This is a genomic window from Geomonas subterranea (genome assembly GCF_019063845.1).
GTDB lineage: Bacteria > Desulfobacterota > Desulfuromonadia > Geobacterales > Geobacteraceae > Geomonas > Geomonas subterranea.
Genome location: NZ_CP077683.1, coordinates 4328551 through 4383463 on the forward strand (window position 1 = coordinate 4328551; position 54913 = coordinate 4383463).

The following is a 54913-nucleotide window of genomic DNA, read 5'->3' on the forward strand; positions in this document are numbered from 1 at the left end:
CATCAGTGTGCGCCCCTCGGCGTCCTGAACGCGCACCAGGTGGCGCTTGGGCTGCCCCGGCCTGTTCACCGGGATCTGGTCCCTCAGGGCGTCGGGGTGGCGGGCGACGATCGCTCGCAGTGTCACGATCCGCTCCACCAGGAAATCGTTGTCTTCATAGTCCAGGTCCTTGGAAAGGGCCTTGAACTGGAACCAGTTGGTGCAAAGGAGGATCAGGAGGGTGGCGATGAGGTAGAAGCCGAGCAGGCGCGCCGTGATGGAGGTGGAACGCGGGGCGTCAGGCCGCCTCGTCGATGACATAGCCGACCCCCCTGATGGTGTGGATGAGTTTCAGGGGGAAGGGGTCGTCCACCTTCTTTCTCAGCCTTCTGATCGCGACGTCCACCACGTTGGTGTCGCTGTCGAAGTTGATGCCCCAGACCTGCTCCGAGATGGTGGTGCGGGAGAGGACTTCCCCGGGGCGCCTGAGCATGAGCGCCAGGAGCTGGAACTCCTTCACGGTGAGGTCGAGGGTCTGGCCGCCGCGTCTCGCCTTGTGCCGGACCAGGTCCAGCTCCAGGTCGGCCATCTTCAATAGCTCCGCCTGCTGCAGCGGGTGCCGGCGCAGGATGATCCTGATCCGGGCCAGAAGCTCCGAGAAGGCGTACGGCTTGACCAGGTAGTCGTCCGCCCCCAGTTCCAGCCCGTGCACCCGGTCGTGCACCGCGTCACGTGCGGAAAGGAAGATCACCGGGACCTCCTTTCCGGCCTCCCGAAGCTCCTGGATGACCGCCCACCCTCCCTTTACCGGGAGCATCACGTCGAGGATGATCAGGTCGTACTGCTCGGTCATCGCCAGGTGCAGGCCGTCCTCGCCGTCGTTGGCGATATCGACGCTGAAGCCGTTTTCGGTGAGTCCCTTCTTCAGGTAGTTGGCGGCTTTTTGCTCGTCTTCGATGATCAGGATGCGCATCCTACTCCCATATTCCTCATGAGTTACGCGGTCGAGTATATATCATCGGTCGTACAAGTGCGACAGCTTAATAAAAAGCGCCCTTCGCGCCCGGGTGGTGTCCGGGTCGGGTTGGAAAATTATCACGAATACGGGCTCAGGTCACCAATTTTATGGGAGGCGCCGCGCGTGCCGGGGAAAGAGAAGAGGCCCGCGCCTGCGCGTGGGCCTAAACCTCCTAAACCCGGAACCATCCCACCATGCCGTTTAGTTCCGTGGCAAGCTGCGACAGCCCCCCTGAGGAGTGCCTGATGTCGGTGAACGAGCTTCTGAGCTCCCGGGCGATGTGGTGCACCCCCTCCATGTTCTGTGAAACCTCCGCGCTGGTGGAGGATTGCTCCTCCGCGGCGACGGCGATCCGCTGCACCATGTCCGCCACCTGCTCCACGTAGTTCACGATCTCGCCGATGGCGACCAGGGTCTGCTGCACCTGCCCCTGGACCTTCTCCACCGACTCCCTTTCCTCGTGCATGAAGTCGACCGACGACTTGACGCTGTTCTGCATGGTCTTGACGGTTTGTGAGATCTCCTGGGTGGCGGTGCTGGTGCGCTCGGCCAGTTCACGCACGTTGTCGGCGACCACGGCGAAGCCGCGCCCCTGCTCGCCGGCGCGCGCCGCCTCGATGGCCGCGTTCAGCGCCAGCAGGTTGGTCTGGTTGGCGATGTCGTTGATGAGGGTGACGACGTCGCTGATCTCCTCCGATTGTTTCCCCAGCGACTCCACCTTCTGCGCCGCCTGCTTCACCGACTCCGCGAAACGGTCCAGCTCCTGCGCCGTTTCCTGCATCGCCTGCTTGCCCCGCTCCGCGATCCCCTTCATGTGGGTCGCGGCGTCCGAGGTGTCGCTGGAGTTCTTCGCCACCTCGATGGTGGTCTGGGTCATCTCGGTCATCGCCGTCGCCGACTGGTCGATGCGCGCCGTCTGCTCCTCGGCCCCCTGCTCCAGGGCCACCGCGGTGGCGGAAAGCTCCTCGGAGCTGCTGGCGAGGCTCTGGGTGGCGTCCTTGATCTTGCCCACCATCCCCCTCAGGTTGTCCACCATCTCCGCCATGGCCACCTGCACCTTCCCCACCTCGTCGGAGCTGTTGCTGTCGATGTGAACGCCCAGGTCTCCCTTGGCCACCGCCTGCGATACACCGAGCAGCTGGGACAGCGGCCGCGAGATGGAGCGGTACACCCAGATGCCGAATATGATGCCGAAGAGGATCGCCCCCAGGCTGATGCCCCCGATCAGCATGGTGGAGAAACGGACCATCCGGTTCACCGTCTTGATGGCGTTCTCCTGGTCCACCTGGGCGACGCTCACCGTTTTCTCCCCGCTCTCCGCCTGCTGCTTGACGATTTCGCGCAGCTTGCCCATGGCGGTGGCGGCCTTCGCCTCCATGTCCAGCCGGTTGCGGATCTTGAAGAGCACCCCCTCCTTCACGAAGAGCAGCCCCCTGATGGCGGAGAGCGCCCCCTCAGCCTGGCGCAGAAGCGCCGTCTCTCCCCGGGCGTTCAGCGTGGAGAGCGCCTTTCCCAGCTGGGAATCCACCTGCGCTATGCGTCCGAAGATGCCGTTCAGCTCGGCCTCGATGGCGTCCACGTCCTTGCCGCTCCCGGCGGTGAACAGGCGCGAGGCGAGCCCGTCCACCTTGAGCCCCAGGGAGAGGAGTTCGGAGTTGCTGGCCATGACCCCGGTGGCGACGGTCGAGTTGCCGAAGTAGGAGGATTGCTTGCGGCTTTCCGAGGAGAGGGTGTCCGCCGCCATCGCCGCCTCCTGTTCCAGGACCAGGTTCACCGCGTTCATCTTCTGGGTTATCTCGGAGAAGAGCTGGTCGCGTGCCGAGGTGTCGGTAACGCCTGGCTCCACCGCCGCCCCCTGTGCCTTGACGAAGGGGGCGATCCTGCCGTTCAGGTACTTGAGATCACCGGAGATGCCGCTCGAGCTTTTGGCCACCTCGTTTTGCAGCGCCTTGTTCATGGCGGAGTTGCACTTGGCCTGCGAGATGAGGACCGCCTTCTTGCTCTGCGCCTTGCTCACCTCCATGAGCCCCAGGTGGAAGTCCTTCAAGGTCAGCTTGAGCGCCTCCACGTTGCGCACCCGGTCCGAGACCCCCTTGGTCTCGGTAACGGACCTGCTGTAGGAGCTGGAGCTCGCCGACTGCAGCCCCTTGATCTTGCTGTCCAGTTCCTTGAGGCGCGCCGTGGCTTCATGGATGCGTTCGGTTATGGTCCTGTTGGCCGCCGCCGCGTCCTCCTCGGCCTGGAGCTTCCCCCTGGTGACCGAGAAGATCTCGCCGGCTATGCCGGTCAGCGCCTGGTGCGCTTCGAGCTTCACGTCTCCGGATAACGCCTGCAGCGCTCCCTGCCCCTTCTCCACCAGCGCGAGCGACTTGTCCGCCTCGGCCCTGGCCGCCTCAAACTCGTTGCGGTTTCTGGATACGCTCGCCTTGATCAGGTCGCCGGTCGCCTCCTGGATCTGGCGCTGGAACTCCACCGTCCTCATCTGGAAGGGGGTACTGCGCTGGGTGAGATCCTGGAGCTTGCTGTCGACAAAGCGCATGCCGACGATGCTGGCGATGGAGACTCCGGCGACGATCAGGATGACGGTGATTACGTTCAGGGTCAGCTTGGTCTTGATAGTCATGCATATGCTCCGGTCTGAAGGCGCTGGAAAAACGGGAACGCTACTGCTTGATGAACTTCTGGCCTTCCCCCTTGATGAAGGAGATCAGCTTCTGCACCTTCGGCGAGGGTGCCCCCTTGGTGATCACGATGACCGGGCGCGCCACGTCCGGGGTCTTCACGGTCTTGATGGTGGCGTCCAGCATGGTGACCGGGCCGAATGCGATCGCCTCCGGGTTGGCGGCCACCTTCTCGCGCACGTCCTCGAACCGTCCCGCGTCGACCACATCGGTGGCGAAGGGGGCGTCCGCCAGCGCGAGTTTCTTGAAAGCGGCGTTGGTCGCGGGATTGATCGAAGAGAGGACGATGAGGATGGGGGCATCGTTGCCGCCCACGTCCTTCCAGTTGGTGATCTTGCCGGTGAAGATCCCCTTCAGCTGATCCAGGGTGAGGGCGGCGACCGGGTTGTCCTTGTGGGCAACCGTGTAGATCTTGCTGGCGCCGATCTCGGTGGCGACGTAGGCGGACGGGTCGGCGACCTCGATGTTCTCCTTCTTCGCGGTCTTCAAGAGGTCCGCGTAGGCGAGGCCGGCTGTGGAGAGGTCGAGTTCGCCCGCAACGAGTTGCTTGAAGGCGATGGTGGCGCTGCTGAAGTTGAGGTTTAACGTGATGCCGGTGCTCTTTTCGAACGCTTCCTGCACCGGTTTCAGATAGCCGTCGATGGGAGCGCCGCCCCCTCCCGCCTTGATCTCTTCTCCCATGGCGGTGCCGCCGAAGACCATCGATGCAACAAGCGCCAGACAAATCATCCCTCTTTTCATGGGTACGTACCCTCCTGGTTTGGTAGGTCTCGGTCACGAGACGGTGGTAGCGTGTGCAGTAACAGTGCTACTGCTTGATGTACTTTTTCCCCTCGCCGCTGATGAAGTCGAGGAGCTTCTGGACCTTGGCCGAGGGTTTTCCCTTGGTGATCAGGGTGATGTCCCGGGCCAGTTCGGGGGTCTCGACGGCCTTCACCGAGGCGTCGACCAGGGAAAGGGGGCCGAACCCGATGGCGGAGGGGTTCGAGGCGACGTTCAACCTCACGTCCTCGGCCGTAGTGGCATCGATCACGTCCTTGGCCACCGCCTTGTCTCCCAGAAACTTCTTGAAGAACATGCTGTTGGTGCCGGGAGTGAGCTTGCCGATCACCACCAGTACCGGCGCATCCTCTCCGCCGACCTCTTTCCACGATGAGATCTCGCCGGAGAAGATCCCCTTCAACTGTTCGGCGCTCAGCTGGTTCACCTTGTTCTCCTTGTTCACCAGCACCTTGACCTTGTCCTTGCCGATGACGATGGGCGTGAAGGCCGCCGGTTGCCCCACCTCCGCTCCTTCCTTCTTCATCAGCGCCAGCCAGTCCTGGTAGGTGAGTCCCGCTGCGGCGGCGTCCACGTCCCCTTTTTGCAGGTCCACAAACGCGTTCTTCGGCCCGGAGGCGACGATGTAGAGCTTCAGCCCGCTTGCCATCTCGAACGCTGAACGGACCGGCTTCAAGATGTTCTCGGTGGGGGCGCCGCCAGCCCCGATCTTCAGCTCATCGGCCCCGGCGAGGGGGGTGAGACCTGACAGTAAAGACACAAGAACGGCTGCCACGATACGGATCACTCTCATAGTTGCTCCTCCTGCTTCTTGTTTAAGGCATAGAATCATCCACGCCATCTATACGGCGGTATGCTTTTTATTCGACAGGCGCTATGAAAACTTGAAGTTAAAAAGAAAGAGAAACAGAAATTACGCTGTGACAGGAAAATCTTTTGGAGATAGAGCGTGGCGGTGGTTAAACGGAAAAGAGGAGCCGGTGAATGTACCGGCCGGCTCCTCTTTTGACAATTAAAGCCGGAACTGCCGCACCAGCTGCTGCAGTTCTTCCGAGTTCGTGTGCAGTTGTGCGGCCGCCATGGCCGATTCCTGTGCCCCCTGCGAGGTCTGCTGCACGACCTGGGTTATCTGGACGATGTTGCTGGAAATCTCGCTGGTGGTCGCGGTCTGTTCCTCGGCGGCGGTGGCCACCTGGTGGACCTGCATGGCGACGTCGTTGATCTGCTCGAGGATCTCCTGCAACGCGCTTCCCGACTTGGCCGCTTCGGCGGTGCCGGCCTGGACCTGCCGCACCCCCTCTTCCATGGCGACGACGGCACCCTTGGTTTCGCCCTGGATCGCCTTGATCATCTCGCCGATCTCCCTGGTCGCCCTGGTGGTCCGCTCGGCAAGTGCGCGCACCTCGTCGGCGACGACGGCGAAGCCTCGCCCCTGCTCGCCGGCCCGTGCCGCCTCGATGGCCGCGTTCAGGGCGAGGAGGTTGGTCTGGTCGGCTATGTCCTCGATGGTGCCGATGATGGCCCCGATCTGGTCGCTGCGCTCGCCGAGGCTCTCAACGGTCTGCGAGGTTTCCTGCACCTTCGCCGCGATCTGCCCCATCACCGTTACCGTGGCCTGGACCACTTCCGCACCGGCTTGAGCCGTCTGGGAGGCGCGCTTGGCCCCCTCGGAAGCCATCTGGCAGTTGCGGGCTATGTCCGAGGAGGTTGCCGACATCTGCTCACCCGCTGTGGCGACTGTGCCGGCCTGGGCCGCCACCTCCTCGGCGCCGGTGGCGATCTGCTCCGATGTCGAGTGGAGCTGGTTGGAAGCCGATGCAACCTGGGCGGAGGTGTCGGCCACCTTGCCGATGGTGCTCCGCAGGTTGTCCGCCATCGCCTTCAACGCGACCATCAGTTGTCCCGTCTCGTCGCCCGAGCCACCTTCGATCCGCACCGAGAGGTCGCCGGCGCCGATCGCGCTTGCCACGGCCACGGCACCTTGCAGTGGCGCCGTGATCATCCTCGTTATCACCAGGCCGCAGACGATGGCGACCACCACTCCGGCGATCACCAGGACCATCATCACCATCGTGGCGGCGTTGGCGACCTTCATGTTGTCGTCCGAGGCCGCCTTCCCCTGGCCTTCCATCAGTTCCATCAGCTTGTTGAGCTGTTCCTGTTCGTGCAGGGCGGCCTTCTTGGCCTCCCCGTGCATGAGGCCCATCGCCTCCTCGATTTTGCCTCCCTGCACCAACCCGATCACCCGGTCGATGTAGCTCCCGTAGACCTTGCGCGACTCTATGAACTCATTGAAGCGTTTGCGTTCCTCGTCGGTATCGAGGGCCTTCTTGAAGGTCTCGGCGCGTTCCCCGACCTCCTTGCGCAGCTTTTGTATCGTCGCCAGCGCTTCCTGCCGCTCGCTCTCCTGCTTCGCCTCCACGAAATCGCGCAAGTTGATGCGGACGCGCTGGAAGGAGATGGACATCTGGGCGACATCACCCAGCGGCGCCGTTATCTGCCTGTAGAGATGGGTGTCGGCATCGACGATCTGGCGGATCTTCAGCACCCCTATGCCGCCGACCACGGCGCATATGACCGCGACCAGCAGAAAAGCCGACATCAACTTGGTGCCCACCCTGATGTTTGCCAACATATTTCCTCCTCATGTCCAACGGATCGGTACTTGCCCCTTCTCATCGGGTATGTTTTTCGCAGCAATATAAGGCATTTCTCAGGGGAAGGTTCGATTTGTCCCGCTCGCGGCCGGCCTCGCACGGGGGCGTCACAGTTCGCGGGGGGGGACCCGGAGGGCGAAGGTGCTTTTGCATTGTTAACTTTTTATGGCAGGATTCTAATGTCTCGCCTGTCGCGAACATTCCAGGGAAGCAGGTACCGCAGCGACTGGCTGCCGAGAGGGAGGAGCAATCATGGCCAGGTCCATTCTGAGCTACATTTACCCTCCGGGGTGCTTCGCACTGCCGGAGATCAAAGAGAACCGCTGTCCGCTGTGTGGCAACTTCCAGGTCGACTGCAGCTGCACCGAATGCCAACACCCGGTGCTGGTGGACGGCAAAGAACAGAGATGCGGCGTGCAAGGCTGCCTCGAGCACCTGCTGGACCGCGAACTGGTGGCGCGCATTGAGATGCTGGAAAGCCAGCTTGAAGATCTCAGGGAGGAGGCGAGGGGCAGGGAAAAACCGACTTCTCCCTGCCCGGTGTGCGGCGAGGTGATGGTCGTGGACATCTACAACTGCGGGCCGTATTCCTGCCACGGGCATTTCTACGCGGGTGAGAAGTACGGCTGGATCAAGAAAGAGCAGTATTAGAGGGAAGGTGCCAGGTTTCACAAAGGCCCGCAGGGACATCCTGCGGGCCTTTGCCATCAGGGGGCGGTTTCGCCGTTGCGCCGCTTCCCTCGATGTTGTATCTATCGTTGAACGTGACGCAGCACGGGGAGAAAGGGAGAAATGATGGAGCCGCGTAAACTGCTGCAACAGATGTTTGAAGCCGCCGTTCAGTCGGCGCGTCCCGAGCAATGCCTGTCCCGCCACCTTCCGGTGCCTCCCAAAGGGAGGGTGATCGTTATTGGGGCGGGGAAGGCGGCGGCCGCCATGGCGCGCGCCTTCGAAGATGCCTGGCAGGGGGAAATCTCCGCCGGTCTGGTGGTGACGCGCTACGGTTACGAGGTTCCCTGCAGCCGGATCGAGGTGGTGAGCGCGGCGCACCCGGTGCCGGACCAGGCGGGATGCGCCGCTGCCGCGAGGATGCTGGAACTCGTGCGGGGGCTGACTCCCGACGACCTGGTGCTCTGCCTGATTTCGGGCGGCGGGTCCGCGCTGTTGCCCCTTCCTTTGCCGGGAGTGACCCTGGCGCAGAAGCAGGAGCTCAGCCGGGAACTGTTGAGGTGCGGCGCCGGCATCTCGGAAATCAACTGCGTGCGGCGCCATCTCTCCGCCATCAAGGGGGGAAGGCTTGCCGCCGCCTGCCATCCCGCCCGGGTCCTCACCCTGGCCATCTCCGACGTTCCCGGCGACAGTCCCACCGATATCGCGTCAGGCCCTACCGTCGCGGACGCCACCACTTGCGCCGATGCCCTGGCCATCGTGGATCGCTACCGCATCGCGTTGCCCGAACCGCTGCGGGAGTGTCTCTCATCCGGTCGTGGAGAATCGGTGAAGCCGCCGGATCCGCGCCTGGGGCGGGCGAAGTTCCGCCTGGTCGCGACGCCGCAGGCGGCTCTTGAAGCCGCGGCGCTGGTCGCGCACGCACAGGGGATCACGCCGCACATCCTGAGCGATCGGATGGAGGGGGAATCGAGGGAGGTAGGCAAGGTCCTGGCGGCGCTGGCGCTGCAGGTGGTACGGCACCGGCAACCCTTCACCGCGCCTTGCGTATTGCTGTCGGGAGGGGAGACCACGGTAACGGTGCGCGGCGGCGGACGCGGAGGGCGCAACGTCGAGTTGCTGCTGGCGCTGGCACTGGCGCTTCAGGGGGAAAAGGGAATTTACGCGATGGCGGGGGATACTGACGGGGTGGACGGTCAGGAAGAGATAGCCGGCGCGTTCGTGGTACCTGACCTGCTGCAGCGGGCCTGGGATATGGGTATCAACCCGAGGCGGAGGCTCGACGACAACGATGGGCACGGGTTTTTCGAGGACCTGGGCGAAACGCTGGTGACCGGCCCGACGCTCACCAATGTGAACGACTTCAGGGCCATTCTCATCACCGGCTGATCAGGCCCGGGTTTCCGTCATGAGCTTTTTCATCACCAGGACCAGGGAGGCGACCGCGATGATCAGTGCCGTGTCCTCGAGGGGCTGCCAGGGCTTGAAGGTAAGAGCGGAGTGACTGTAGTAATCGGAGACGTAGCGCGCCAGGCCGGACAGCAGCGAAACCAGGACTGCGCCGCGCCGTCCTCCGTGCCAGGCAACGAGGGACACCGGCGCAAGGTAAAAAAGGAGCAAAGAGTAGTCGCCGGTCAGGTAATCGACGTACCCCAGCATCACAACCAGCAGATATCCCGCCGTTACCCATCCGTATCCTTCGCTGAGGAACTTCCGCATGAGACACCCCTGAGGTTGCCCCGGCGTGGGGGCAATTCGCTACACGGCGAAACTAAAAAAGCCGCCCGTTGTCGAACAGCGGGCGGCTTTTGATGCTACAGGTGAAACCTGAATTACTTCGCAGCCGGAGCAGCTTCAGCAGCCGGAGCAGCTTCTTTCTTCTCGGCTTTCTTAGCAGCTTTCTTTGCTTTTTTCTTCTTAGCAGCTTTTTTCACCGGTGCTTTTTCTTCTTTCTTCACTTCAGCAGCCGGAGCAGCCGGAGCAGCCGGAGCAGCGTCAGCAGCGAAAACAACACCAGCGAAAGCAACAGCAACGAGAGCGGCAACTACGGAGGATACGATCTTTTTCATTTGGAAATCTCCTAATGGGTGGTTTGAACTTCTTCCCTTCTAAAGCATCAGCCGTGCCAGCTTTTTTGCAATTTGTAAGTAGCTGTTTTTGTATGAAAAGCTCGTGAGGGCTTCCCCGTGTAGGCGGCCGTGTATGCCTTATTTGCTTCTACTGTTACCTCAAATGAGGTATCGAGGCTCCTTTTTTGCCGCTGACGGTTTTCACGCGCGCGTTCGAGAACGTCTCTTACGACCCGACGCGCGAGCGGTACCAGGATTTCAACAAGGCCTTCGCGCCCTGTCCGGGAATAAGCGTGGCCCCGTCGCGGATTTCATCGATGTCGTTGGCCTAGGTGACGGCGTCCGCGCTCAACCCGACGATCACCGCGCGCGCCTGCTTGTGCTAACGTCAACCCCTTTCCGCCAATTTGACTTGTTCCGGTAAGATGCTATCAGTTTACCGTTTACGCAGTCACTACACTCGAGGAGGAAACAGGATGAAAGTTATCACAGCTTTGATGGGCATCACGTTGCTTGCCGCCACCACTGTCTATGCCGGTCCCAAGAGCTACCAGGTGACCGGTCCGGTCCTGGAAGTAAAGGATGACATGGTAGTAGTTCAGAAGGGGAGCGAGAAGTGGCAGATCGCCAAGGACAAGGACACCAAGATCACCGGTGATGTCAAGGTCGGCAGCAAGGTCACCATCATGTACACCATGAAAGCCGCCAGCATCGATGCCAAGGACGGCGCTGCGAAGCCGGAGAAAAAGGAAAAGAAAAAGTAGGCTGAACTATATGGACATGGCGGTGCGACAGGGAATCGGCCATTGGGGAGGAGCTGACATGAAAAAGAAAAGCGTCATCTACAGCTTGCGGGTCGCGGCGTTTGCCGTGGTCTTTGTGGCAGGGTATCTCTGCGGCTCCATCACCGAGCAGAGGGCGAACGCCCAGATGGGAGACTTGGGTAGCGAACTGCTGCAGAGGGCAGCCGGCAGCGGAGGCGTGATCGGCAGCGTGGCCCAGCTGGGCACCACCATTACCGAGATGGAGAAGAACGTGAGCGGTCTGCAGAAGAACATCGACACCCTGAAGAAGGTGAAGACCGCGCTGGGCGGCAAGTAGCGCCTTTACCGGGTCATCAGACAAAAAGGGGGCATCCACACCGGGATGCCCCTTTTTTTGTTGGCTGTTCGATGCGGTCAATACGTTCAAGCTGCAACGGAATTGCTCCGTGAACCCCGCCATCTGCAGGTTATCAGTATTCCGATCAACAAGGGGATCCAGCAACTCGGAACGATATAGACATTGTACAGGTACAAGTTCCTGTCGATCAGTGACACCACATTCGAAGCCAACAGAAGTGAAAGGACGCCTAAAGCCGAATGCACCGGGAATTTCGGCTTGTTGTTAACCAGCCAGATGATCGGATTTAATAACATCAGATAGTAATGCCACCATACCAGTGGAGAGAGAGCGAGGGTCACCACGATCGCCATGGACACACTGGAGTCGGCGCCGGTGATTAAATCGCGAATGGAACGAGATGTAGAGCAAAGCAGCACGACAAGGAGCAGTGCGGTGAGTACACCGATGGAAATAAAAGGGGCGTTGTAAGGTTGCCCTGTAAGGAAAGAAATGAGTGCGATCGTCGACAAATTGCCGCTGAATAGCTCAAAATTGAGCTTGCCGGTGGCTGTTATGTAATTCAGCCATTGCTCCCAGATGGCAAACGATTTGAAGTAAATGCATGGTGCGATCATCAAAATTACAACCGAGCCGCAAAGAACGGCTGCAGACCTGACGTTTTCATCCCGTTTCCTGCCAAAGAGAAGTGAGCCCGTGAAGGCGATGGCGATCAACGCCAGGTTGGGTTTGAGCAGAGTGGCGAACACCAGGATGGCAAGGAACAACGACAGTTGAAAAGAACCCTCCCTCGTTGCGGACTTCAATTTCTCGGCATAGTAAAGTCCGATCGAGACTGCGCTGTATTGGAGCAGGTTCACGTTGCCAAGGTTGAGGTCCGAGCGGAAAGGCTCGAACAAGAAAACCGCGAACAATAAGATGAGAAAACTAAAAAGTGTACTTCGTCTATAAAAGAGAAGGATTGTAGAAAAGGCGAACAAGAAAAGGTCCAAAGCCAGGAATATTCCGTAGGACTGCGAATAGTCTTGTGGGAACAGGGCGAATACTGTGAAGAGGAGAGGTGAGGCGGTTGGCTCCAGGCCAAAGTCATAAAGCTGGTGATTCACCTTGTTGGCGGCCTGCAGCCGCTCGTCAGGGGTTGCATCGCATACCTTGTCCAGGGTTTTCCCGTACTTGTCCTTAGCGAGATATGGGCTGGTCAGAGAGCCGCCACTTGCCTTCATCGCATTGCCGATCCCCCACATCTGGTAAAAATCAATAGCAATGGACGTTTCGTACTTATCCCACGCGGAATAGATACCACCAAGGATCACCATGGCGACAAGTACCAGTTTCAATACCTTCATTGCCACTCCTGTTATCTCATACATAGATCTTGCCAACCGATGGTCGCGCGGGATTTTTCCGGAAATCGTGTGGAAGCGAAGGGAATGGTTCCACGCAGTCACAGTCTCATTTGACAGCAGTGATGACGGCGCGAACTATAACTCCGAATCAGGATAGGGTCAACCTGAAGACAAAGAGACAGCCACTCTCACGGCAACTCCAGCTTGTATCCGAAACCGCGCACCGTTTTTATCAGGTCGCCTGCCTCCCCCATTTTTGTGCGCAATCGGGTTATGTGGGTGTCCACTGTTCTGCTGTCGTCAACGAAATGGTAGCCCCACACGTCGCGCAGCAGGGACTCCCGGCTCTGCACCCTGCCGGTCCGATGCGCGAGGGTCTGCAGGAGTTTGAACTCGGTCCCGGTGACGGAGACCTCCTGGCCGTTGACCCTTACCTGGTGACGTTCGGCATCGATGGTGACCGCTCCAAGCTCGATGGGTGAACGGGAAGATTCCGTGCGGTTGCCCCGGATCACCGCTTTAACGCGCAGCATCAGTTCCCTGGTCGAGAAGGGTTTGACGACGTAATCGTCCACTCCCACCTCGAAACCGACAACCTTGTCGATCTCCTCTCCCTTAGCGGTCAGCATGATCACCGGAATCCGGGATGTTCTGTCCGATCTTTTCAGGTTTCTGCAAACCTTGGTGCCAGGCATGCCGGGGAGCATGAGATCCAAAAGGACGAGGTCGGGCTGACAGTGGAGGGCGCTTGAGAGGCCCTCAGCGCCGTCGTGACTTACCAGCGTCCTGTAACCCTCCCGTTCCAGGTTGAACGCCAGCAGTTCCGCGAGATCCCGCTCGTCTTCGATGATCAGTATCTTCTGCATTAAGATATCCTCTGCTACCTGCCGACGCGGCGCCCCACCTTGTGGCGGGGCGCCGCGCTTATCACTCGAGTGGTTGGCGAAGCTACTGCGATACCCTGATGCTCATGATTGTTTTTTCGACCCGGCTGGCCCAGGTATCCGGAAGCGGGGTGTAGTGCAGCGTGGAGGTCATCTTCTCGGCCTTTTTCAACTGCCAGGTGAGGAAATCGACCAGCTTCCTCCCCTTGACCGGGTCACTCTGGTCCCGGTACACCAAAAGCCAGGTGAGCCCGACAATAGGATAGGCATCTTTTCCGGGTTGGTTCACCAGCGACAGGCGGTAGTCCGGTTCGGCTTCATCCTTTACCTTGAGCCCTTTCATGCCTTGCACGGCTGCGGCCCTCGTAGACAGCATGGTCGGCTTTACGAACCTTCCCGCCTTGTTTTTCAGTGCGGCCGTGTCCAGCTCGTTCTCCAGCGCGTAGGCGATCTCCACGTAGCCGATGCTGTAGGGGACTTCCCTGATCTTCTTGACCATCGCGGTGCTCCCTTTTGCTCCGATTCCCGCGGGCCAGGATACAGCCGTTCCCCTGCCGACCGTGGTTGCCCAGGATGTGTCTGCCGAGCTCAGGTAGTCAGAGAAGATGCTGGTAGTCCCGCTCGCGTCGGAGCGATGCACGACAACGATCTCATTGGCAGGCAGCCTGAGCTGCCGGTTCTCCCTGGCGATGAGCGGGTCGTTCCATCTGGTGATCTTGCCGAGGTAGATCCCGGCCAGTGCCTTGGGCGTGAGCTTAATGCCGGTCCCGACCCCGGGGATATAGTAGGTCACGGCGACGGCGCCCATGACGGTGGGAATATGCAGTAACGTGCCGGGAGCGTCCTTCAGTTCCTTGTCCGAGAGGAACTTGTCAGAGGCACCGAAGTCGACTTCGCGGGCGAGGATCTTTCTGATTCCCTCGCCGCTCCCCTGTGCCTCGTAGCTGAAGCTGACAGTTGGGTCTTCGGCCTGGTAGTCCCTGAACCACTTGCTGTAGAGCGGGTGCGGGAAGGTCGCGCCGGCACCGGTGAGCGCCGTTTCGGCGAGCGCGGAGCCGGTAAGCACCGGAAAGATCAGGGTAACGGCGAGGATGGCAGTGAACAGCTTCTTCAACATGATTTGCAGTCTCCTTTATTTCGTTTTTGCCTGGGGATTTATACCTGCTGCAACAGCTGGTACTGCCATTGCTGCGCTGTCCCTCTTGACGGCCTCTCTTTTCCGTTGGCCGAGAAAGTTTTGTGACACGCGGCACAGCAGACCTCCTTTTCCTTGGCTCTTGTCCAAGGTGTCACGTTCTTCGTATCGCACCAGTCGCAGTACCAGATATAACTGTCTCCCACTGCCATAAGCTCCATGATCGTCTCCTCTTTCTTGTCATCTTTTTTTGCGCCCATGTTAACGCGCGGATGTTGCAGTTGTGTTGCAATCAGGTGAAATGAAACCTAAGAACGGATAACGCAATGTGAACGGAACCCGTCCGGCGACTGTTGATTGACAGGGGATTTCTCTTTGGAGATAATTCGTAAACCGGGATCCCCGGGCCGTTGCCGAGCAGCAGGAGGGAGCCATGCGCGAACGTGACTACTACCAGTACGATGAAGAAGATCCGTGGGAAGGGGTACGGCTGACCAAGGAAGCGATCCGGGCGCGGGCGACGCTTATCTTTTACACCGCGCTTGTGAGTGCCCCCTATGTCGCTCTGGTGGCGCTCGGTGGCCACCTGAGCGGGCTTATGTACCATGAGGTACTGGGCGTTGCCTGCTACAACGCCATGATTTCAGCCATCTTCTTTTTCGATACGCTCAGGAACGCGGCCCATGACTGTTTCGAGAGGGCGCAGGCCGAGGGGCTGGTGACCTGCAGGGAAGGGATACCGGTGATCGACCCGAGTTATCCGCACCGCCGCCTGGCCCGGCTCGCCTTCGCTATCCGGGGGCGGGTGGTGCGCGTCGTGCAAAAGTGATCGCCCAGTAAAGATGTTGCGGAATGCAAAAAGGCCAGTCGCAGAGACTGGCCTTTTTGGTTCTGGAAGGCGTACGAGGATTATCGCCCGGAGGACTTCTCGATTTCCCTCCCACCGCTTTGCATGTCTTCGCCGACTCCCTTGACGGTGTGGCAGCCAGCGAGAGCCAGGATGCAGGTCAGCGTTGTAAGGATGACTGCGGCAGCGATTTTACGTTTCATGTCGGCCTCCTCTCCTGTTTTGTAAAACCTGGGTATTGTGTGAGTCGTCTAATGTTACCACGCTGCCTGATGATCGCAAATTTCCACCATCGGATATAACTTCCTGTGAGTGCATTAAATTTCAACTGCATCCGGGTTAATCCGGAGGACCTTGAAGTTGAATTCTGCCCTTTTGCATTTGAAATAATGACGGTCCTGCCAAGGACGAAGTGACGTCGCCGAAAGTCGCAGCGGCCCAAGGTAAACCGAACGATACCGTGGTCAAAATAACTAAGACCACATATAAAATAAAGCGGGGCGTATTTAATTTGAATGTGGTTGCGTCTAATTTAAAGGGCGTCCCTCATTAGTAATGGGGCCACTCCACGGGCCAAAATGGGGGGGCTTGGTACTTCATGATGACCCGAAAGGAGAAAAATGAAGGGCGAGTAAGGTCCGGAATGGGGGCTGTCGTTTCAAAAAAGGGGTAAGCCGCGTGAGTGACGTCCCGCCTCGGCGGAGCCAGTGCAAGCCATTCCATGGGTGCGTCCGGGTTTCGGCATTAGCGGACCGTGTTTATTTGAATCGTGCCCATATATTAGAAATAGCATACCTGCTTATTTTGAAAAACCCCTTACATTAGTAGAGCAGGCCATCGTTTATTTTGAGCATGGTTCGGAGAGAGCTGAGAGCTGAGAGCTGAGAGTGGGGGCTTTGCATTCGTGAGGCCGAACCATGAACGGAAAAAACCCCGGCGGAGGGTCCGTCCGGGGTCTCGGGGCGAGGAAGGGGCTGTAGAGGTTGGTGGGGAAGAGGCGGCGAGCGCTACGGAGCCGGCCTTTACGGTTGAGCCTGCTTTGCAGTCCTGTGGGCTTTCTTCCTGGTCTTGTAGATAACGACGCCAGAATTGAGCAGGGCCTTCACATCGTTTTCGTCTGCCATCACCGTAGCGTAGCGCAAGATTTTCTGGATGCGCGCGCTGAGGTTCTCGCGGGCGGCCTTCCGGGCTGCGATGTGCAGCCGGTTTCCGGTGCGTCCGCCCTCGTACATTTGCCGGAACCAGTCCGCCTCGCTTAGCAGCACGCTCTGTGAGCCGAACTTGTGTTCCGGCCATCCGTTCTTGAAGATTTCCAGGGTGAACAGGACGGGGAAGAAGATGTTGACGTTTGCCAAGTAGGTGGGATCGGGGCCGGTTGATTTGAATGTGTACTCGTCCATGGCTTACCTCCGTGTCTTGGTTTGGTTGAACTCCTGTACGGGATGGTTCACCGAACGTGCCAAATCGGCCATGGATTCAAAAAATTGTTAATTTGATGTTGTTAACGATTGTTATGGTCTTGGGGCACGCATCAACTGAAAGCCGCTTTCAAATTCGTCTGTACCGCGCCCGCACACCATTTCGCTAAACCAACCGGTAACCGCTTGGTTTGATTGGTTGTTTCTAATATTGAACAGGCCGGTCAAAACTTGAACTTCGGAGAAGGATCCGGGAGGGGCGAGTGGGGACACAAGAGCTTTAAAAAGATCAAGGGGGTTCAGCGCTGAGCTGCAACCCCTTGTTTTGTTAGTTAATTAATCGCCTCAACGACGTTGGTAATGGCGTCCGGCGCCGGGGTCTCCCAGTATATAGCCGGTCAGTGCGCCCGCCGCACCGCCAAGTATTGCACCTACTGCGGGGCTTCCGCCGGAAAGCCCACCGATCAGGGCCCCGCCGCCGGCGCCTATTGCGCCTCCGCTAAGGGTACTTTGTTGCTGGCGCGACATCCCCACACATCCAAAGCTAAGCGCTGCCAGCAGCACGACTGCCAGATATCTTAAAGCTCTCATGCGCTGCCTCCTTGCCAGGCCTACGGTCCGTCCGGACCGGCGAATGGCCGGTCGGCGATGCCCACTTTCAACTTAGGTTTGACGATCTGTGTCCAGATTACCCGCATGACGGGGAGGTCAAGGTCGTCCGGATAGTTGCGATAGTAGCCGTCGATGTCCTGAATGATTGCTTCCATCGGGACTCCCCGAAGTCCCTCGGCGAGCTTTGCTGCAAACCCCTGCCTTTTCAACTCGGGGTGGCGTTGTATCACGTTCTCCTCGATGGTCACCACGTGTCCGATCCCCCAGATGAAGGTGATCTTTGCATCAGGCTGGAGGGTTTGCCACGTTTCCCCCGTGAGCACCGGCATCTCTTTCAACTCCTTGGTGAGATCGCCCGTCGGGTTGTCGTCAGCCGCAAGTGCGGGTGTCATGTCTGAAAGCGTTGCGACCAGCGATAGGACACAGAGAAAGCGGAGTACTGTCTTAAATACGTTCATGTCCCACCTCCACACTATTCGTTGTGGTTCCAGATATCATTATATCAAAGCTGCACTTTGACGATCACGGAAATAAGCTCGGGCGATGGGAAATGAGAGAAGGTGGCAAAGGGATACATACAGGTTTGTGAGTGGAGGGCAGGCGATGAGAGGACAGGCGAAAACAAGAAAGGCCGATCACAATGATCGGCCTTTCTTAAAATGGCGGAGAGATAGGGATTCGAACCCTAGGTACCTTTCGGTACACCTGATTTCGAGTCAGGCACCATCGACCACTCGGACATCTCTCCGGATATGCTGGCTTCGGAGGAACCGTGTTCCTCGGAGCAGAAAGATATACCTTATTCGAATGAGAAATTCAAGCCCGTTGTGGCTTCCCCGGCTCTAGTAGCTAAGGCCGGCGTAGAAATCCTGCAGAAACTGCCGCTGTGTCTTGGTCAGAACACCCCTGGTGTCTATCTCTGACAGTATGCGCCAGATGAGACCCAGTTCGCTGAAAACCCGGAGCACGGCCGTGAGCTTGTGACGCGAATGATCTTCGGATGCTATGGTCCCCTGCAGCAGCTCTTCGGTATAGGCCGCCAGCCGGGTTATCTCATGGTGTGTCGCCATGATGGCGTTGGGGGTGATTTCTTCAATTTGCATGGGCCCCTCACAAGCCGAAAAAGAGATTGGATGCCATAAATTTTCGGCTCCGAGGGGGAAAAGGTTTAGGGCTTTTTTCTATTTTTTTTCAGCTGTTGGAGGACAACCGCTCCTGCTTCTTCTGGGCGCGCAGCTTCAGGAAAAAGCCGGAGAGCATGGTGGAGGTCTCATCGCCGCGCACGCCGGGGGTGAGAACGACGCTGTGGTTCAGCCGTTTGTCGTCGGAGAAGTCGAAAAGAGATCCTGCCGCTCCGCCTTTGGGATCATAGCTTCCAAAGACCACGCGGTCCAGGCGCGAAAGGATTATGGCACCCATGCACATGGTGCAGGGCTCGAGGGTGACGTAGAGGGTGGCGCCGGTGAGGCGCCAACTCGCGAGCTTCTTTGCCGCTTTTCGTATGGCGATCATTTCGGCGTGCGCGGAAGGGTCCTGTTTGCTTTCGCGCAGGTTGTGCCCCCGCGCGATCACGGCGCCGTCTTTCACTATCACGGCACCGATCGGTACCTCGCCGACAGACTCGGCTTTCCTGGCCTGCTCGATGGCTTTTCCCATCCAGTAGTGGTCGTCTTTCTTCATGCTTCCTTCTTTTTCTTTTGTAGCAGGAGGGGAGCTCCCTCACCCCCAACCCCTCTCCCGGCGGGCGAGGGGAGACAATGTCAGTGCAGTCCTTCGCCTGTGGTGGTCATGACGAGTTTGCCGTGCTTGACGCCCTTCACGCCGATCAGTTCGTCGGCGATGCGGCGGACGTCACGGGCCTTGCCGCGTACCACCAGGACCTCCAGGCAGTTGTGGGCATCGAGATGGACGTGCAGCGCGGAGATGATCTGGTCGTGGTGGGCGTGCTGGTGCTCGGTGAGCTTGTCCGAGAGATCGCGCACGTGGTGGTTGTAGACCAGGGTGACCGTGCCGACCCCTTCTTTCTCGCCTTCTTCCCAATCGAGTTCGACCTGGGCGGCGCGGATCAGGTCGCGGATCGCCTCGGAGCGGTTGGCGTAACCTTTCTGTTCGATGAGCCGGTCGAAGCTCTCCAGCAACTGGTCGTCCATGGAAATGCCGAATCTTACTGTCTCGCCCATGCATGGCTCTCCTTGAGAAAAAGTGCCTTACTATACGTGAAAGACAAAGGAGAGTCAAAACCCGCCTCACGCAAAGCCGCCAAGGCGCAAAAAGGTAAGGCGCGAAGACGACACGTACACCTTTGGGTGACTTTGTCTTTCTTCGCGCCTTTGCGGCTTTACGTGAAAAAGCCTTTGTTTGACTATTTAAGGTAGCTGCGGATGCCGGACTCGAAGTTGACCGGCTCGAAGTCGAAGGTCGTGCGCCAGCTTCCGTTGCAGGTGCTTCCCTGGACCAGCATGGCGATCTGATCGGAGGTGATGGGGAAAAAGGAAAAGCCCTCGAAGAAGGGAACGATCAGCCGCATGAGGGACAGGGGATTCTTTATCTTGGTGACGTGGCTCTTGCCGATCACGCGGCCGATGATGTCAAGGAGCTCGTTATAGCTGTAACGGTCGGGCCCGCAGAGGTCATACTCCTGCCCGATCGTTTCTGGCTTCTCCAGCGCGTCGGCAAAGCAGCGGGCCACGTCCTCGGCGGAAATGGGCTGCAACTGGTATTCTCCGTCACCGATAACGGGCATGGCGGGGAAGCTGCGCATGTAGCCGGCCAGCGTGTTGATGAACTCATCCTTCGGACCGAAGATGATGGAGGGGCGGAAGATGGTGTAGTCCTGACCGGACCGGCGTACCAGGTCCTCCGCCTGGTATTTGCTCTTGAAGTAGCGGGCGGTGCTGCCGGCACTGGTGCCGAGGGCCGACATCTGCAGGTGGCGCCGCACTTCCCCTTTTTTCGCGGCGGCCAGGATGTTCGCGGTGGCCTCAACGTGCAGACGCTGGAAGGTCACTCCCCGGCCGGGGAACTCCCTGATGATTCCCACCAGGTTGATGGTGGCGTCGCAGCCGTGCACGGCTTCCTCGAACGTCTCAGGTTTGGTCACGTCCCCTACGATTTCCTCGACGTCCGGTACGATGCCCCCCAGGCTTCTGCGGTGCACCAGCAGCCTCAAGCTGTGCCCGCGCGCCAGAAGCGCCTCTCTTACATGTCCTCCCACGAAACCCGTGCCGCCCGCCAGAAATATCAGCATACCCGCCTCCGCCGCGTCAGTTGACTGTCCAGAACACCCGTTTGGACTCATAACAACAGCCGATAGTGTAGCAGGTGTTATTTGAATCTCCATTTACATGGCGAAGTGTATACAAAACCTTGTGCTCCGGGTTTTCTTGTGTTAAAAAGCCTTTCACAACAAAGACTAGAGGAGACCTGCCATGGCTGAACAAGGTGATGTCTGTTACACATTTGAAGCAGCGATCGAAATGGCCGCCCAGATGGAAAACGAGGGCTTCCGCGCATATCTTGCCGCGCTCCGCATCGTTAAAGACAAGGCCGCCCGTCAGATCATCAAGGAAGCGGCTTTCGACGAACTGGAGCACAAGCACCAGTTGGAGAAGGCGCTGGTCGAAGGGGAGATGAAGGGGGGAGAGGGGCTGCACCAGCCGGTTCCCACCATGAACCTCGACTACGTCCTGCCGAAAAGGGAGCTCCGCCCCGATTCGACCGCACGTGATGCAATGGCGTATGCCATCCACCTCGAGAAGGGATCCATCGACTTCTACGACCGGATGTCCCGCGGCTGCGAGGGCGCTCCCATGGCAGTCCTGTTCAAGAAGATGCTGGCGGACGAGTCCCGTCACCTCCAGGAACTGGAAGACCTTTACGAGCAGCACTTCATGACGGAGAACTAGGCCGGCCTTTCCAAGGTCGCTGGGGATAAAAAAATCCCCTCCTTTCGGGGAGGGGATTTTTTGTTGTCCGCCTTTTTGTGCTTTCTGGCCTAGAGGATCTCGACCAGTTTGAGGTCGAAGTTGAGTGCCTGGCCTGCAAGCGGGTGGTTGGCGTCGATGGTGATGGTTTCGTCGGTCACCTCGGTAACCATCACGTTGAAGACCTGGCCGTCTTCCTGGGTCACTTCCAACTGCTGCCCCACTTCCGGCTTCATCTCAGCAGGAAGATCGCCGCGCGGCACCACCGCCACCATCTCTTCCATTCTTTCGCCATAGGCCTCGTCCACCGGGATGTGGATGGTCTTGGAATCGCCGACGGAAAGCCCCTTCACACCCGCGTCGAAACCAGGGATGACCTGGCCGGAACCGATGACGAATTCCAGCGGACCGTGGCCGCAGCCGCAATCGTCCTCGCCGCACTCGGAAGAGTCGAACACGGTGCCGTCGTCCAGTCGCCCTGTATAATGAACCTTTACGCGGTCCCCGTCTTTAGCTTGTGCCATGTTATTCACCTCGCATTAGTTTTTGGGTATAAGCTCCAGAGGTTACCAGATGGGCAGAAGATAATCCACCGTAAATTGCGCATGTCTTCTGCGCCACTCCTCTCGTGCCGTCCTTTCGGGTCCCGGCCTAATTTATCTTTTGTCAAATCCATCACGGAAATGGTATGTATCTTCCCTGGGGGATTCATGCAAACGAAGAACAGGGCTATGCTTTTCAACGGCCTCGTGGTCGGCATCGAGCAGATGGACGTGCTCATCGGCGATCAGGGGTGGTACACCTACCAGGTCGTCCGTCATCCCGGCGGTGCCGGCGTCCTCGCGCTGCACGATGACGGCTGCGTAACGCTGATCCGGCAACTGCGCCCCGCGGTGGACGATTTCCTGCTGGAAATTCCGGCGGGACGGCTCGCTCCCGGGGAGGACCCGCACCTGTGCGCTGCCCGCGAGTTGATGGAGGAGACCGGGCTGGTGGCGCGCAAGATCGTTTCCCTCGGAGTCGTTCATCCCTCACCCGGCGTCTTCGACGAGGTGGTGCATCTCTATCTCGCCACCGGTCTCTCTCAGGGAGAGGCCGCACCGGAGGCGTACGAGGAGATTTCCTGTCAGAAACTACCGTTTGACCAGGCGCTGGCGATGGCGGCCGACGGCAGCATCACCGACGGCAAGACCATCGTCGCCCTTCTTCGCGCCCAGAGGCACCTGTCATGATACTCACCGCACGGATAGACGCTGAACAGTCCGGATTGAGACTGGACGACGCAGCCAAGGCGCTGTTCCCCCAACTCTCCAAGGGGGAGATCCGCCGGGTGATCGATTGGGGCGGCTGCAACATCAACCAGGTGTTGGTCAGGGTGGCGTCGCGCCAGGTGAAGGAAGGTGATGAGGTCGCACTGGGGCTGATGGAGGCGGAGCGCTGCGTCGAGCTGGTGTACCAGAAGCACGAGCTCCTGTACGAGGACAAGGATTTCCTGGCCGTGTACAAGGCGGTCGGCGTCAACAGCCAGCGCACCCCGTACCAGTTGAAGGGGACCGTCGAGTACGCCGTGGAGTGTTACATGAAGAGCATCGGGCTGCGGGATCCCTCCCGCGTGGTGCATCGTCTGGACCGCGGCACCAGCGGCGTGATGTTCTTCCCCAAGCACAAGCAGGCGGCGACGCTGATCTCGAACCTCCTCAAGGAGGGGAAGGTGCAGAAGACCTACTGGGCGCTGGTGTCGGGTTCGCCGGACCAGCAGAGCTGGAAGGTGGATGCGCCGCTGGACCGGGTCAACAAGTTCCGTTATGGCGTGTCGCACCGGGGGAAACCTGCGCGCACCGTGTTCAACGTCCTTGGTGAAGGGCGCGGGGTGACCGCCATCGAGGCGAAGCCGCTCACCGGGCGCACTCACCAGATCCGCGTGCACCTGGCCCACTCCGGCTTTCCCATCATAGGCGACGAGAGCTACGGCGGCATACCCGCCAGCAGGATGATGCTGCACTGCCGGGCCATGCGCTTTACCGGGCCGCGCGGCAAGGTGATCGAGGCGGTGGCGCCGCTCGACGCGGATTTCCTGGCGGCCGCGCCGGAAGGGGCGTTCGAGGAGCGGGAGCAGCCGGCGCAATAACCTCTTGTTTTACAGTGCTGCCGGGGCTCAACGCTGTAGGGGCAAATAATATTTGCCCAGTCGTGGGTGCCCCGATCAACGTGAATGGCGAGAGAAGATAAGGTGTGATGCAGGCGGGCGAATGATTATTCGCCCCTACAGAAGCGTTAAGGTTATGCGAAGGAATATATAAGGGAGGGTATCTATGAAGAAGACTTTGTTGTTGGCGCTGATTCCGGTGGTTTTGCTGGTGGCGGGAGCCCTGGCGGTCTGGGGTGACGAGCAGCAAGCGGTTAAACCGGGGTGCGGCAACTGCGCCAAGATGCAGCAGGTGCAGCAGCAGGCGCCTTGCGCCAACTGCCCCAAGGCGGCAGCCATCGAGCAGGGGGCCGCTCCGTGCGCCAACTGCCCGAAAAAGGATCCCGCCGCCCAGGCCAATTGCGAAAAATGCGTAAAGGGTGCTGCCGCGCCGTGTGACAACTGCCCGAAAGGGGCCGCTGCGCAGGCAGGGTGTGACAAGTGTGCCAAGGGGGCTGCCGCTAAGCCTGCCTGTGACAAGTGCGCCAAGGGAGCGGCCGTACAGCCTGCCTGCGACAAGTGCCAGAAGCTGAAAGGGGCAGAGGCTGCTCCGGCAGCCGGCTGCGCCAAGTGCGCCAAGCTGCAGCAGGACCAGCAGCCCGCGGACCAGCCGGTGCAGAAAGGGTGCTGCAACAAACAGAAGGCCCTGTAAGTTCTTCGGCCCGGGCTTCAGCCTGCCGGCGCAAATGAAAAGGGGACTGGCTCCAGGAGCCAGTCCCCTTGTTTATGTTGCCCATCTTACCACGGTTCATCCCGGAATCCCGGTGAACCGTTCCACAACGGTCTTCCTCCCGCAAGGGGAGGGGAGGCCACGGCCGCCCTCCGCGGAATTCTCCGAAGAACCCTTATGAAAGAGGCCACCTGCTGGTGTGCGGATCGAAACCTTGTTCCGCAGCCCCGGGATTGTCGACCAGGAGCGCACGGACTGGTGCCCCGTCTCCATCCTTCAGCTTCAACGGCAGGCAGATCAGCTGGTAGTCCCCCGCCGCGACCCCTGTTAGGTTCACCCCCTCGATCACCGGGATCCCCCCGTTCAGAAGAATGCGGTGCACCTCGCCATCCCCGTCCATCGGCTCCACCGACAGGTAATCGACCGCCACCAGCTTCACCTTCAAGTGGTGCAGGTAGTGCGCCCCCTCCACCGTCAGCGCGGCGAAATCGGTGCGAAACTCCCGCTCGCTCCAGAACTCCGAGTTGCCGGTCTTGATCAGAAGCCTTTCCACTCCCTTCAGCTGCAGCGGCTCCAGTTCGTTCCGCCCGATATTCCTGGCGTGGGGGATCTCAACAACCCGTGCCTGGCCGATGAGGAGGTCGAGCGGAATCTCGTCAACCGTGATGCCGGCGTCGTTGAAATGGCGGGGGGGATCGATATGGGTACCGGAGTGGCTGCCGAGTGTGATGCGGGAAAGGTTGGCGGCGTCCCCCTTGGCGATACGGTGCCAGGGCTCGACGGTGACGGAAGGGTCCCCCGGGTAGGAGGGGAGATCGGGTGACAGCGCGACAGTGATGTCGTGGATTCTCATGGGGCACCTCCCGGAACGGCTTAATGTGAAACGTCACGGGGGAAGTATAACGCAAAACCGCAACAACAGCCTCACGCAAAGCCGCAAAGACGCAAAGAAAAGCAAACAGGGATGAAACGGATGCAGGGGATACATCCTTTCACGATGTCATCCCGTTCATCCCCTTCATCCCTGTTCCTTTCGGGTGTGATCCGCCTTATTAGGTCTTGGCGGAGTCTACTTCCGCGATCAGCCGCTCCAGGTCGGCTTCGCTGAAGCGGTAACGCTCGCCGCAGAATTCACAGGTGACCTCTGCGCCGTGCTGCTCCTTGAGCAGGGAGGTGAGTTCCTTCTTCCCCATCGAGATCAGCACCCGCTCAATACGCTCCCTGCTGCAACTGCAGGCGAAGGCGATGGTGCGCTTCTCCAACACGTCGTACTCCATTTCCGACAGGAGCATCGCCATGATCTCCTCCGGCGTCTTCCCCCCGCGCAGCAACTCGCTCAAAGGGGGGAGCTTCTCGATCCGGTCCATCAAACCCTCGACCACCAGGGGATCGATGGGAGGTACGGCCTGGATCAGGAAGCCGCCGCATGCGGTGACCTGGCCGTCCTGTTCGATGAACTCGGCAATCCCGACTGCCGACGGGATCTGCTCTGACTCCACCAGGTACAGGGCGAGATCCTCGGCGATGCCGCTGGTGTAAAGCTGAACGGTGCCACGGTATGGCTCTTTGAGCCCCAGGTCCTTGGCGACGGTGAGAAAACCAGCGCGTCCCAGGGCATTGGGGACGTCGAGGGCACCATCGGAACGAAGCAGGTGCACCTGCGGGTCGCCCACGTAACCACGCACGCTGCCGTCGCTGTCGGCCTCGATCACGATCTTCTTCAGCGGGCCGTTCCCCTCGAAACGCAGCGCCACCCGCTGGCCGGTCTTCAGCATGGCTCCCATGAGTGCCCCGGCGGTTATCGAGCGTCCCAGCGCCGCGGTGGCTGTCGGGAGTGTGCCGTGGCGCCGGCAAATCTCGCTGACGGTGCCTGTGGTGACGCAGGCAAGTGCCCTCACGCTCCCCGACTTGGCTATGGCGCGCACCAGATAATCTGTCATAGAACCACCCCCACCCTTCCTCCTATTTCACCCTGCTTAAGCCAGAGTTCCTTCAGTGTAATGTAATCCCAGATGCTGATCCCCTTCACCCGGTGGGCGAAAAGTTCGGCCAGGCGCGGTACCTTGTTCAGGTCGCACACGAGCATCTCCCCCATCATGCTCAACGCCGGTATCCTTTGCACCACCTTCCCGGTCAGCCAGTCGAGATCGAGCGGCGACACCGGCCCGAGCTTGAGGAAAACGCACTTGCGCGCGGCGCTGAACTCGATCCCTTCGATGGCGAAACTGGCGGAAAAGGGGAGGGCGAACGGAACCAGGCGCTTCTTTAATCGACCGGAAACCTCGCAGTAGCCGTTGCCGATGACGAGCTTGAATTCCACCAGCTCATCGTCCAGGGTCTTGTCGAGGAACTCGCGCTGCAGGTACTCCTGCGTGATGCGGAACTCCCGTCGCAGCAGGAGATCCTTGAGGCTTTGCTCCTGCACCAGGCCCATGAAGGCGGGATCGTTGAGCCGGTCCTGAATGCGCCCCTTGATTTTGTCGATGATCCCCATGGCTTACACGAGCCCGGTACTGAAGTTGAACTCCGAGGCGCCCGGGACGGCTACTCCCTTGCGGTACGCCTCCAGCACCCGCTCGCGTTCCTGCTGCTGCAGCGCGGAAAGGTCGAGCAGGAACCTGCTGCAGCCGAGCCCGCGCAGGTCGCTTCGGTACTGGGTCAGGGCGAACGGCGTCTGCGCGCTCACCACGGTGAGGTGGTCCTTCACCTTGACCGAGTAGAGGTCGCCGCGGTCGGAGGCGAGCGGCGCGTCCCCCTTCATATCCTTGATGGCGATCTTCGAGGTGATTACCGGGACCGGCGCGAAGAGCAGCACGCCGCGGTCGATTTTCAGGTTGCTTGAGAGGAGCTGGGCAAGGTTGGCGCGGTCGTCCTCGATGTAGAGGGTGGCACGCGAGACCCCCAGTTCCTGCCAGGAGAGGAGCGCCTGGCTGTTCAGCGAGAAGAGCCGGTAGTCGGTGTTCAGCTCGGCGTCGGTTCCCTTGAAGAACTGGAAATGGGACAGGTTGGTGAGCTCGAAACGTTTGAAGCCGGCACGCATGATCCCCTGCACCGCCTCCTGGTAGAAGGGGAGGTCCGCCTCGAAGATGATGAATGGGAGCTGCCAGATCACCTTGTGCTCGCTCCCCTTGAGCTTGCGCGCGAAGGGGCCGAACTGGTGCAGGTTCGCCTTGGAGACCGGCAGGACCACCGTGTCGACCAGGTCGCGGTGCAACTCGTGCCACTCCTTGACGTGCTCGAGCTTGACGGCGAGTTCTTCCTTGCCGCGAGAGGGCGACGGGCGTTTCCCCACCAGGGCGGCCAGCGCCCTTTCCCGGTTCTGCGCGCTCCTGTCTTTGAGCGCGCCCAGCGACTGCTCTGAGAGCCACGCGTAGAAGCGGCGCCGGATGTCCTTGAGGACGGGGGGGGGGATCATCAGCGCGGGAAAGTCCGGGGCCGACAGCGAGGCGAGGGTGAACTGGGTGTCGCCGCTCTTGGAGAACTGCGCGCGCAGAACCCCTTCCATGTCGCTGGTGCGCGAGGCCTCCAGTTCGCCCAGTTCGAATTCGGTGCTGAGGTCGCTGCCGAGCACCTTGGCGTCGATCTTCAGCTTCTGGTCCTGGTAGGAGAGGGTGAGCCGGCAGGGGATGCTCCCCCCCTTGACTCCTTCCAGCCGCCTGAGGCAGGCGTTCTCGCTCATGGTGAAGGCCGTTTCGGAGGAGACCTTGAACACCGAGTCGCCCAGCTTGAACGGGAAGGGCGACGGCGTCGAGACCAGGGTATTCTCCCTGGCGTTCATCACCTTCTTCCCCCCCAGGTACAGCTCCTTTATGGTGAAGGCGCGGCCGGCCATGTCGCTCTTGGGCTGCACGCGGATCCGGTCGCCGACGTGCAGCGCGTCCCGGGTGTCGAAGCTGATCCGGTTGCCGCGGATCTCCCTGATGTCCCCCAGGTAGCGCCCGGTGGCTCCCTTGATGGAGGGGGTGGCGATGTCGGTCGGGTTGTGCGAGGCGAGGAAGCCCTTGGTCGGCACCCGGCCGAAGGAAAGTTTGAGGAGTTCCTTGGCCTCGGCAACCTTGGCCGCGTGCTGACCCGGCGCCGCGTCCAGAACCATGCGGTAGGCGCCGATGACGCGGGCCACGTACTCCGCCGATTTCATCCTCCCTTCGATCTTCAGCGAATGGACGCCCGCCTCGATGAGCTGGGGGATCATCTCGATGCTGGAGAAGTCGTTGGTGGAGAGGTAGTACCCTTCTTTCCCTTTGTGCTTGTACTGGCGGCGGCAAGGTTGCGCGCAGCGTCCGCGGTTGCCGCTGTGCCCGCCGAGGAACGAGGAAAAGAAGCACTGCCCGGAGATGGAGAAGCAGAGGGCGCCGTGGATGAAGCACTCGATCTCGGCGCGGCTCGACGCCACGATGGTCTTGATCTCGTCGATGTGCAGTTCGCGGGCCAGCACCACGCGCTCGAAGCCGAGCTCCTCGAGCTGGCGCACCCCCAGCGAGTTGTGGATGGTCATCTGCGTGGAGGCGTGCAGCGGGATGCCCGGGAAGAACTCCCGCGCCAGGCGCGCCACGGCCATATCCTGCAGGATCACGCCGTCAACCCGCATCGCCTCCAGGGCGGCCAGGTTGTCGATGAGCAGCGGCAGTTCGTTTTCTTTTATGAGCGTGTTGAGGGTGACGTAGACCTTCTTGCCATGGGCATGGGCGTACGCGGTCATGCGCTCCATCTGGGAGAGGGTGAAGTTCTTCGCTTTCGCGCGGGCGGAGAAGTCCCGCAAGCCTGCGTAGACCGCGTCGGCGCCTTTCTCCATCGCGGCGAAAAAGGCCTCCAGGGAGCCTGCGGGTGAGAGCAATTCGGGTTTATTGGTGACGGTATCGTTTTGTTTTAATGACATCCGCCTAGAGTACCGGAAGGGGTGGCACGGGTCAAGCGGCAAGGTCGCTCCCTTCTACCCTCACCCCCGCCAGAGGAGGTAATACTTCCCCCTCCCAACCTCCCCCCGGAGGGGGAAGGGGCGTCGGCGGCAGCGTCGCTGTCTATTTATATAATAGAGCCTGATGTGGAGGGGGGGGCTTGCTGCTACTTCTTGGGCTGGATGGGGAGGTATTTGTACCTGCGCTTCTTGTTGGAGAGGTCGGCCAATGAGTAAAGCTCGGACTGCGAGATGCTCCAACCCGCAGCTTCTTTCCTCAGATGAATGGACGTGGTGACGAATTCCGTGCCGGGCGTGCTGGACTCGAAGCCGAGGCGCGCCTGCACGATCGCGCTGCTGCCGCTTTTCAGCGAGACCTTGGGCTCCTGGATCTTCTCCCAGCAGCACGCAGGTTTGCGCGGGGCGGAGGAGAGCCGGCCGGCGAACTTCTCCTTGCCGTCCCTGCCGCCGCTGGTGTGCTGGTAGAGATCGTCGTATCTGCCGTCGCGCCAGAGGTCGAGGATGGTTTCGAAGTCCTTCAGCACATCCTGTTCGGTGGCGGATGAGGCGTGCGCGGGGGCGCCGCGCCGGGCACCCTCGGAGGGTGCGGCGGCGACGGCCACAAGAAGCATCAGGATCAGCAGGGGACGCAGGACGGGCATGTGGTCACCTCCTCCGGTGCAAGTACCCGGAGAGCATACCGTAAAAAGCCTGCCGCGCCAGTAAGGGCGCCCTGCCCAATCGCCATCCGTCCACCCGTCCAACCGTCCAACCGTCCAACCGTCCAACCGTCCAACCGTAGGGGCGAATAATCATTCTCCCTGATCCTTCATCTTGTATAGAGGTAGCGTGTCCTTCATGCAGCGGCGCTGGGCGAATAATTATTCGCCCCTACAGTTGGGGAGGAGGGGTGGCCGGGAGGGGAACGCTAAAACCTTCCCCCCCTGGCCACTGGTCCCCAGCCCCCGCCTTTACAGCGTCTTCTCCGCCGCTTCGGCGAAGAGCCGCAGCCGGTCCATCAGTGCCTGGAACTTCTTGGGCTTCAAGGACTGGGGGCCGTCCGAAGATGCCTTCTCCGGGTCGGGATGCACCTCGATGATCAGTCCGTCGGCGCCTGCGGCGACCGCCGCGTACGACATCGGCGCGATGTAGTGGTAGTTGCCGGTGCCGTGGGAAGGATCGATGACCACGGGAAGGTGGGTCTTGCTCTTGAGCACGGGGATGGCGGAGAGGTCGAGGGTGTTCCTGGTGGCGGTCTCGAAGGTCCTGATGCCGCGCTCGCACAGGATCACTGACTGGTTCCCCTCGCTCATGATGTACTCGGCGCTCATCAGGAACTCCTGGATGGTCATGGACATGCCGCGCTTCAACAGGATGGGCTTGTTGATCTGCCCCACTTTCTTCAACAGGGCGAAGTTCTGGGCGTTGCGGGCACCGATCTGGAGCATGTCGGAGTAGGAGGCGACCAGGTCGACGCTTTCGGGGTCGATGACCTCGGTGACGAAGGGGAGGCCGGTGAGATCGCGGGCCTTGGCGAGGAGTTTCAGTCCTTCTTCCTCAAGCCCCTGGAAGGAGTAGGGTGAGGTGCGGGGTTTGAAGGCGCCCCCCCTGAGCATCTGGGCGCCTGCCGCCTTGACGGCCTTGGCGGACTCGATGATCTGTTCCTCGTTTTCCACGGAACAGGGGCCGGCCATGACCACGAGTTCCTTCCCGCCGATGGAGAGGGTGTCGGAGATGCGCACGACACTCGGCTCTTTCTTCACTTCCTTGGAAGCCAGCTTGTAGGGCTGCAGGATGGGAACCACGCTCTCCACTCCCTGCATCGACTCGAGCGTCTGCAACACGCTCTTGCCCCGCTCGTCCCCGACCGCGCCGATCACGTCCCGGGTGGTGCCGCGGATGATGTGCGGGGTGTAGCCCAGTTCCTTGATCCTCTTGGTGACGGCGTCCCTTTCCTTCTTCGGCGCTCCTGCCTTCATTACCACGATCATACTCACGCTCCTTTTTGGTCCCCGAAAGCGAAAGGGCCGGAAGGATTGCTCCCCCGGCCCTTAGTATGATGTTCTGGTGATCTGCTATCCGAACCGTAAGGGGGAGGAGAATCCTGCCACCCCGGCTTCGGTTCGGAATTTAGTACCTGCTACCTAAATTACACCTCTACCCGGGGCGACGGCCTAAAATAAAAGCCGTACCAAAAGTAAAAGTTAGTAAAGGTAAAGTAGCCGGTGTTGATCATGACTGCGTTAATGCCACCCGAAGTCTCTAATGTCAACAAAAAAGTTGCACTCGCCCTCCCCGCGCTCTGTCACAGCCGCTCCCACGGCCCATTGTTTGCCCCGATTTAATTCAATGTTGTTTGACAATCCGGACCCTTTCCGCTAATTTGACCGGAATGCACGAGTGGCTGGTCAATTACGGGTTTTATTCCCTGTTTCTGCTGAGTTTCCTGGCCGCCACCCTGTTGCCGCTCGGCTCGGAGTGGCTGGTCGTGACACTGTTGATCGGGGGGCAGAATCCTGTCGCCGTGGTCATGGTCGCCACCGCCGGCAACTACCTGGGAGCGCTCAGCACCTACTGGATCGGCCTCTACGGCGGCGACTTTCTGAGGCGCCGCGTGCTGCGCATGGACGAGGCGACGACGCTGAAGGCGGAGCGGTTTTATGAACGCTTCGGTTCGCTGTCGCTTCTGTTCAGCTTCCTGCCGGTGATCGGCGACCCGCTCTGCCTGGTGGGCGGCGTGCTGCAGGTCGGTTTCATCCGCTTTTCCCTCCTGGTCCTGACCGGCAAGCTGGCGCGTTACGCGGCGGTCGCCTGGCTCACCCTGGAGGGGGCGGCACTCTGAAGTGCGGAGGTTTGATGCTCAGTTGTACCAAGAAGGTTCTCCCCAACGGATTGCGCCTCGTTTCAGTCGAGATGCCGCATCTGCACAGTGCGGAGATCGCCATCTACATAAAAGCGGGAGGGCGCAACGACACCCCCGGCAAGGCCGGCATCTCCCACTTCCTGGAGCACATGCTCTTCCGCGGCTCCAGCGAATTTGCTTCCAACCTGGAACTTGAGATCGCCTTCGAGGCCATCGGCGGCAGCGTCAACGCGGCCACCGACGAGGAGACCACCTGCTACTTCTCCCGCGTCCATCCCGAGCAGATAGCCGAGGGAGTACGCCTTTTTTCCTCGATGCTTTTGACCCCGACCCTGGAAGGGCTGGAGATAGAGAAGCGCATCATCACCGAGGAGGCGCTGGAGGACATCAACGAGCGCGGCGAGGAGACCAACACCAGCAACCTCTGCAGCAGGCTGCTCTGGCCCGACCACCCGCTTGGCACCCCCACCATCGGGTTTCTCGAGAGCATCAAGGGGATCACGGAAGAGGATCTGCGCCGCTATCTCGCCGATCACTACGTTCCCGGCAACGCGCTCGTCGTCGCTGCGGGAAGGCACGACCCGGCGCAGTTCTTCGAGGCCTGCGAGAGGTATTTCGCCGGCTGGAGCGGCGGTGCGGCGATACCGCCGGTCCCGGCCAACCAGGTGCAGCAGGAGCCCTGTTCGCTCTTCGTGAAGGATTCGGACAGCCAGGTGAACCTGCAGATCGCCTTCCGCGGTTTCGCCCGGCAGGACAAGCGCCTCATGGGGCTCCGGCTGATCAGGCGCATTCTCTCCGGAGGCGGCAGTTCCCGGCTGCACCTGTCGCTGCGGGAGAAGCTTGGCATCGTCTACTCCGTGGACGCCTCCTTGTCCGCCTACGAGGAAACCGGCGCCTTCGCCATCGAGCTCGCCACCGCTCCGGAGAACTTGGTGCTGGCCGTCTCCGAGGTGCTGCGCGAGGTGAAGAGCCTCGCCTTCGAGGAGGTCGGGGAGGCCGAGCTGGCGCGGGTCAAGGAAGGGTACTTCTACGATCTCGAGTACAGCGCTGATTCCACGTACGAGATGCAGGTCCGGTACGGCTGGGGCGAGTTGATGTCGCTGATCAGGAGCATCGACGAGGATCGCGCCGAGGCGGCCGCCGTCGGCGCGGAAGAGCTGAAGCACACGGCACATGCCCTGTTCGCCCCGAAGAACCTGGTTGTCGCCGCCGTCGGTCCCTGGAAAGCGCCCGCCAAACGCGCGGTGGAGAAGCTGATTCGCGAATACCGGAAAGCGTGGGCAAGTTTTTAAACAAGAGAGGCTTTAACGCAAAGACGCGAAGGCGCCAAGACGCAAAGGAAAACAGAAGCATACGTTCAACGATTTTCTTTGCGGCTCCGAGGCTTTGCGTTAAGGCAGTTGATTTTTGAATGGAGCAGACATGAAGACGGCATTACTTTTGATGGCTCACGGCAGCAGGATCGCCGAGGCAAATAACGCGGTGCACGAGATCGCCAAACGGGTGCAGAAGATGACGCAGTTCGAGATCGTCGAGGTCTCTTTCCGCGAACAGCACCTTCCCAATATCCAGCAGGGGGTGGATGCCTGCGTGGCGCAGGGGGCGGAGCGCATACTCCTGGTCCCCTACTTCCTCTACATGGGCGCCCACGTCCTGGAGGACCTCCCCGAGGAGCTGGAGGAGGCCAGGAAACGCCACCCGGGCGTGGAGATGGTCCTTGGCAAGCACCTGGGCGTGCACGACAAGCTGGCCGAGGTCGTGGTCGAGCGTGTCGCCGAGAGCCTTACCGAGCAGAGGTGGCACTGATGTCGGTGCACCTGCGCCCCGAGGAGATCGAGGCGGAGTCGTTCCGCATCATCGAGGATGAGCTGGGACCGCATAATTGGAACGCGCAGATGTGGCCGCTGGTCCGCCGGGCCATCCACACCAGCGCCGATTTCGATTACGCCCGAAGCATGGTGATCACGGAGCAGGCGGTCGCCTCGGGCATCGAGGCGCTCCGGGCGGGACTCGGCGTCGTGACCGACACCACCATGATCATCTCGGGGATGAACAAGGAGCGGCTCAACCGTTTCGGCGCGCAGCTCTCCTGTTTCGTCGCGGACCCGCAGGTGGCCCGGGAGGCCAAGGAGCAGGGGGTGACCCGCTCCATCCTCGCCATGCGTAAGGCGGCGAGCGACGCCGGCAACGGCATATTCGTCATCGGCAACGCTCCCACTGCCCTTTTCGAGTTGATCAGGCTCATCCGCGAGGAAGGGGTGCGACCCAGGCTGATCGTGGCCTTGCCGGTCGGCTTTGTCGGCGCCGCGGAGAGCAAGGAAGCCTTGCGGGAGCTGGCCCGGGAATACCCGGAGCTGCAGTTCGTCACCAACATCGGACGCAAGGGTGGCTCCAATGTCGCGGCGGCGGTCATGAACGCCATTTTGATCCAGGCCGTCGAAGCCTAGCCTGCGAACCAGTTTTACTATGCCGGGACCCATTACCGGCCTGTATTTTCATGCCTTACTTTCAATGTTCGGTCTTTACATGGGATGAAGTATGAGCGGGAAAGAACTCAGATACGGCTTCACCACAGGTGCCTGTGCCGCTGCCGCTGTTAAAGGCGCCGCCCAGATGCTGCGTGACCAGGCCCTGGTCGACGAGGTGCAACTGACGCTGCCTTGCGGCAAGGGGGCGCGGTTCCGCATCGAGGGGGGCGTGCTGCGCGACAACACCGCTTCCTGCTATGTAGTCAAGGACGCCGGGGATGACCCCGATGTGACCAACGGCGCCGAGATCCACGTCACGGCGCGGGTCGACATGTTCACGAAGAACCGCATCATCATCGAGGGGGGCGTCGGGATAGGCAAGGTCACCAAGCCGGGGCTGGCGGTCCCGGTGGGCGAATGGGCCATCAACCCTGTCCCGCGCAGCATGATCCTCGAGGTGGTGAAGGAAGTCTTCGCCGTCCGCTGCGTACCGGCCACCCTCACCTTCACCATCAGCATCCCCAACGGCGAGGAACTGGCCAAGAAGACGCTGAACGAGCGGCTGGGGATCATCGGCGGGCTCTCCATCCTGGGAACGACGGGCGTCGTGAAGCCGATATCCACCAAGGCGTGGACCGACACCGTGGACACCGCCGTCGATGTTGCGCTCGCCTGCGGCTCCCGGACCGTGGTCCTCTCCACGGGACGCAGCTCGGAGCTGGCTCTGCAGCGGGTCCTCAAGCTGACCGACGAATCGTACGTGATGATGGGGGACCATTTCGGCTACTCGCTGCAAAGCTGCGCCAGGAAAGGGGTCCCCGAGGTGGTCGTGGCAGGGCAGTTCGCCAAGCTGGTGAAGATCGCCTGCGGCCACCAGCAGACCCACGTCACCTCCTCGGATCTGGACCTGATGGCGGTAACGGCCTGGCTGAAGGAGAACCCGCGCACCGCGCACCTGGAAAAGCTCGCGCGGGAGGCGAACACGGCGCGGCACCTGCTGGAGGCATCGGGTTACGACAAGGCGCTCATAAAGCTCGTCTGCGGCAAGGTCGCCGAGGCCTGCGCCGAACTGGCGCCCTGGCAGAAGGTGCGGGTGTTCCTGGCCGGGTACCAGGGCGAGACGCTGTACTTCGACAGGTAGCATTACGTCCCCGCCCCCGGAGGGGGAGGGACAGGGAGGGGGCTGCGGCTTTGGCGGAAAATGCCTGCGCTTTCCCCCCTCCGGACCTTCCCTCGGGGAGGGAGATTATCTGATTATGTTCTGATGGAAAGGAGGGGGTATGGCGGAACAAAAGATTTTCCTCGTCGGCGCCGGCATCGAGGGGTGGGAGGGGTTCGGCAAACAGGCACTCGAGGTGATCTACAGCGCCGACGTCCTGATCGGACACAAGCGTCTGCTGGACATCTTTCCCGACTTCAAGGGGGAGAAGCGTCCCCTGGAAGACCTCTCCATCATGCTGGAATACCTGAAGAACACGGAGCGCAAAACCGTGGTTCTCGGCTCCGGCGATCCCAACTTCTTCGGCGTCGCCCGTTTCCTGCTCAGAAACCTCCCCAAGGAGCGGGTTGAGATCTATCCCAACGTGACCAGCGTCCAGTACGCCTTCGCCCGCATCAAGGAGCCGTGGGACGACGCCACCTTTGTCTCCGTCCACGGCAGGGGGATCAAGCCGGCCCTCGACCGCATCATCGCCTCCGAAAAGATCGCCATCCTCACCGACAGCGTCAACACCCCCGCCGTTCTGGCCAGGGAGTTGATCGGGCGCGGCGCCGAGGGGTACGAGGCCTGGGTCTGCGAGGATCTCGGGCTTGCCACGGAGAAATTCACCAAGACCGATATCCGCGGCCTGGTCGACTTCAAGTGCTCACCGCTCAACATCCTGATCCTCATCAAGACCTGGGAGCCCAACCTCGAGAACTACCCGGTCATCGGCATCCGCGACGAGGAGTTCGCCACGGTCAAGAAGCTGATCACCAAGGAGGAGGTGCGCGCCATCACCCTGGGCAAGCTGCAACTGCAGGATGACCTGGTGATGTGGGACATCGGCGCCGGCAGCGGTTCCGTCTCCATCGAGGCGGGGAACCTGATGCCCAACGGCCGCATCTTCGCCCTGGAGAAGAATCCCCAGTACCTCACCTACCTCAAGGAGAACCTGAAGAAGTTCGTGGCCCGCAACGTCACCGTGGCCGAGACCTTCGCTCCCGAAGGGCTGGAGGATCTGCCCGATCCGGACCGCGTCTTCATCGGCGGCTCCGGCGGGATGCTGGAGGAGATCATCGAGGCGGTGGACAAGCGCCTCAAGCCGGACGGCTTCATCGTCCTCAACGCCGTGACCCTCGACACCCTGACCAAGTCCGTGGAGTTCCTGGAAGATCACGGGTACACCGTCGAGGTCACCTGCGTCAACATCTCCAAGACCCGCAGCCTCACCGACTACAAGATGTTCGCTGCCCACAACCCGGTGTACGTGATCGCCGCCTGGAAAGGGGAGGAGTAGTGGCGGTTGTCTACGCGGTAGGTGTGGGGCCGGGCGATCCGGAACTGTTGACCAGGAAGGCGGAGCGTATCTTGCGGAGCGTGGATGTCATCTGTGCCCCGACCGGTGCGGCCGAGGGGGGAAGCTACGCCCTTTCCATCGTAGAGGAGTTCATCGACCGCAGCCGCCAGGAGGTGCTGGTCCAACTGTTCCCCATGGTGAAAGACCAGCAGGGGCTGGACCCGTTCTGGGAGGAGGCCGCGGACCAGGTCGCGCAGCGGATAGCCGCCGGCAAGGATGTCGCCTTCGTAACCATCGGCGACCCGTTTCTGTATTCCACCTACCTGTACATCCACAGGATCTTCCTCGCCAAGTACCCGGAGATAAAGATAGAAGTGGTGCCGGGCATCTCCAGTATCCTCGCCTCCTCCGCCGTCTCCGGTCTGCCGCTCGGGCTTGGGGCCGAGCGCATCGCCATTCTCCCCGCCACCTACGAAAAGGACGAGCTGAAGCGCACCCTGGAGGAGTTCGATACCGTGGTGCTCATGAAGGTGAACCGCGTGTTTGACTCGGTCTACGCGGCGCTCAAGGAGTTGGGGCGCGACAAAGGGGGCGTCTTCGTGCGCCGGGTCGGTTCCGCCGAGGAAGAGGTGCATCACGACCTGGAGGCGCTGGTGGGCCAGAAGCTCGATTACCTCTCCATGCTGATCGTGAGGAAGAACCCGCTGTAACCCAAATTGCTTTCGGCTGTTGTAGGGGCAAATAATTATTTGCCCAGCTGGCGGCGCCTCAGTCAGCGCCGACGGCGAGAGAGACCGGGGTGGCAGATGCGGCGACGGGCGAATGATTATTCGCCCCTACAGTTGCTTCCCTTTGTGCCTGTGCGGCCTTTCCCCGTTTCAGTTTTTTCTTTGCGTTTCCGCGGCTTGGCCTCTTTGCGTTAATGCTTTTTTGAAAGGTGTTTCCATGTCCCATGAGAACATAGTCCATTTTGTCGGCGCCGGTCCCGGCGACGTCGAGCTCATCACGGTAAAGGGGGCGCGCCTTTTGGGCGAGGCGGATGTCGTCGTCTATGCCGGCAGCCTCGTCGATCGCGAACTGGTGCTCACCTATGCGCCGGATGCCCGCGTCTACGATTCCGCGGGGATGGACCTGGAGCAGACCACCAAGGTCCTGGCCGAGGGCGTACTGGCTGGGGAGCGGGTGGTGCGCCTGCACACCGGTGATCCCTCCATCTATGGCGCCATCCAGGAGCAGATGGAGGAACTGGACCGGCTCGGTATCGGCTACGAGGTCGTACCCGGTGTCACCAGCGCCTTCGCCGCCGCAGCCACCCTCAGGCAGGAGCTGACCCTTCCCGAGGTGTCGCAGACGGTGGTGATCACGCGACTGGCCGGGAGGACGCCCGTGCCCGAGCGGGAGCAGTTGCGGAACATCGCGCAGGTCGGCGCCACATTAGTGATCTACCTTTCCATCTCCATGATCGAAAAGGTGGTGCAGGAGCTTCTTTCCGGCGCCTATCAGGAGGACACCCCTGTCGCCGTGGTGGCCAAGGCTTCCTGGGCTGACGAGCAGGTACTGACCGGGACGCTGGCGGATATTGCGGCCAAGGTGAGGGATGCCGGCATCGGCAAGCAGGCGCTCATCGTGGTGGGGGACGTGCTGCGGGCCCGCAGCGAAGGGATGAAGGCGAAGTCCCTCCTCTACGACAAGGGGTTCAGCCATGGGTGCAGGGAAGGGATTGTGGTTTAGAACCGGTTCTAGGTTCTAAGTTCTAGGTTCTACAAACCATGAAGTGCATCTGTAGGGGCGAATAATCATTCGCCCTGCACAGGTGCCCTCAGGTTAAATGAGGCTTCGCGCAGCGGCGTCGCTGACGTCGACCGCGGCTGGGCGAATAATTATTCGCCCCTACAGGAAACAATCTCCCCTCCATGGGGACGACAATATCTTTATGCGTGTTGCCATTATCGCCATAACCGCCAACGGCGCCAAGTTGGGGGCGGCGCTCAAGCGCGGACTGCCGCAGGGCACACTCTTTGTCCTGGAGAAGCACGCGACGACCGACGCGGTGCCGTTCTCGGAACGGGTGCCGGCACTCATGGCACGACTATGGCCTGACTACGACGGCTTGGTCTGCATCATGGCCACCGGCATCGTGGTCCGCTCCATCGCCTCGTTGCTGAAGGGGAAAGACCGGGACCCGGCCGTCGTGGTGATGGACGATGCCGGACGCTTCGCCATCTCTCTCCTCTCCGGCCACCTCGGGGGCGCCAACGCGCTTGCCGCCCAATGCGCTGACGTTACCGGCGCCACGGCCGTGATAACCACGGCGACCGACGTGAACGACCTCCCTTCCTTCGACATGCTCGCCCACGAGAACGGCTGGCGCATCGAGGACCTCTCCCGGGTCAAGGTGCTGAACGCGCGGCTTCTGGAGGGCCGGGAGATCGCGGTCGTGGACCCGACCGGCAAGGTGGCGGATTACTGCGGGGGGAGGGGCAAGCTTCTGTTCCTTAGCGATCTGGACCAGGCCGCCCCAAGCGGTGCCAGCGGCAGGGTCGTGGTGACCAACAGGGTGCTTCCGTCAGGGCTCGACTTGGAACGGACTCTGGTGTTGCGCCCCGTCGACCTCTGCCTCGGCATCGGCTGCAACCGCGGGACGACGGCCGAGGAGATCGAAGCGGTCGTTTCCCGGCACCTGGGGCAGATCTCCCTCTCCGAGCGGAGCATCAACTGCCTGGCGAGCGCCCAGGCCAAGGGTGATGAGGTCGGGCTGCTCGCCTACGCGGAGAAGAAGGGGATCCCGCTGGTGCTATTCAGCAGCGATGAGCTGAACGGGGTCGAGGTTCCGTCGCCTCCCTCAGAGCATGCCTTCAACGCGATCGGCGCGCGGGGCGTTGCCGAACCGGCGGCGCTGCTGGCATCGAGCGGCGGTCGGCTCCTCCTCAACAAGGTCAGGGACGGCAACGTCACCCTCGCTGTCGCGCAGCTTGCTGTCGTATAAAATGCTCCATCGCACTCCTCTCCCGGAAGGGGGGAGGGTGACTTGACCGGTTGCCACGCTCCCCCTCCCCGCCCCTCCCCCTCCGGGGGAGGGAGAAGAGGCCGCGGCAGTCGATGTACAAAACGGTAATCAACAGATAGAGGTTCCAGTTTAATGTCCAAGCTTTATGTAGTAGGGATCGGCCCCGGCGGGCTGAACCATATGACCTTTGAGGCGCGCCAGGCGATCGAGGATGCCGATGTCATCGTCGGATACCAGGCCTACCTGGACTTCATCGAGCCGCTCCTGGCCGGGAAGGTCCTCTACTCCTCCGGTATGATGCGCGAGGTGGAGCGCTGCTCGCAGGCCCTCACCATCGCCGCCTCGGGCAAGACGGTGGCACTGGTCTCCAGCGGCGACGCGGGCATATACGGCATGGCGGGCCTCGCACTTGAACTGGCGGACGAGCCTGACGCGCCCTACGGGGACGTTGAGGTCGTGGTCGTTCCCGGGGTCTCGGCGGTGCAGGCCGCAGCCTCCGTCCTTGGTGCGCCGCTCATGCACGACTTCGCCGTCATCTCCCTCTCCGACCTGCTGACCCCGCTGGAGAAGATCCGCAAGCGGCTTAAAGCTGCCGCGGAGGCGGATTTCGTGGTGGCACTGTACAACCCGCGCAGCAAGGGACGCACCACGCAGATCGAGGAGGCCGCTGCCATTCTGACCGCGGCGCGCGGCCCGCAGGTCCCGGTGGGCATCGTCCGTAACGCCTGCCGGGATGGGGAGGAGCGCATCATCACCACGCTGGGCGAGATGCTGAACCACCCCATCGACATGTTTTCCCTGGTCATCGTCGGCAACGCCTCGACCCGCCTCTGCAAGGACGGCAGGATCGTGACCCCGCGCGGCTACGCCACACGCGGAGACAGCCAGAACCCCAACCGCAGGAAGCGCGGCGCCGTTGCGGCTAGCGACGCTCCCGTCCCCGACCCGCATGCGCTCATGTTCTGCGGCACCGGGTCGGACGTGGGTAAATCGGTGCTGGCGGCCGGCTTCTGCCGTATCCTGAAGCGCCACGGCCTCTCGGTCGCTCCTTTCAAGTCCCAGAACATGGCGCTCAACTCCGTGGTCACCCCCGAGGGGGGCGAGATCGGGCGCGCACAGGGAGTGCAGGCGGAGGCATGCGGCATAGCGCCCCATACCGACATGAACCCGATCCTTTTGAAACCCAACTCGGATACCGGCAGCCAGGTGATCGTGCAGGGCAAGGTGGTGCGGAACATGGGGGTGAAGGAGTACAACGCCTTCAAGCCCGAAGCCTTCATGAAGGTGGAGGAGAGCTTCCAGCGGCTGCGCGAACGCTATTCCTTCATCGTCATGGAAGGGGCGGGGAGCATCGCGGAGATCAACCTGCGCGAACACGACATCGCCAACCTGAAGGTGGCGGCCATGGCGGGTGCTCCCGTCATCCTGATAGCGGACATCGACCGCGGCGGCGTCTTCGCCCAGATCGTGGGAACCATCGAACTGCTCACGCCGGAAGAGAAGGCGCTGGTGAAGGGGGTCATCATCAACAAGTTCCGCGGCGATGCCTCCCTGCTTGCCTCGGGGATCGAGTACGTGGAGCAGCGGACCGGCGTCCCGGTCCTGGGGGTGCTCCCCTGGTTCAAGGGGCTCGCCCTCCCCGAAGAGGACAGCGTCGCCCTGCAGAGGAAGCCGGCCGCGCCCAAAGAGGTGCAATCCGGAGAGAAGCTGCGCGTGGGCGTGGTGCGTCTGCCGCGCATCTCCAACTACACCGATTTCTCCGCGCTGGAGGCGGAGCCGGATGTCGAGTTGTACTACATCCATTCCCCGTGGCTGGTGGAGACCATGGACCTCGTGATCGTTCCCGGGACCAAGTCCACTATCGCCGATCTGGTCGCCATCAGGGAACAGGGTATCGCCGATGCCATTAGCAGCTACCGGGGACCGGTGGTCGGCATCTGCGGCGGCTACCAGATGCTGGGCGTCACCGTGAACGATCCGGACCGGGTGGAGTCCAGCCTGGAAAGCACGGACGGGCTGGGACTTCTGGACGTGGTGACCACCATGCTGAAGGAGAAGCAGACCCACCAGGTCGAGGGGAAATTGCTGCCGGCGGGGCAGGAAGTGGCGCCTGGATGTGGCCCGTCCGTCGCTGGGTATGAGATCCACATGGGCGAAAGTGTGCTCGGCCGCGACGCGAGCCCCTTCGCGCGCATCAGCAGCCGCTCCGGGACGGTCACGGAACTGGAGGAGGGGGCGGTTTCCGCCGACGGCAGGGTTTTCGGTACCTACCTGCACGGGATCTTCGACAACCACGGCTTCCGCACCGCGTTCCTGAACCGCATCAGGCGGCAGAAGGGGATGCCGGAGCAGGCCGAAGCGGCGCTTGCCCCCGATCCGTTCGACCAACTTGCGGCGCACATGGAAAAGCACCTCGACCTGGAGCGGATCTTCCAGATATGCGGCATCTCGCCCCTGCGGGTTCCCCCCTCCAACCCTCCCCCTCCCGGGGAGTCCATGCAGCGTTGCCCGCTCAAGAGAATGGCCAGAAGCCTATCCTCCTCCCCCCGGAGGGGGAGGCCGGGAGGGGGGCTCTGAAAGCACCGTCGCCTGATGATGGCCGTGAACGCCCATATCGCCATCGTGATCTGCGCGGTACTGCTGGACCTGGTCCTGGGCGACCCGCGCGCTTTACCCCATCCGGTGGTCGGTATCGGTGAGCTCATTTCCGCGCTGGAAGGACCGCTGCGCCGTAGGATCCCGAACCTGCGGGTCGCAGGTGTCGTGCTACTGATCGTCACCGTCGGGGTCTGCTACGCGCTGGCCGCGTCGCTCATCTATGCGGCGTATCTTCTCGCCCCGGCTGCGGGCTTTATCGCGTCCCTCTACCTCGCCTGGGTCTCGCTGGCAGCACGCTCGCTGCACGAGGAGTCCGCCAAGGTTGCGCGGGCGCTGCGAAACGGCGATCTCCCCGCCGCCCGGCTGGCGCTGTCGTACATCGTGGGGCGCGAGACTGCGGAACTGGACGAGCCGGAGATCATCCGGGGAGCGGTGGAGACGGTGGCTGAGAATACCGGCGACGGTGTCATCGCTCCGCTTTTCTACCTGGTGCTGGGCGGCCCCGCGCTGGCAATCGCCTACAAGGCGGTCAACACGCTGGATTCGATGGTCGGGTACAAGAACGAGCGTTACCTGGAGTTCGGCTGGGCCTCGGCCCGCTTCGACGATCTCGCCAACTACCTTCCGGCCCGGTTGACCGGGCTCCTCATGGTGCTGGCGGCCCCGATGTGCGGGTTGAACGGCGGCGGGGCCTGGCGGATCTTGCGCAGGGACGGCAGGAACCATTCCTCGCCCAACAGCGGCTTCCCCGAAGCGGCGGCCGCGGGAGCGCTCGGCGTCAGGCTCGGCGGGGCGAACCGCTACTTCGGCAAGGTCGTTGAGAAGCCCACCATCGGCGATCCGCTGCTTCCGCTCTCCCAGGCGAGTTATGAAGGAGTGGTGCGGCTCATGTACGGCAGCGAGGCGCTGCTGGTGGCGGCATGGGTGGTGCTGCTCGCGCTGTTGTAGGCATTAATCATCTGTTGGGGCGAATAATGATTCGCCCGGTTTTCGCACGGCAGCGCAGTCGGCCGCAGCATCGCTTGGGGCACGCGCGGCTGGGCGAATGATTATTCGCCCCTACAGTTGTGACGCCGCTCCTCCCGGACTCTATGCCTTCCCCCCGGAGGGGTGGTTGGAGGGGGGGATTCAACCTGCGAACATGAAAATCCCTCTCCCTGACCCTCCCCCTCCGGGGGAGGGGAACGACTATCGGGGGCAACAAGACCGTGGACGGTCGAAGAAGGCAACCCTATGGCAATCGCACATGAACATGGCGGCAACGTCTTCGCCGTGGCCAGAAACCTCGGCCTGGCGCCGGAGCGGATCATCGACTTCTCCGCCAGCATCAACCCGCTGGGGATGGCGCCCGGGGTGCGCGAGGCGCTGACGGCAAGCCTGGACCGCCTGCTCCATTACCCGGACAAGGGGGCCGCCGAGCTCAAGCAGGCGCTGGCGGCCTACCACGGCGTCGACTCCTCCTCAATAGCCGTGGCCAACGGTTCCACCGAACTGATACACCTGCTGCCGCGCACCTTTCCGGGGCGGAAGGCCCTCGTCGTGGCGCCCGCTTTCGCCGAGTACGCCCTGGCCCTGGAGCGGGCGGGGTGGCAGGTCGATTACTTCCTCCTCGCTCCGGACGACGATTTCGTGCTTCGGTTGCCGGAACTCGCGCAAGCGCTCGGTGCCGGGTATGACATGCTCTTTCTTTGCAACCCCGGCAATCCGGCGGGGAACCTGCTGCCGCAGCGGGAGGTGGCCGGTGTCATCGACCTTTGCCGGGAGAGCGGCACCTTTCTCGTGCTGGACGAGGCGTTCATCGATTTCTGCGAGGAGGAGTCGGCGAAACACCTGGTTTTGGGTAACCCCCGGGCCGTCCTGCTCCGCTCCATGACCAAGTTTTTCGGGATTCCCGGGTTGCGCCTGGGGTACGCCATCGCCGCGGCGGAGACGGTCGCGCAAATCGTCGCGCAGCAGGATCCCTGGAGCGTGAATACGGCGGCCCAGGTGGCGGGCATCGCCTCGCTGGCTGACGCGGAGTACTGCCGCCGCACCAGGAGTTACGTCGACGGTGAGCGGGTGCGGCTTGCCGCCGCCCTCGCGGATATCCCCGGCCTCCGGGTCTTCCCGGGGCGGGCCAATTACCTGCTGGTCCGGATACTGCGTGAGGGGGTGACTGCGGGAGTGCTGCGCAAGGCGCTGCTTGCGAAGGGGATGCTGATCAGGGACTGCAGCAACTTTCAGGGGCTGGACCAGAGCTTTTTCAGGGTCGCGGTACGGCTCAAGGAGGAAAACGACCTGCTGCTGCGAGCCCTGGCGGCGGAGTTGGCATAAGTCGGGGTGGGCGGGAGGACGTGCGGGCGCGCAGCGCTCCGTGGAGAAACTCAGCGTCAGCGGCAAATTCGGGGAACCAGGGCTCAACTTCAACCGGGCATGGGCGAATCGAAAACTCATCGTTCGCCGTAACTTTGGAGAGAACAAAAAGAGGCCAACCGGATGCCCGGTTGGCCTTGTCTGATATTGCATTGCAGTCTTGGCGGCCGGCCTCGCGGCGGCCGCTTTTAGCTGTTGGGGAGGGAGTAGAAGTCCTTGCGGCACAGTCTGATGCGCTTGATCTCCTCGTTGCAGACGTAACGGACGATGGCGTCGCGGTCCCTCTCGTTGATGTGCATGAAGCGCAGCCCCGCGCTGTGGAGCACGCCGTCGCCGCTGGTGATCTTCTCGCAGTGCATCACCTGGGCGACCACCGGCACTACTTTCGGTTCGGGCAGCGGCAGATGGAAGGTGGCGTACACGATGTCGTCCCGGGTCATCTCCATCTCGGTCTCGGTGCGCAACCCGCCACCGCTTATGTTGACGATTCTCGGGAGGCTGCTCTGGGTTGCCACCCGCAGCCCGGCGGTGCCGCTTTCCTCGGCGGTGCCTGCGGTCACGTTGAACAGGATCACCGGGATGTCAGTGTCGAGGCGGAAGTATTCTCTCTGGTCCTCGGGTGTCACCCGGTCGGTGAAGGCGACACGCAGGTCCTCCTCGGCATGATCGTCCAGCACCACCCCTTTGCAGCGATAGCTGTTGCCGCCTACGCCGACCCGGACCACCAGTGGCGCTTCGCGCCGCAGCAGTACCCCGTCGGGCAGCTTCTCGCGGGACAGCCTGAGGCGGACCTCGGCGTCGTTTATCTCGGTGACTACCGCGCCGTCATTGAAAACCGTGTTCCCTGATAACGCCACTTCGACCCGCGCTTTCTGGCCGGGCTGGAAGTAGTCCTTATAGTTGTAGGTTCCGTTTTGCATGAGGCGCCGTCCACTCAAATTAAATAACAGCAAAGCTACAGCTGCCTACGGGATGCAATACAAACGCCAACGGGGACCTCAGTGCCGGCGGGTCAGGCAAGTGTTTGATCTAACTGGTGTGACTCATTCAGTGTTTTTAATTGTCATCCGGTCCTATCCGCCAAAGACCCGAAAAACTGGGCCATATCACCGGATACACACGCGAAGTTTCCTTTAATTACAATATTTTTCTTGACATCGAAGCCTCGCTGGCTATTCTAAAACGAAATCATTTCTGTTTAGAGGCGGGGTATGAACCAGTGTCACGCAACGGCCTTGAAGGCCGCCGGTATGAAGGCGACGCCCAAGAGGCTGGCCATCCTCGAGATGCTCGAGGCCGAGCCGGGATACGCGAGCCCCGAGGAATTGTGGAAGAGGTTGAAGGATCGTTTCGACCGGCTGGGCCTTCCCACGGTGTACCGCAACCTGGAGGAACTCTCCGCCAGCGGTGTCCTTTCCAAGGTGATCCACCCTAACCGCCAGCTTTACTACTACTTCTGCAGCAACCGTGAGCACCATCACCACTTCGTCTGCCTCTCCTGCCGCAAGGTCGAGGATATCCCCGCGTGCGGCATCGAGGCGTTGGAGCAGGAGGTGTCCAGGCGCAACGGCGGGAAGGTGCTTTCACACATCCTGCAGTTGAATGGACTGTGCGGCGGCTGTGCTGACAACGGAGATAAACGATGAAATGGCTTCTGGCGTTGCTTCTGGCGCTCCTTCTGGTGGTGCCTGGATGCAGCAGTGAAAAACGGCAGACCAACGGCAAACTGCAGGTGGTGACCACCCTGTTCCCGCTCTACGACTTCGCACGGACCATAGGCGGCGACCGCGCCGATGTCACCCTGCTGCTCCCCCCCGGGGTCGAGCCGCACTCCTTCGAGCCGCGCCCTGAGGACGTGGTGCGCGTGAACCGGGCCGATCTCTTCGTCTATACCAATGCCGCGATGGAACCGTGGGCCGCCAACATCATCTCCGGCATCGACCAGGGCAAGGTCGAGGTAGTAGAAGGGGGGAAGGGGATCGCCCTGAGGCAGGGGCCGGTATCGGAGCAGCACCGCGGGGAGCGTGCCAACGCCCACGAAGGGAAGGGGAGCGATCCCCATATCTGGCTGGATTTCGACAACGCCCGCGCCATCGCCAGGAACATCCTCGCCGCCTACGTCGCCCGCGATCCCCGGAACAAGACGTTCTACCAGCAGAACGCGGCCAAGCTCGACGGCCAGTTGGCCGCCCTGGATCAGCGTTTCAAGGACACCCTGGCCCGCTGCCCGAAGAAGGTTCTGTTGCATGGCGGGCACTACGCGTTCGGGTATCTCGCCAGGCGCTATGGGCTGCAATACATTTCCGCCTCGGCGGTGAACGCCGACGCCGAACCCACACCGGCCAAGCTGGCCGAACTGGTGCAGGTGATGCGCCGTGAGCACCTGAACTACGTCTACACCGAGGAGCTGCTGAGCCCGAGGCTCGCCGAGACCATCGCCCGCGAGACCGGGGCCAAGGTGCTCATGCTGCGGGCCGGGCATAACGTCACCAGGGACGACCTCCAGCGCGGCGTCACCTTCATCTCCCTCATGGAAGAAAATCTCCAGAACCTGAAGACGGGACTGCAATGAAAGACAAGGCTCTCAGCGTGCGCAACCTCTGCGCCGGCTACCACGGCACCGAGGTGCTGCAGGACATCAGCTTCAGCGTGAACGCCGGCGACTACGTCGGGATCTGCGGCCCCAACGGGTCGGGCAAGAGCACCATGATCAAGATCCTCCTGTCGCTCCTCGCGCCCACCTCGGGGGAGGTGTCCCTGTTGGGGACCCCGCAGTGCTCATTTGACCAATGGCACAGGATCGGCTACCTGCCGCAGGGGCTGCAGTTTTTCAACCCGCACTTCCCGGCGACGGTGGACGAGGTGGTCCGCCTGGGGCGGCTCTCCGCGAAAAAGTTTCCGCGGCGTTTCAACCGGGAGGACGCCCTGGCGGTGGAACGGACCATGGAGTGGATGGGCATCTCCCACATCAAGGGGGCGATGATCGGTGAGCTTTCGGGGGGGCTGCGGCAGCGGGTGCTCCTGGCCCGGGCGCTGGTGAACGACCCCTCGCTGCTGATCATGGACGAACCGACCACGGCGCTCGATCCCGAGACCAGGGAAAGCTTTTACAAGCTCATCTTCGAAATGAACCAGGAGAAGAAGTGCACCGTGCTCCTGGTCACCCACGACACCGCCACCATCGGAAAGTACGCATCGCACCTTTTGTACCTGGACAAGAAGGTGATCTTCTACGGCAGTTTCGATGATTTCTGCAACTCCCCAGAAATGACGGGGTTCTTCGGGGAGCATGGGCAGCACCTGGTCTGCCATAGGCATTAAAGTCCTGCGTCCTCCCCCTCCCGTCAAGGGAAGGGGGCTGGTACACGTAGGGGCGAATAAATATTCGCCCTGTCTTTGAGGTTTGAAATGAATCTGAACGAGATGCTCAGCTACGGCTTCATGCAGAGGGCGCTTGTCGGCGGGTCGCTGATCGCGATCCTCTGCTCGGTGCTCGGGGTGTTCCTCGTGCTGCGCAGGCTCTCGCTGATCGGCGACGGCCTCGCCCACGTCACCTTCGGCAGCGTCGCCCTGGCGCTCTTTTTCCGGCTGCACTCGGTCTACATGACCCTCTCCATCATCCCGGTGGTGCTCGCCTCGGCCCTGGGGATCCTGAAGCTGGCCCAGAAGGCCAGGATCTATGGCGACGCGGCCATCGGCATGGTCTCCGCCATCGGCATCGCAACCGGCGTGCTGCTTGCCAGTATCGCCGGCGGGTTCAACGTCGATCTTTTCAGCTACCTCTTCGGCAACATCCTCTCTATCAGCTCGAGCGAACTGGCCATCGCGGCGGTGCTCTTCTTCATCGTCATCGCCGGTGTTTTCATGTTCTACAACGAGCTCTTCGCAAGCACCTTCGACGAGGAACTGGCCAAGAGTTCCGGGCTGAACACGGACCGCATCAACTCGGTCCTGGTACTGCTCACCGCCCTGACCGTGGTGCTCGCCATGAAGGTGGTGGGGATCATGCTGATCTCTGCGCTCCTCATCCTGCCGGCCGTTTCCGCCCTTCAGATCGCCAAGGGATTCAAGACCGCCATCGTGTCGGCAGCCGGGATCGGCGTCGCTACGGTCATCTGCGGCATCTCGGTCTCCTTCGTCATGAACCTCCCGACCGGCGCCACCATCGTGCTGATCAACTTCGCCGTCTTTCTCTGTGCCTTCGCCGCCCGTCCGCTGCTGCGCCACTCCTGATACGGCACGTTCCTGATCGATCCGGGAATTCCGATACAGCCACCGGTTTCCCCTGCCCGTGCCGGATGAGGTCTGGGTGCGGAGGAAGGTGCCATCCTTCCGGCACGTTGCGGCTTCACCCACCCCCCGGCCGCCTCCCGTTATCGTGGCAACATCCTGCGACCGTTTTTTTAATCCCCCGATCAACTTTCCGGAAGCGCCGCCGATAAGGACAATGGGCGGATTTTTGCGCCACTACTGACGAGGCGGCGGGATGATCGAGGCAAAGGGATGGGTGACTGCGCAGGTCGGCGAGAGGTTCGCCGGCCACAACCGGGTGCTGGGGGTGATCGCCTCGCTCCTGGTCGGGCTGGTGCTGCTCGACATCTACCTGGTTCCTCCACCGCCCCCCTGGGCGCTGTACGCGGTGCTCTCCTCGCTGGTTGTGGCCGGCGCGTTCCTGCTGACGCGGCGGCTGCTCCCCGACGGCCAACTCAAGGCGTCACTGGAGCTGGTGCTGCTCCTTGCCTACCTCGTTTTCGTCTGCTGGTGCACCGGCAGGACCGACAGCCCATTCATTCCCGCCATCTACCTCGTCCTCATGGCGACATCTCTCACCTTGGGCAGGCGCATCACCTATCTCATGGCCGGACTCGCCGTCGCCTCCTACTCGTTGCTGGCGGCAGGTGAATACCCACCGCTGTGGAGCCAGATCCCCGGCTACCTGATCCGCGTCATCCCCTTCATCCTGATCGCGCACGTCGGCGCCATCCTCGCCGGGGAGACCGAGGCCGCCCGCTGCGAGGTGGAACGCCTCTCGCTCACCGACGACCTCACCGAGCTGAACAACATGCGCAGCTTCGAGGCCCTTGCCCTGCAGCAGGAGAAGGTTGCGCGCCGTTACCAGGCCCCCTTCGCGATCTGCATGCTGGACGCCGACAACCTGAAGCAGATCAACGACCGCTACGGTCACCTGGCGGGGACGGAGCTGATCAAGTGGACCGCCAGGGTGATCCGCTCGAACATCCGTGAGAGCGACATCGCGGCGCGCTTCGGCGGGGACGAATTCATCATCATGTACACCGACCACGACAAGGAGCAGATCCGCCCGGCTGTGGAGCGGATCGTGCGCGCCATGAACTCCTGCCCCTTCAGCTACGATGGTAACCTGATCGAATGCACCCTGTCCGCCGGCATCGCCTCATTCCCCTGGGATGGGGACGACCTCAAGAGCGTGGTGAAGCAGGCGGACCAGGCCATGTACCGCAGCAAGCGGCTGGGGAAGAACCGGGTTTCTTTGGCGGAGTCGGAGCGTGAGCCGGCGGTGGAGTTGGAGAAGCTACAGGTAGGGAGAGAAAAGCTTCGCGGCCGCGTCCCGCAGCTTGACGGGAAGCGAGCGGGCGTCCATCTCGGCAAGGGTGATCTCCCGCGATAGCGCGAGGCTGGCCTGGCAGCGGTCCTCGAGCTGGGCGGCGAAGTTCAGGTCGTAGACCTCGAGGTTGAACTCGAAGTTGAGCCTGAGGCTTCTCGGGTCGAGGTTGGCGCTGCCGATCAGGCTCCAGCTTCGGTCCACCACCATGAACTTGGTGTGGACGAAGGGGGCGGGCTGGGCGTAGATGCGGACCCCCTGCTGCAGGAGCTCCCACAGGTAGGAGTTGCTGGCCCACTGCAGGTAGGGAAGGTTGTTGGCCTCTGGAAGCACCAGGGTGATCTCCACGCCGCGCAGGGCGGCCGTGATAAGGGCCGATATCAGCGGCCGGTCCGGAATGAAATACGGGGTCACGATGGTGACCGTCCTTCTGGCGCAGGAGAGCGCTCCGAGGATGATCCAGTTGAGCTTTCTGAATTCCTTGTCCGGCCCGTCGCTTACCGCCCGCACCAGGGCCGTCCCCGCCTCAGACAGCTCCGGGAAGTAGCGCGGGTCCGTCAGCTGTTTTCCCTTCGCGAAGTGCCAGTCCTCGAGGAAGGTGCGCTGCAGGTCGGCCACCACCGGCCCGGTCACCTGGAAGTGAAGGTCCTTGACCACCGGGGGGGGGGCGGTGACCATGTGCCTGCTGCCGATGTTCATCCCGCCGGTGAAGCCTGTCCTGCCGTCCACCACCATGATCTTGCGGTGGTTGCGCAGGTTCAGGTATCCACCCGGCCGCAGGGGGAGGAACCTCCTGAACTCCACCTTGGAACCCTTCAGGAGCTCGCCTGCCGTCGGAACCGAGTATTTCTCCCCCAGGCTGTCCACGATGATCCGCACTTCCACGCCGCGGTTCGCCGCCCGGGTCAGCGACCTGATGAAACGCTTCCCCGCCTCGTCCCCGTCGAAGATGTACGTGGAGATGTGCACCGAGGAGTGGGCCGCGTCGATGGCGGCGAGCATGACCGGGTAGGCTTCCTCACCGTTCTCCAGGGGGACCAGGTGGTTTCCCGGCAACAGTCGCGTGCTCACCACGCGCTCGGAGAGGTTGCGCAATTCCCTCAGGTAGGAAAGTTCTCCGGGGAGCTTGGTGGGGGGAAGGTCCGCCGCCGGCTGGGGGAGGATCGGAGCCGGACCGGCTTCCTTGTGCCAGCGTTTGGCGCGGCTGTAGATCCGGTTCACCCCCATGCCCCAGTAGAAGATGGGGCCGAAGAGCGGCACGGCGATGCAGGTGAGGATCCATCCCAGCGCCGAACGCGGGTCGCGCTTGTTGATCAGCGCGTGCCCGGCGGAGAGGACGGCCAGTGAAGCCAGGGAGACCAGCAGGAGCGTGGTGAAGATGTGGTCCAGCACGTGTGCCATAAGGATGAGCCTGTCGTCAGTGAAGCATCTGGCGCGGAGCCGTCATAACAACCAAAAAGAGGGCGGCATGGCTGCCGCCCTCCGGTGGAAATAGGCAACTGCGTGACGTGCCTGGATCAAAGCAGCGTGAAGGGGTGGGCCCGCCTGGTCCACTCGCTTTCCGGGTACTGTGTGGAGAGCTGCTGGTAGATCTCCTTGAGCGCCGCGGGATCGTGGCTGGAGCTGAAACGGGCCACGCCGCGCAGGTACACCGCCTCGGGAGCCGCCGCGCATTCCGGGCAGCCGTTCAGCAGGGTGCTCAGCTGGATCACGGCCTCGTTGAACTGGCCGTCCCCCACGTGCACCTTGCCAATCCCCAGTAGCACCGCCCCCACCATGTCCTCGGGGGGGATGAACCCGACGGTCCGCTGGTGCTCGCGCCCGTAGAGGTCGAGGGTGATCAGGGTCGGGGTCCACGACACCCGGTAATCACCTGTCTGGGTTGTGTTCGCCACCGGGATCCGGACCGGCACCACGCGGTCGGAAATGAAGTTCATCACGTCGGGGTCGGCGAAGGTGACCTCTTCCATCTGCTTGCAGCCGATACATTCCGGGCTGAAGAATTCCAGCAGAACGGTCTTCTGTTCGGCTTTGGCCCGAGCCAGCGCTTTGCCCATGTCCGTTTCCCAAGGTATCATGGTAAACCCTCCTCCCGGTTATCATTAAACCCACGCTAAAGGGTAGCCTTTGGATTTCCCGTGTCAAGTCCCCTAACCGCTTGCAGTTTTGGGCGAAATGCATATAATGAATCCGGCCCAGCCCAGACACTCACGCCTGAAAGGAAGTATTTTGTCCAGCAAAAACCCGCGCCGCGCCGCCTTCGACATCCTGCTTCGCATTGAAAAAGAGAAGTCCTTCGCAGACATCCTGATTGACCACGAACTGTCCAAGGACATGATCAAGGGGGCCGACCGCGGCCTTCTCACCGAACTGGTGTACGGCGTGCTGCGCCGGCAGGGGACCCTGGACCACATCATCGGGCAGTTTTCCAAGCAGAGGACCGACAAACTCGAGCTCTACGTGCTGCTGTTGTTGCGCCTGGGGCTGTACCAGAGTTTCTTCCTCGACCGCGTCCCGGTCTCGGCCGCGGTGAACGAGACGGTGAAGCTCGCCAAGGAACTCGCGCCGCGCGCCTCGGGCTTCATCAACGCCATCCTGAGGAACGCCGACCGAAACCGCGACAACATAAGCTACCCCGACCGCGCCGAAAACCCGGTCGGGTACCTGGCGGTCCGCTACTCCCATCCCGCCTGGCTCACCAAACAGTGGTGCGACCAGTTGGGGGTGGACGGGGCCGAGGAACTCGCCGCCGCCATGTCCGAGCCGCCTCCTTTCACCATCCGGGTCAACACCCTGCGCACCTCCCGGGAGGCGCTCATGGCGCGCCTGGCCGAGGAGGGGATCAACTGTGGCGAGACCCGCTGGTCCCCCGACGGCATCCGGTTGAACCAGTCCGGGCTCATCTCGCGGCTTCCGTCCTTCCGTGACGGGCTCTTCACCGTGCAGGACGAGTCCTCGCAGCTCGCGCCCCTGTTTCTCGCGCCGGAAAAGGGAGACCGGGTGCTGGACGCCTGCGCGGCCCCGGGAGGTAAGACCACCCAGATCGCCCAGCTCATGGGGGACTCCGGCGAGATCTACGCCTGCGACGTGAACCACAAGAAGCTCAGGCTGATCAAGGAGACCTGCGACCGGCTCGGGATCAACTCGGTGCGCACCTTCACCATGGACGCCACGGCACCTTCCCCCGCGATCAAGGAGGTCACCTTCCAGAGGATCCTGGTGGACGCGCCCTGCTCGGGGCTCGGGGTGATCCGGCGCAACCCGGAGGGGAAGTGGAGCAAGTCCCCGGAAGACCTGCTGCCGCAGGCGCGCACCCAGGTCACCATCCTGGAGAACCTCTGCAAGTACCTGGAGAAGGATGGCACGCTCCTCTACGCCACCTGCTCCACCAGCGTGCAGGAGAACGAGTACGTCATCGACACCTTCCTGCGCGAGCACCCCGAGTTCGTCGCCGAGGACCTGCGCACGCTCTTCCCCGGGTTCGCGCCGCTCTTCACCGAGCGCGGCTTCTTCAGAAGCTGGCCGCACCGCGACGGCATGGACGGCTTCTTCGCCGCCCGCCTCAAGAAAACGAAGTAGGAGACCCCATGAAAAAGATCGCACCTTCCATACTTTCCGCCGATTTCGCACGCCTGGGCGAGGAGATCAAGGCCATCGAGACGGCAGGCGCCGACTACGTCCACATCGACGTGATGGACGGCCAGTTCGTCCCCAACATCACCATCGGGCCGCTCATCGTCGAGGCCGCGCGCCGGGTGACCACGCTGCCGCTCGACGTGCACCTGATGATCGTCGACCCGGACCGCTACATCCCGGACTTCGCCAAGGCGGGGAGCGATATCATCGTGGTGCACGCCGAGGCGACCAACCACCTGCACCGCACCATCCAGCTGATCAAGTCCCTGGGCAAGAAGGCGGGGGTGTCGCTCAACCCCGCGACGCCGCTGAGCGTGCTCGACTACGTCATGGAGGAGCTGGACCTGATCCTCCTGATGACGGTGAACCCGGGCTTTGGAGGGCAGTCCTTCATCGAGGCCTGCATCCCCAAGATCCAGGCACTGCGCGCGACCATGGACCGCAGGGGGATCGAGGCGGAGCTCGAGGTGGACGGCGGAGTCAAGACCGACAACATCGCCCGCATCGCCCATGCCGGCGCCGACGTCTTCGTGGCCGGCAGCGCCGTCTTTAACTCCCCCGATTACGCAGCCACCATCGCCGAGTTGAAGCGGCGGGCCAAGGAGCCGGTGCTCTGATAGCGGAGCAGGGACAGGAACGGCCGGGGTCTCCGGCCGCGATCAGGGAGAGGCTGAAGGCCTCTCTCGCCGCGCGCCGCCGCGTTCCCATGGAGGCCGGGCCGGTCCCCGCCGCCGTCCTGCTCCCCCTGTTCCTGAAGAACGGGGAATACCACATCCTCTTCACCAAGAGGACCACTCACCTCACCCACCACAGCGGCGAAATCTCCTTTCCCGGCGGGCGCTGCGAGGAAAGCGACCGGGACAGCGCGGATACCGCCACCCGGGAGGCCTGGGAGGAGGTCGGCATCGACCCCGCCGATGTCGAGATCCTGGGCGAGCTGGACGACTGCCACTCCATCCACAACTACCTGGTCACCCCCGTGGTCGGGATCTTCCCGGAAAACTACCTCCTCACCGTGAAC

The 54913-nt window shown here is 61.7% G+C and carries 58 protein-coding genes and 1 tRNA gene (2 of these 59 running past the window's edge); 29 read left to right on the forward strand and 30 right to left on the reverse strand.

The genetic code is table 11. The features are described 5' to 3' along the window. The 6 genes from KP001_RS18935 to KP001_RS18960 form a co-directional block, all read right to left on the reverse strand. Positions 1 to 300 carry the beginning of a heavy metal sensor histidine kinase gene (locus KP001_RS18935; RefSeq protein ID WP_217287089.1) on the reverse strand. It extends 1140 nt beyond the left edge of the window, so 300 of the gene's 1440 nt are visible here — the first part of the coding sequence; the start codon lies at positions 298 to 300; its stop codon lies beyond the left edge, outside the window. After that, positions 278 to 952: a heavy metal response regulator transcription factor gene (locus tag KP001_RS18940; protein ID WP_217287090.1), complete on the reverse strand. Its 675-nt coding sequence runs from the start codon at positions 950 to 952 to the stop codon at positions 278 to 280. The genes KP001_RS18935 and KP001_RS18940 overlap by 23 nt, the downstream gene beginning before the upstream one ends. A 217-nt stretch (positions 953 to 1169) precedes the next feature. Then, positions 1170 to 3620 (reverse strand): methyl-accepting chemotaxis protein, encoded by a 2451-nt coding sequence (locus KP001_RS22260; RefSeq protein ID WP_217287091.1) that lies wholly within the window; start codon positions 3618 to 3620, stop codon positions 1170 to 1172. Between the two features lie 40 nt (positions 3621 to 3660). Then, the gene (locus KP001_RS18950) at positions 3661 to 4419 is read right to left on the reverse strand and encodes a substrate-binding domain-containing protein (RefSeq protein ID WP_217287092.1); all 759 of its coding nucleotides are present in this window, start codon (positions 4417 to 4419) and stop codon (positions 3661 to 3663) included. 67 nt (positions 4420 to 4486) lie between these two features. Then, on the reverse strand, positions 4487 to 5251 hold the full coding sequence (locus KP001_RS18955) for a substrate-binding domain-containing protein (protein ID WP_217287093.1): 765 nt from the start codon (positions 5249 to 5251) through the stop codon (positions 4487 to 4489). Between the two features lie 219 nt (positions 5252 to 5470). Next, positions 5471 to 7093, reverse strand: a complete 1623-nt coding sequence (locus KP001_RS18960) for a methyl-accepting chemotaxis protein (RefSeq protein ID WP_217287094.1) — start codon at positions 7091 to 7093, stop codon at positions 5471 to 5473. Positions 7094 to 7367: 274 nt separating this feature from the next. On the opposite strand from KP001_RS18960, the gene KP001_RS18965 reads away from it, so the two are divergent. Both KP001_RS18965 and KP001_RS18970 read left to right on the forward strand, forming a co-directional pair. After that, positions 7368 to 7766, forward strand: coding sequence for a hypothetical protein (locus tag KP001_RS18965; RefSeq protein ID WP_217287095.1), 399 nt, complete (start codon positions 7368 to 7370; stop codon positions 7764 to 7766). A gap of 144 nt (positions 7767 to 7910) precedes the next feature. Next, positions 7911 to 9173 (forward strand): glycerate kinase type-2 family protein, encoded by a 1263-nt coding sequence (locus tag KP001_RS18970; RefSeq protein ID WP_217287096.1) that lies wholly within the window; start codon positions 7911 to 7913, stop codon positions 9171 to 9173. On the opposite strand, the gene KP001_RS18975 is transcribed toward KP001_RS18970, so the two are convergent. Together KP001_RS18975 and KP001_RS18980 are read right to left on the reverse strand one after the other, a co-directional pair. Next, the gene (locus KP001_RS18975; RefSeq protein WP_217287097.1) at positions 9174 to 9503 is read right to left on the reverse strand and encodes a DUF4118 domain-containing protein; all 330 of its coding nucleotides are present in this window, start codon (positions 9501 to 9503) and stop codon (positions 9174 to 9176) included. Positions 9504 to 9616: 113 nt separating this feature from the next. After that, positions 9617 to 9853, reverse strand: coding sequence for a hypothetical protein (locus KP001_RS18980; RefSeq protein WP_216799669.1), 237 nt, complete (start codon positions 9851 to 9853; stop codon positions 9617 to 9619). A gap of 476 nt (positions 9854 to 10329) precedes the next feature. On the opposite strand from KP001_RS18980, the gene KP001_RS18985 reads away from it, so the two are divergent. After that, a complete protein-coding gene (locus KP001_RS18985; RefSeq protein ID WP_217287098.1) occupies positions 10330 to 10617 on the forward strand; it encodes a hypothetical protein in 288 nt (95 codons plus the stop codon). Positions 10618 to 10675: 58 nt separating this feature from the next. Then, positions 10676 to 10954: a hypothetical protein gene (locus tag KP001_RS18990; RefSeq protein ID WP_217287099.1), complete on the forward strand. Its 279-nt coding sequence runs from the start codon at positions 10676 to 10678 to the stop codon at positions 10952 to 10954. A gap of 86 nt (positions 10955 to 11040) precedes the next feature. Here KP001_RS18990 and KP001_RS18995 read toward each other — a convergent pair whose 3' ends face one another. From KP001_RS18995 to pstS, 3 genes are all read right to left on the reverse strand, one after another. Further along, complete coding sequence (locus KP001_RS18995; protein ID WP_217287100.1) at positions 11041 to 12321, reverse strand: glycosyltransferase family 87 protein; 1281 nt, start codon at positions 12319 to 12321, stop codon at positions 11041 to 11043. 188 nt (positions 12322 to 12509) lie between these two features. Beyond that, positions 12510 to 13187 carry a winged helix-turn-helix domain-containing protein gene (locus KP001_RS19000; RefSeq protein ID WP_217287101.1) on the reverse strand — a complete coding sequence of 226 codons (678 nt, stop codon included), beginning with the start codon at positions 13185 to 13187 and terminating at the stop codon, positions 12510 to 12512. A gap of 82 nt (positions 13188 to 13269) precedes the next feature. Beyond that, on the reverse strand, positions 13270 to 14322 hold the full coding sequence (gene pstS, locus KP001_RS19005) for a phosphate ABC transporter substrate-binding protein PstS (RefSeq protein ID WP_217287102.1): 1053 nt from the start codon (positions 14320 to 14322) through the stop codon (positions 13270 to 13272). Positions 14323 to 14773: 451 nt separating this feature from the next. Between pstS and KP001_RS19010 the strand changes: the two genes are divergently transcribed. Then, positions 14774 to 15169: a hypothetical protein gene (locus KP001_RS19010; RefSeq protein WP_217287103.1), complete on the forward strand. Its 396-nt coding sequence runs from the start codon at positions 14774 to 14776 to the stop codon at positions 15167 to 15169. Between the two features lie 80 nt (positions 15170 to 15249). On the opposite strand, the gene KP001_RS19015 is transcribed toward KP001_RS19010, so the two are convergent. The 9 genes from KP001_RS19015 to KP001_RS19055 form a co-directional block, all read right to left on the reverse strand. After that, positions 15250 to 15390 (reverse strand): entericidin A/B family lipoprotein, encoded by a 141-nt coding sequence (locus tag KP001_RS19015; RefSeq protein WP_217287104.1) that lies wholly within the window; start codon positions 15388 to 15390, stop codon positions 15250 to 15252. 819 nt (positions 15391 to 16209) lie between these two features. Beyond that, entirely contained in the window at positions 16210 to 16587 is a 378-nt protein-coding gene (locus tag KP001_RS19020; protein ID WP_217287105.1) for a hypothetical protein, read from the reverse strand. Between the two features lie 363 nt (positions 16588 to 16950). Then, complete coding sequence (locus KP001_RS19025; protein WP_216497552.1) at positions 16951 to 17196, reverse strand: YMGG-like glycine zipper-containing protein; 246 nt, start codon at positions 17194 to 17196, stop codon at positions 16951 to 16953. Between the two features lie 20 nt (positions 17197 to 17216). Next, complete coding sequence (locus tag KP001_RS19030; RefSeq protein ID WP_217287106.1) at positions 17217 to 17675, reverse strand: hypothetical protein; 459 nt, start codon at positions 17673 to 17675, stop codon at positions 17217 to 17219. 202 nt (positions 17676 to 17877) lie between these two features. Next, positions 17878 to 17965 (reverse strand) — tRNA-Ser (locus KP001_RS19035). 94 nt (positions 17966 to 18059) lie between these two features. Then, complete coding sequence (locus tag KP001_RS19040; protein WP_217287107.1) at positions 18060 to 18320, reverse strand: hypothetical protein; 261 nt, start codon at positions 18318 to 18320, stop codon at positions 18060 to 18062. An 88-nt stretch (positions 18321 to 18408) separates the two neighbouring features. Next, complete coding sequence (gene tadA / locus KP001_RS19045; protein ID WP_217287108.1) at positions 18409 to 18897, reverse strand: tRNA adenosine(34) deaminase TadA; 489 nt, start codon at positions 18895 to 18897, stop codon at positions 18409 to 18411. An 80-nt stretch (positions 18898 to 18977) separates the two neighbouring features. Beyond that, positions 18978 to 19397, reverse strand: coding sequence for a nickel-responsive transcriptional regulator NikR (gene nikR, locus KP001_RS19050; RefSeq protein WP_012531991.1), 420 nt, complete (start codon positions 19395 to 19397; stop codon positions 18978 to 18980). A 182-nt stretch (positions 19398 to 19579) separates the two neighbouring features. Further along, on the reverse strand, positions 19580 to 20464 hold the full coding sequence (locus KP001_RS19055) for a complex I NDUFA9 subunit family protein (protein WP_217287109.1): 885 nt from the start codon (positions 20462 to 20464) through the stop codon (positions 19580 to 19582). A 181-nt stretch (positions 20465 to 20645) separates the two neighbouring features. Here KP001_RS19055 and KP001_RS19060 point away from each other — a divergent pair, with 181 nt between their 5' ends. After that, complete coding sequence (locus KP001_RS19060) at positions 20646 to 21122, forward strand: ferritin family protein (RefSeq protein ID WP_217287110.1); 477 nt, start codon at positions 20646 to 20648, stop codon at positions 21120 to 21122. Positions 21123 to 21211: 89 nt separating this feature from the next. Here KP001_RS19060 and KP001_RS19065 read toward each other — a convergent pair whose 3' ends face one another. After that, positions 21212 to 21664 carry an FKBP-type peptidyl-prolyl cis-trans isomerase gene (locus KP001_RS19065; protein ID WP_217287111.1) on the reverse strand — a complete coding sequence of 151 codons (453 nt, stop codon included), beginning with the start codon at positions 21662 to 21664 and terminating at the stop codon, positions 21212 to 21214. 186 nt (positions 21665 to 21850) lie between these two features. Here KP001_RS19065 and KP001_RS19070 point away from each other — a divergent pair, with 186 nt between their 5' ends. The 3 genes from KP001_RS19070 to KP001_RS19080 all read left to right on the forward strand — a co-directional run bounded on the left by KP001_RS19070 (position 21851) and on the right by KP001_RS19080 (position 23977). After that, a complete protein-coding gene (locus KP001_RS19070) occupies positions 21851 to 22372 on the forward strand; it encodes an NUDIX hydrolase (protein WP_217287112.1) in 522 nt (173 codons plus the stop codon). Continuing rightward, positions 22369 to 23268: an RluA family pseudouridine synthase gene (locus KP001_RS19075; RefSeq protein WP_217287113.1), complete on the forward strand. Its 900-nt coding sequence runs from the start codon at positions 22369 to 22371 to the stop codon at positions 23266 to 23268. The genes KP001_RS19070 and KP001_RS19075 overlap by 4 nt, the downstream gene beginning before the upstream one ends. A gap of 184 nt (positions 23269 to 23452) precedes the next feature. Then, entirely contained in the window at positions 23453 to 23977 is a 525-nt protein-coding gene (locus KP001_RS19080) for a hypothetical protein (RefSeq protein WP_217287114.1), read from the forward strand. Between the two features lie 193 nt (positions 23978 to 24170). Here KP001_RS19080 and KP001_RS19085 read toward each other — a convergent pair whose 3' ends face one another. The 6 genes from KP001_RS19085 to aroF form a co-directional block, all read right to left on the reverse strand. Next, positions 24171 to 24848: a cyclase family protein gene (locus KP001_RS19085; RefSeq protein ID WP_217287115.1), complete on the reverse strand. Its 678-nt coding sequence runs from the start codon at positions 24846 to 24848 to the stop codon at positions 24171 to 24173. A gap of 199 nt (positions 24849 to 25047) precedes the next feature. Further along, positions 25048 to 25935: an Hsp33 family molecular chaperone HslO gene (hslO, locus tag KP001_RS19090; protein WP_217287116.1), complete on the reverse strand. Its 888-nt coding sequence runs from the start codon at positions 25933 to 25935 to the stop codon at positions 25048 to 25050. Continuing rightward, positions 25932 to 26489, reverse strand: coding sequence for a hypothetical protein (locus KP001_RS19095; RefSeq protein ID WP_217287117.1), 558 nt, complete (start codon positions 26487 to 26489; stop codon positions 25932 to 25934). The genes hslO and KP001_RS19095 overlap by 4 nt, the downstream gene beginning before the upstream one ends. Positions 26490 to 26492: 3 nt before the next feature. Then, complete coding sequence (locus KP001_RS19100; protein ID WP_217287118.1) at positions 26493 to 28871, reverse strand: peptidase U32 family protein; 2379 nt, start codon at positions 28869 to 28871, stop codon at positions 26493 to 26495. A gap of 185 nt (positions 28872 to 29056) precedes the next feature. Then, positions 29057 to 29551, reverse strand: coding sequence for a hypothetical protein (locus tag KP001_RS19105; protein WP_217287119.1), 495 nt, complete (start codon positions 29549 to 29551; stop codon positions 29057 to 29059). 309 nt (positions 29552 to 29860) lie between these two features. Beyond that, complete coding sequence (gene aroF, locus KP001_RS19110) at positions 29861 to 30880, reverse strand: 3-deoxy-7-phosphoheptulonate synthase (RefSeq protein WP_217287120.1); 1020 nt, start codon at positions 30878 to 30880, stop codon at positions 29861 to 29863. Positions 30881 to 31281: 401 nt separating this feature from the next. On the opposite strand from aroF, the gene KP001_RS19115 reads away from it, so the two are divergent. The 12 genes from KP001_RS19115 to cobD all read left to right on the forward strand — a co-directional run bounded on the left by KP001_RS19115 (position 31282) and on the right by cobD (position 44636). Then, complete coding sequence (locus KP001_RS19115; RefSeq protein ID WP_217289658.1) at positions 31282 to 31731, forward strand: YqaA family protein; 450 nt, start codon at positions 31282 to 31284, stop codon at positions 31729 to 31731. 14 nt (positions 31732 to 31745) lie between these two features. Beyond that, positions 31746 to 33044: a M16 family metallopeptidase gene (locus tag KP001_RS19120; RefSeq protein ID WP_217287121.1), complete on the forward strand. Its 1299-nt coding sequence runs from the start codon at positions 31746 to 31748 to the stop codon at positions 33042 to 33044. A 130-nt stretch (positions 33045 to 33174) separates the two neighbouring features. Next, positions 33175 to 33558 carry a sirohydrochlorin chelatase gene (locus tag KP001_RS19125; protein WP_217287122.1) on the forward strand — a complete coding sequence of 128 codons (384 nt, stop codon included), beginning with the start codon at positions 33175 to 33177 and terminating at the stop codon, positions 33556 to 33558. Further along, entirely contained in the window at positions 33558 to 34199 is a 642-nt protein-coding gene (locus KP001_RS19130) for a precorrin-8X methylmutase (RefSeq protein ID WP_217287123.1), read from the forward strand. The genes KP001_RS19125 and KP001_RS19130 overlap by 1 nt, the downstream gene beginning before the upstream one ends. 91 nt (positions 34200 to 34290) lie before the next feature. Continuing rightward, positions 34291 to 35361: a cobalt-precorrin-5B (C(1))-methyltransferase gene (locus KP001_RS19135; protein WP_217287124.1), complete on the forward strand. Its 1071-nt coding sequence runs from the start codon at positions 34291 to 34293 to the stop codon at positions 35359 to 35361. Positions 35362 to 35500: 139 nt separating this feature from the next. Continuing rightward, positions 35501 to 36718 carry a precorrin-6y C5,15-methyltransferase (decarboxylating) subunit CbiE gene (gene cbiE, locus KP001_RS19140; protein WP_217287125.1) on the forward strand — a complete coding sequence of 406 codons (1218 nt, stop codon included), beginning with the start codon at positions 35501 to 35503 and terminating at the stop codon, positions 36716 to 36718. Continuing rightward, the gene (gene cobI / locus KP001_RS19145) at positions 36718 to 37428 is read left to right on the forward strand and encodes a precorrin-2 C(20)-methyltransferase (RefSeq protein ID WP_217287126.1); all 711 of its coding nucleotides are present in this window, start codon (positions 36718 to 36720) and stop codon (positions 37426 to 37428) included. Before cbiE ends, cobI begins: the two co-directional genes overlap by 1 nt. A 235-nt stretch (positions 37429 to 37663) precedes the next feature. After that, entirely contained in the window at positions 37664 to 38449 is a 786-nt protein-coding gene (gene cobM, locus KP001_RS19150; RefSeq protein ID WP_217287127.1) for a precorrin-4 C(11)-methyltransferase, read from the forward strand. A 202-nt stretch (positions 38450 to 38651) separates the two neighbouring features. After that, complete coding sequence (locus KP001_RS19155) at positions 38652 to 39704, forward strand: cobalt-precorrin 5A hydrolase (RefSeq protein ID WP_217287128.1); 1053 nt, start codon at positions 38652 to 38654, stop codon at positions 39702 to 39704. Between the two features lie 153 nt (positions 39705 to 39857). Next, positions 39858 to 42302 carry a cobyric acid synthase gene (locus tag KP001_RS19160; RefSeq protein WP_217287129.1) on the forward strand — a complete coding sequence of 815 codons (2445 nt, stop codon included), beginning with the start codon at positions 39858 to 39860 and terminating at the stop codon, positions 42300 to 42302. 15 nt (positions 42303 to 42317) lie between these two features. After that, positions 42318 to 43271: an adenosylcobinamide-phosphate synthase CbiB gene (gene cbiB, locus KP001_RS19165; RefSeq protein ID WP_217287130.1), complete on the forward strand. Its 954-nt coding sequence runs from the start codon at positions 42318 to 42320 to the stop codon at positions 43269 to 43271. Between the two features lie 285 nt (positions 43272 to 43556). Further along, positions 43557 to 44636, forward strand: a complete 1080-nt coding sequence (cobD, locus tag KP001_RS19170; RefSeq protein ID WP_217287131.1) for a threonine-phosphate decarboxylase CobD — start codon at positions 43557 to 43559, stop codon at positions 44634 to 44636. Positions 44637 to 44863: 227 nt separating this feature from the next. Here cobD and KP001_RS19175 read toward each other — a convergent pair whose 3' ends face one another. Further along, positions 44864 to 45595, reverse strand: coding sequence for a PilZ-like domain-containing protein (locus tag KP001_RS19175; protein WP_217287132.1), 732 nt, complete (start codon positions 45593 to 45595; stop codon positions 44864 to 44866). A gap of 291 nt (positions 45596 to 45886) precedes the next feature. Here KP001_RS19175 and KP001_RS19180 point away from each other — a divergent pair, with 291 nt between their 5' ends. From KP001_RS19180 to KP001_RS19200, 5 genes are all read left to right on the forward strand, one after another. Beyond that, positions 45887 to 46321, forward strand: coding sequence for a Fur family transcriptional regulator (locus tag KP001_RS19180; protein ID WP_217287133.1), 435 nt, complete (start codon positions 45887 to 45889; stop codon positions 46319 to 46321). Further along, the gene (locus KP001_RS19185; RefSeq protein ID WP_217287134.1) at positions 46318 to 47247 is read left to right on the forward strand and encodes a metal ABC transporter solute-binding protein, Zn/Mn family; all 930 of its coding nucleotides are present in this window, start codon (positions 46318 to 46320) and stop codon (positions 47245 to 47247) included. Before KP001_RS19180 ends, KP001_RS19185 begins: the two co-directional genes overlap by 4 nt. After that, entirely contained in the window at positions 47244 to 47996 is a 753-nt protein-coding gene (locus tag KP001_RS19190) for a metal ABC transporter ATP-binding protein (protein WP_217287135.1), read from the forward strand. The genes KP001_RS19185 and KP001_RS19190 overlap by 4 nt, the downstream gene beginning before the upstream one ends. Before the next feature lie 87 nt (positions 47997 to 48083). Next, complete coding sequence (locus KP001_RS19195) at positions 48084 to 48908, forward strand: metal ABC transporter permease (RefSeq protein ID WP_217287136.1); 825 nt, start codon at positions 48084 to 48086, stop codon at positions 48906 to 48908. A 253-nt stretch (positions 48909 to 49161) separates the two neighbouring features. Then, the gene (locus KP001_RS19200; protein ID WP_217287137.1) at positions 49162 to 50322 is read left to right on the forward strand and encodes a GGDEF domain-containing protein; all 1161 of its coding nucleotides are present in this window, start codon (positions 49162 to 49164) and stop codon (positions 50320 to 50322) included. Here the strand turns inward: KP001_RS19200 and cls are convergent. Then, a complete protein-coding gene (gene cls, locus KP001_RS19205) occupies positions 50227 to 51657 on the reverse strand; it encodes a cardiolipin synthase (RefSeq protein ID WP_217287138.1) in 1431 nt (476 codons plus the stop codon). The genes KP001_RS19200 and cls overlap by 96 nt on opposite strands. Before the next feature lie 116 nt (positions 51658 to 51773). Further along, on the reverse strand, positions 51774 to 52334 hold the full coding sequence (locus tag KP001_RS19210) for a thioredoxin fold domain-containing protein (protein ID WP_217287139.1): 561 nt from the start codon (positions 52332 to 52334) through the stop codon (positions 51774 to 51776). A gap of 151 nt (positions 52335 to 52485) precedes the next feature. Here KP001_RS19210 and rsmB point away from each other — a divergent pair, with 151 nt between their 5' ends. The 3 genes from rsmB to KP001_RS19225 all read left to right on the forward strand — a co-directional run. Then, positions 52486 to 53835 (forward strand): 16S rRNA (cytosine(967)-C(5))-methyltransferase RsmB, encoded by a 1350-nt coding sequence (rsmB, locus tag KP001_RS19215; RefSeq protein WP_217287140.1) that lies wholly within the window; start codon positions 52486 to 52488, stop codon positions 53833 to 53835. Between the two features lie 8 nt (positions 53836 to 53843). Continuing rightward, positions 53844 to 54509, forward strand: a complete 666-nt coding sequence (gene rpe, locus KP001_RS19220) for a ribulose-phosphate 3-epimerase (RefSeq protein ID WP_217287141.1) — start codon at positions 53844 to 53846, stop codon at positions 54507 to 54509. An 89-nt stretch (positions 54510 to 54598) separates the two neighbouring features. Continuing rightward, a protein-coding gene (locus KP001_RS19225; RefSeq protein ID WP_217287142.1) for an NUDIX hydrolase crosses the window boundary here: on the forward strand, positions 54599 to 54913 show its 5' portion. Its footprint extends 225 nt past the window's final position; the window shows 315 of its 540 coding nt (coding positions 1-315); the start codon lies at positions 54599 to 54601; the stop codon falls past the right edge of the window.

Bases quoted from the DNA above. Each gene is read 5' to 3' on its own strand.
- KP001_RS18940 (WP_217287090.1), bottom strand. From the start codon at position 952: ATGCGCATCCTGATCATCGAAGACGAGCAAAAAGCCGCCAACTACCTG.
- KP001_RS22260 (WP_217287091.1), bottom strand. From the start codon at position 3,620: ATGACTATCAAGACCAAGCTGACCCTGAACGTAATCACCGTCATCCTG.
- KP001_RS18950 (WP_217287092.1), bottom strand. From the start codon at position 4,419: ATGAAAAGAGGGATGATTTGTCTGGCGCTTGTTGCATCGATGGTCTTC.
- KP001_RS18955 (WP_217287093.1), bottom strand. From the start codon at position 5,251: ATGAGAGTGATCCGTATCGTGGCAGCCGTTCTTGTGTCTTTACTGTCA.
- KP001_RS18960 (WP_217287094.1), bottom strand. From the start codon at position 7,093: ATGTTGGCAAACATCAGGGTGGGCACCAAGTTGATGTCGGCTTTTCTG.
- KP001_RS18965 (WP_217287095.1), top strand. From the start codon at position 7,368: ATGGCCAGGTCCATTCTGAGCTACATTTACCCTCCGGGGTGCTTCGCA.
- KP001_RS18970 (WP_217287096.1), top strand. From the start codon at position 7,911: ATGGAGCCGCGTAAACTGCTGCAACAGATGTTTGAAGCCGCCGTTCAG.
- KP001_RS18975 (WP_217287097.1), bottom strand. From the start codon at position 9,503: ATGCGGAAGTTCCTCAGCGAAGGATACGGATGGGTAACGGCGGGATAT.
- KP001_RS18980 (WP_216799669.1), bottom strand. From the start codon at position 9,853: ATGAAAAAGATCGTATCCTCCGTAGTTGCCGCTCTCGTTGCTGTTGCT.
- KP001_RS18985 (WP_217287098.1), top strand. From the start codon at position 10,330: ATGAAAGTTATCACAGCTTTGATGGGCATCACGTTGCTTGCCGCCACC.
- KP001_RS18990 (WP_217287099.1), top strand. From the start codon at position 10,676: ATGAAAAAGAAAAGCGTCATCTACAGCTTGCGGGTCGCGGCGTTTGCC.
- KP001_RS18995 (WP_217287100.1), bottom strand. From the start codon at position 12,321: ATGAAGGTATTGAAACTGGTACTTGTCGCCATGGTGATCCTTGGTGGT.
- KP001_RS19000 (WP_217287101.1), bottom strand. From the start codon at position 13,187: ATGCAGAAGATACTGATCATCGAAGACGAGCGGGATCTCGCGGAACTG.
- pstS (WP_217287102.1), bottom strand. From the start codon at position 14,322: ATGTTGAAGAAGCTGTTCACTGCCATCCTCGCCGTTACCCTGATCTTT.
- KP001_RS19010 (WP_217287103.1), top strand. From the start codon at position 14,774: ATGCGCGAACGTGACTACTACCAGTACGATGAAGAAGATCCGTGGGAA.
- KP001_RS19015 (WP_217287104.1), bottom strand. From the start codon at position 15,390: ATGAAACGTAAAATCGCTGCCGCAGTCATCCTTACAACGCTGACCTGC.
- KP001_RS19020 (WP_217287105.1), bottom strand. From the start codon at position 16,587: ATGGACGAGTACACATTCAAATCAACCGGCCCCGATCCCACCTACTTG.
- KP001_RS19025 (WP_216497552.1), bottom strand. From the start codon at position 17,196: ATGAGAGCTTTAAGATATCTGGCAGTCGTGCTGCTGGCAGCGCTTAGC.
- KP001_RS19030 (WP_217287106.1), bottom strand. From the start codon at position 17,675: ATGAACGTATTTAAGACAGTACTCCGCTTTCTCTGTGTCCTATCGCTG.
- KP001_RS19040 (WP_217287107.1), bottom strand. From the start codon at position 18,320: ATGCAAATTGAAGAAATCACCCCCAACGCCATCATGGCGACACACCAT.
- tadA (WP_217287108.1), bottom strand. From the start codon at position 18,897: ATGAAGAAAGACGACCACTACTGGATGGGAAAAGCCATCGAGCAGGCC.
- nikR (WP_012531991.1), bottom strand. From the start codon at position 19,397: ATGGGCGAGACAGTAAGATTCGGCATTTCCATGGACGACCAGTTGCTG.
- KP001_RS19055 (WP_217287109.1), bottom strand. From the start codon at position 20,464: ATGCTGATATTTCTGGCGGGCGGCACGGGTTTCGTGGGAGGACATGTA.
- KP001_RS19060 (WP_217287110.1), top strand. From the start codon at position 20,646: ATGGCTGAACAAGGTGATGTCTGTTACACATTTGAAGCAGCGATCGAA.
- KP001_RS19065 (WP_217287111.1), bottom strand. From the start codon at position 21,664: ATGGCACAAGCTAAAGACGGGGACCGCGTAAAGGTTCATTATACAGGG.
- KP001_RS19070 (WP_217287112.1), top strand. From the start codon at position 21,851: ATGCAAACGAAGAACAGGGCTATGCTTTTCAACGGCCTCGTGGTCGGC.
- KP001_RS19075 (WP_217287113.1), top strand. From the start codon at position 22,369: ATGATACTCACCGCACGGATAGACGCTGAACAGTCCGGATTGAGACTG.
- KP001_RS19080 (WP_217287114.1), top strand. From the start codon at position 23,453: ATGAAGAAGACTTTGTTGTTGGCGCTGATTCCGGTGGTTTTGCTGGTG.
- KP001_RS19085 (WP_217287115.1), bottom strand. From the start codon at position 24,848: ATGAGAATCCACGACATCACTGTCGCGCTGTCACCCGATCTCCCCTCC.
- hslO (WP_217287116.1), bottom strand. From the start codon at position 25,935: ATGACAGATTATCTGGTGCGCGCCATAGCCAAGTCGGGGAGCGTGAGG.
- KP001_RS19095 (WP_217287117.1), bottom strand. From the start codon at position 26,489: ATGGGGATCATCGACAAAATCAAGGGGCGCATTCAGGACCGGCTCAAC.
- KP001_RS19100 (WP_217287118.1), bottom strand. From the start codon at position 28,871: ATGTCATTAAAACAAAACGATACCGTCACCAATAAACCCGAATTGCTC.
- KP001_RS19105 (WP_217287119.1), bottom strand. From the start codon at position 29,551: ATGCCCGTCCTGCGTCCCCTGCTGATCCTGATGCTTCTTGTGGCCGTC.
- aroF (WP_217287120.1), bottom strand. From the start codon at position 30,880: ATGATCGTGGTAATGAAGGCAGGAGCGCCGAAGAAGGAAAGGGACGCC.
- KP001_RS19115 (WP_217289658.1), top strand. From the start codon at position 31,282: ATGCACGAGTGGCTGGTCAATTACGGGTTTTATTCCCTGTTTCTGCTG.
- KP001_RS19120 (WP_217287121.1), top strand. From the start codon at position 31,746: ATGCTCAGTTGTACCAAGAAGGTTCTCCCCAACGGATTGCGCCTCGTT.
- KP001_RS19125 (WP_217287122.1), top strand. From the start codon at position 33,175: ATGAAGACGGCATTACTTTTGATGGCTCACGGCAGCAGGATCGCCGAG.
- KP001_RS19130 (WP_217287123.1), top strand. From the start codon at position 33,558: ATGTCGGTGCACCTGCGCCCCGAGGAGATCGAGGCGGAGTCGTTCCGC.
- KP001_RS19135 (WP_217287124.1), top strand. From the start codon at position 34,291: ATGAGCGGGAAAGAACTCAGATACGGCTTCACCACAGGTGCCTGTGCC.
- cbiE (WP_217287125.1), top strand. From the start codon at position 35,501: ATGGCGGAACAAAAGATTTTCCTCGTCGGCGCCGGCATCGAGGGGTGG.
- cobM (WP_217287127.1), top strand. From the start codon at position 37,664: ATGTCCCATGAGAACATAGTCCATTTTGTCGGCGCCGGTCCCGGCGAC.
- KP001_RS19155 (WP_217287128.1), top strand. From the start codon at position 38,652: ATGCGTGTTGCCATTATCGCCATAACCGCCAACGGCGCCAAGTTGGGG.
- KP001_RS19160 (WP_217287129.1), top strand. From the start codon at position 39,858: ATGTCCAAGCTTTATGTAGTAGGGATCGGCCCCGGCGGGCTGAACCAT.
- cbiB (WP_217287130.1), top strand. From the start codon at position 42,318: ATGATGGCCGTGAACGCCCATATCGCCATCGTGATCTGCGCGGTACTG.
- cobD (WP_217287131.1), top strand. From the start codon at position 43,557: ATGGCAATCGCACATGAACATGGCGGCAACGTCTTCGCCGTGGCCAGA.
- KP001_RS19175 (WP_217287132.1), bottom strand. From the start codon at position 45,595: ATGCAAAACGGAACCTACAACTATAAGGACTACTTCCAGCCCGGCCAG.
- KP001_RS19180 (WP_217287133.1), top strand. From the start codon at position 45,887: ATGAACCAGTGTCACGCAACGGCCTTGAAGGCCGCCGGTATGAAGGCG.
- KP001_RS19185 (WP_217287134.1), top strand. From the start codon at position 46,318: ATGAAATGGCTTCTGGCGTTGCTTCTGGCGCTCCTTCTGGTGGTGCCT.
- KP001_RS19190 (WP_217287135.1), top strand. From the start codon at position 47,244: ATGAAAGACAAGGCTCTCAGCGTGCGCAACCTCTGCGCCGGCTACCAC.
- KP001_RS19195 (WP_217287136.1), top strand. From the start codon at position 48,084: ATGAATCTGAACGAGATGCTCAGCTACGGCTTCATGCAGAGGGCGCTT.
- KP001_RS19200 (WP_217287137.1), top strand. From the start codon at position 49,162: ATGATCGAGGCAAAGGGATGGGTGACTGCGCAGGTCGGCGAGAGGTTC.
- cls (WP_217287138.1), bottom strand. From the start codon at position 51,657: ATGGCACACGTGCTGGACCACATCTTCACCACGCTCCTGCTGGTCTCC.
- KP001_RS19210 (WP_217287139.1), bottom strand. From the start codon at position 52,334: ATGATACCTTGGGAAACGGACATGGGCAAAGCGCTGGCTCGGGCCAAA.
- rpe (WP_217287141.1), top strand. From the start codon at position 53,844: ATGAAAAAGATCGCACCTTCCATACTTTCCGCCGATTTCGCACGCCTG.